The organism is Micromonospora sp. NPDC048040 (genome assembly GCF_055587185.1).
Genome location: NZ_JBVJGT010000014.1, coordinates 54562 through 109590, shown reverse-complemented (window position 1 = coordinate 109590; position 55029 = coordinate 54562). Strand labels below are relative to the sequence as shown.

Annotated in this window: 57 protein-coding genes and 1 pseudogene (1 of these 58 only partly in view); 26 read left to right on the top strand and 32 right to left on the bottom strand. The window is 72.4% G+C overall.

Translation table 11 applies throughout. From position 1 onward, the window contains the following. The 3 genes from ACZ6O2_RS16770 to ACZ6O2_RS16760 form a co-directional block, all read right to left on the bottom strand. On the bottom strand, positions 1-76 hold the start of the coding sequence (locus tag ACZ6O2_RS16770; RefSeq protein ID WP_350705593.1) for an excinuclease ABC subunit UvrA. Its footprint begins 2318 nt before the window's first position; the window shows 76 of its 2394 coding nt (coding positions 1-76); it begins with the start codon at positions 74-76; its stop codon lies off the left edge, out of view. Between the two features lie 340 nt (positions 77-416). Continuing rightward, positions 417-827 carry a VOC family protein gene (locus tag ACZ6O2_RS16765; protein ID WP_350705591.1) on the bottom strand — a complete coding sequence of 137 codons (411 nt, stop codon included), beginning with the start codon at positions 825-827 and terminating at the stop codon, positions 417-419. Between the two features lie 10 nt (positions 828-837). Further along, entirely contained in the window at positions 838-1281 is a 444-nt protein-coding gene (locus ACZ6O2_RS16760) for a helix-turn-helix transcriptional regulator (RefSeq protein ID WP_350705589.1), read from the bottom strand. A 254-nt stretch (positions 1282-1535) separates the two neighbouring features. Between ACZ6O2_RS16760 and ACZ6O2_RS16755 the strand changes: the two genes are divergently transcribed. Further along, complete coding sequence (locus ACZ6O2_RS16755) at positions 1536-2369, top strand: SCO4651 family lipoprotein (RefSeq protein ID WP_350705587.1); 834 nt, start codon at positions 1536-1538, stop codon at positions 2367-2369. Positions 2370-2513: 144 nt separating this feature from the next. Here ACZ6O2_RS16755 and ACZ6O2_RS16750 read toward each other — a convergent pair whose 3' ends face one another. Together ACZ6O2_RS16750 and ACZ6O2_RS16745 are read right to left on the bottom strand one after the other, a co-directional pair. Then, on the bottom strand, positions 2514-3482 hold the full coding sequence (locus tag ACZ6O2_RS16750; protein ID WP_350705585.1) for a peptidoglycan-binding protein: 969 nt from the start codon (positions 3480-3482) through the stop codon (positions 2514-2516). Between the two features lie 214 nt (positions 3483-3696). Further along, complete coding sequence (locus ACZ6O2_RS16745; RefSeq protein WP_350705583.1) at positions 3697-4425, bottom strand: SDR family NAD(P)-dependent oxidoreductase; 729 nt, start codon at positions 4423-4425, stop codon at positions 3697-3699. Between the two features lie 161 nt (positions 4426-4586). On the opposite strand from ACZ6O2_RS16745, the gene ACZ6O2_RS16740 reads away from it, so the two are divergent. Next, on the top strand, positions 4587-5048 hold the full coding sequence (locus tag ACZ6O2_RS16740; protein ID WP_350705581.1) for a peroxiredoxin: 462 nt from the start codon (positions 4587-4589) through the stop codon (positions 5046-5048). A 71-nt stretch (positions 5049-5119) separates the two neighbouring features. Continuing rightward, positions 5120-5809 (top strand): hypothetical protein, encoded by a 690-nt coding sequence (locus ACZ6O2_RS16735; protein ID WP_350705579.1) that lies wholly within the window; start codon positions 5120-5122, stop codon positions 5807-5809. 61 nt (positions 5810-5870) lie between these two features. On the opposite strand, the gene ACZ6O2_RS16730 is transcribed toward ACZ6O2_RS16735, so the two are convergent. The 5 genes and pseudogenes from ACZ6O2_RS16730 to ACZ6O2_RS16710 form a co-directional block, all read right to left on the bottom strand. Then, positions 5871-6329: a MarR family winged helix-turn-helix transcriptional regulator gene (locus ACZ6O2_RS16730; protein ID WP_466023438.1), complete on the bottom strand. Its 459-nt coding sequence runs from the start codon at positions 6327-6329 to the stop codon at positions 5871-5873. 622 nt (positions 6330-6951) lie between these two features. Further along, complete coding sequence (locus ACZ6O2_RS16725) at positions 6952-7287, bottom strand: nitronate monooxygenase (protein WP_466023473.1); 336 nt, start codon at positions 7285-7287, stop codon at positions 6952-6954. Between the two features lie 76 nt (positions 7288-7363). Continuing rightward, positions 7364-7990 (bottom strand): annotated as a pseudogene (locus ACZ6O2_RS16720) (nitronate monooxygenase); the annotation flags it as partial. A 25-nt stretch (positions 7991-8015) separates the two neighbouring features. Next, positions 8016-9014: a cytochrome d ubiquinol oxidase subunit II gene (cydB, locus tag ACZ6O2_RS16715; RefSeq protein ID WP_466023437.1), complete on the bottom strand. Its 999-nt coding sequence runs from the start codon at positions 9012-9014 to the stop codon at positions 8016-8018. A 15-nt stretch (positions 9015-9029) separates the two neighbouring features. After that, on the bottom strand, positions 9030-10445 hold the full coding sequence (locus ACZ6O2_RS16710) for a cytochrome ubiquinol oxidase subunit I (protein ID WP_350705572.1): 1416 nt from the start codon (positions 10443-10445) through the stop codon (positions 9030-9032). Positions 10446-10641: 196 nt separating this feature from the next. Between ACZ6O2_RS16710 and ACZ6O2_RS16705 the strand changes: the two genes are divergently transcribed. The 4 genes from ACZ6O2_RS16705 (at position 10642) to ACZ6O2_RS16690 (ending at position 14590) form a co-directional block, all read left to right on the top strand. Further along, on the top strand, positions 10642-11418 hold the full coding sequence (locus ACZ6O2_RS16705; protein ID WP_466023436.1) for a lysophospholipid acyltransferase family protein: 777 nt from the start codon (positions 10642-10644) through the stop codon (positions 11416-11418). Positions 11419-11644: 226 nt separating this feature from the next. Further along, a complete protein-coding gene (locus ACZ6O2_RS16700) occupies positions 11645-12412 on the top strand; it encodes a glycerophosphodiester phosphodiesterase family protein (protein ID WP_350705568.1) in 768 nt (255 codons plus the stop codon). Between the two features lie 17 nt (positions 12413-12429). Continuing rightward, complete coding sequence (locus ACZ6O2_RS16695) at positions 12430-13818, top strand: MFS transporter (RefSeq protein ID WP_350705566.1); 1389 nt, start codon at positions 12430-12432, stop codon at positions 13816-13818. Between the two features lie 58 nt (positions 13819-13876). Continuing rightward, the gene (locus tag ACZ6O2_RS16690) at positions 13877-14590 is read left to right on the top strand and encodes a thymidine kinase (protein ID WP_466023435.1); all 714 of its coding nucleotides are present in this window, start codon (positions 13877-13879) and stop codon (positions 14588-14590) included. A 5-nt stretch (positions 14591-14595) separates the two neighbouring features. Here ACZ6O2_RS16690 and ACZ6O2_RS16685 read toward each other — a convergent pair whose 3' ends face one another. The 3 genes from ACZ6O2_RS16685 to ACZ6O2_RS16675 all read right to left on the bottom strand — a co-directional run bounded on the left by ACZ6O2_RS16685 (position 14596) and on the right by ACZ6O2_RS16675 (position 16802). Further along, a complete protein-coding gene (locus tag ACZ6O2_RS16685) occupies positions 14596-15054 on the bottom strand; it encodes an Rv0361 family membrane protein (RefSeq protein WP_350705564.1) in 459 nt (152 codons plus the stop codon). 147 nt (positions 15055-15201) lie between these two features. Continuing rightward, entirely contained in the window at positions 15202-15849 is a 648-nt protein-coding gene (locus ACZ6O2_RS16680) for a response regulator transcription factor (RefSeq protein ID WP_350705562.1), read from the bottom strand. After that, entirely contained in the window at positions 15846-16802 is a 957-nt protein-coding gene (locus ACZ6O2_RS16675) for a HAMP domain-containing sensor histidine kinase (RefSeq protein ID WP_350705560.1), read from the bottom strand. Before ACZ6O2_RS16675 ends, ACZ6O2_RS16680 begins: the two co-directional genes overlap by 4 nt. Positions 16803-17275: 473 nt before the next feature. Between ACZ6O2_RS16675 and ACZ6O2_RS16670 the strand changes: the two genes are divergently transcribed. The 4 genes from ACZ6O2_RS16670 (at position 17276) to ACZ6O2_RS16655 (ending at position 21076) form a co-directional block, all read left to right on the top strand. Then, positions 17276-18574, top strand: coding sequence for an ArsB/NhaD family transporter (locus ACZ6O2_RS16670; RefSeq protein WP_466023434.1), 1299 nt, complete (start codon positions 17276-17278; stop codon positions 18572-18574). Between the two features lie 55 nt (positions 18575-18629). Then, positions 18630-20156 (top strand): potassium/proton antiporter, encoded by a 1527-nt coding sequence (locus ACZ6O2_RS16665; RefSeq protein WP_466023433.1) that lies wholly within the window; start codon positions 18630-18632, stop codon positions 20154-20156. Next, the gene (locus ACZ6O2_RS16660) at positions 20156-20641 is read left to right on the top strand and encodes a cation:proton antiporter regulatory subunit (protein WP_466023432.1); all 486 of its coding nucleotides are present in this window, start codon (positions 20156-20158) and stop codon (positions 20639-20641) included. The genes ACZ6O2_RS16665 and ACZ6O2_RS16660 overlap by 1 nt, the downstream gene beginning before the upstream one ends. A gap of 63 nt (positions 20642-20704) precedes the next feature. Further along, positions 20705-21076: a VOC family protein gene (locus tag ACZ6O2_RS16655; protein WP_466023431.1), complete on the top strand. Its 372-nt coding sequence runs from the start codon at positions 20705-20707 to the stop codon at positions 21074-21076. A 107-nt stretch (positions 21077-21183) separates the two neighbouring features. Here the strand turns inward: ACZ6O2_RS16655 and ACZ6O2_RS16650 are convergent, their stop codons facing one another. Continuing rightward, positions 21184-22182, bottom strand: a complete 999-nt coding sequence (locus tag ACZ6O2_RS16650) for a tyrosine-type recombinase/integrase (protein ID WP_466023430.1) — start codon at positions 22180-22182, stop codon at positions 21184-21186. Between the two features lie 231 nt (positions 22183-22413). Here ACZ6O2_RS16650 and ACZ6O2_RS16645 point away from each other — a divergent pair, with 231 nt between their 5' ends. Next, on the top strand, positions 22414-23406 hold the full coding sequence (locus ACZ6O2_RS16645) for a helix-turn-helix transcriptional regulator (RefSeq protein WP_466023429.1): 993 nt from the start codon (positions 22414-22416) through the stop codon (positions 23404-23406). Between the two features lie 49 nt (positions 23407-23455). Here the strand turns inward: ACZ6O2_RS16645 and ACZ6O2_RS16640 are convergent, their stop codons facing one another. From ACZ6O2_RS16640 to ACZ6O2_RS16615, 6 genes are all read right to left on the bottom strand, one after another. Next, positions 23456-23887, bottom strand: a complete 432-nt coding sequence (locus ACZ6O2_RS16640; protein WP_357461943.1) for an Hsp20/alpha crystallin family protein — start codon at positions 23885-23887, stop codon at positions 23456-23458. A 70-nt stretch (positions 23888-23957) separates the two neighbouring features. Then, positions 23958-24470 carry a GNAT family N-acetyltransferase gene (locus tag ACZ6O2_RS16635; protein ID WP_466023428.1) on the bottom strand — a complete coding sequence of 171 codons (513 nt, stop codon included), beginning with the start codon at positions 24468-24470 and terminating at the stop codon, positions 23958-23960. 58 nt (positions 24471-24528) lie between these two features. Beyond that, positions 24529-24942, bottom strand: coding sequence for a DUF6069 family protein (locus tag ACZ6O2_RS16630; RefSeq protein WP_466023427.1), 414 nt, complete (start codon positions 24940-24942; stop codon positions 24529-24531). Between the two features lie 76 nt (positions 24943-25018). Then, positions 25019-25492 carry a MarR family winged helix-turn-helix transcriptional regulator gene (locus tag ACZ6O2_RS16625; protein ID WP_466023426.1) on the bottom strand — a complete coding sequence of 158 codons (474 nt, stop codon included), beginning with the start codon at positions 25490-25492 and terminating at the stop codon, positions 25019-25021. 52 nt (positions 25493-25544) lie between these two features. Then, on the bottom strand, positions 25545-26063 hold the full coding sequence (locus ACZ6O2_RS16620; protein WP_466023425.1) for a DUF2087 domain-containing protein: 519 nt from the start codon (positions 26061-26063) through the stop codon (positions 25545-25547). Positions 26064-26119: 56 nt separating this feature from the next. Continuing rightward, positions 26120-26617, bottom strand: coding sequence for a MarR family winged helix-turn-helix transcriptional regulator (locus ACZ6O2_RS16615; protein ID WP_466023424.1), 498 nt, complete (start codon positions 26615-26617; stop codon positions 26120-26122). An 11-nt stretch (positions 26618-26628) separates the two neighbouring features. Between ACZ6O2_RS16615 and ACZ6O2_RS16610 the strand changes: the two genes are divergently transcribed. Further along, on the top strand, positions 26629-27903 hold the full coding sequence (locus ACZ6O2_RS16610) for an MFS transporter (protein WP_466023423.1): 1275 nt from the start codon (positions 26629-26631) through the stop codon (positions 27901-27903). A 56-nt stretch (positions 27904-27959) separates the two neighbouring features. Here ACZ6O2_RS16610 and ACZ6O2_RS16605 read toward each other — a convergent pair whose 3' ends face one another. Both ACZ6O2_RS16605 and ACZ6O2_RS16600 read right to left on the bottom strand, forming a co-directional pair. Continuing rightward, on the bottom strand, positions 27960-28592 hold the full coding sequence (locus ACZ6O2_RS16605; RefSeq protein ID WP_466023422.1) for a response regulator: 633 nt from the start codon (positions 28590-28592) through the stop codon (positions 27960-27962). Then, positions 28589-29788 (bottom strand): sensor histidine kinase, encoded by a 1200-nt coding sequence (locus ACZ6O2_RS16600; RefSeq protein ID WP_466023421.1) that lies wholly within the window; start codon positions 29786-29788, stop codon positions 28589-28591. Before ACZ6O2_RS16600 ends, ACZ6O2_RS16605 begins: the two co-directional genes overlap by 4 nt. A 179-nt stretch (positions 29789-29967) precedes the next feature. Here ACZ6O2_RS16600 and ACZ6O2_RS16595 point away from each other — a divergent pair, with 179 nt between their 5' ends. The 4 genes from ACZ6O2_RS16595 to ACZ6O2_RS16580 all read left to right on the top strand — a co-directional run bounded on the left by ACZ6O2_RS16595 (position 29968) and on the right by ACZ6O2_RS16580 (position 34970). Beyond that, positions 29968-31038 carry an ABC transporter permease gene (locus tag ACZ6O2_RS16595; protein WP_466023420.1) on the top strand — a complete coding sequence of 357 codons (1071 nt, stop codon included), beginning with the start codon at positions 29968-29970 and terminating at the stop codon, positions 31036-31038. After that, a complete protein-coding gene (locus tag ACZ6O2_RS16590) occupies positions 31035-31715 on the top strand; it encodes an ABC transporter ATP-binding protein (protein WP_350705527.1) in 681 nt (226 codons plus the stop codon). The genes ACZ6O2_RS16595 and ACZ6O2_RS16590 overlap by 4 nt, the downstream gene beginning before the upstream one ends. Positions 31716-31802: 87 nt before the next feature. Then, the gene (locus ACZ6O2_RS16585) at positions 31803-33356 is read left to right on the top strand and encodes an ArnT family glycosyltransferase (RefSeq protein WP_466023419.1); all 1554 of its coding nucleotides are present in this window, start codon (positions 31803-31805) and stop codon (positions 33354-33356) included. A 159-nt stretch (positions 33357-33515) separates the two neighbouring features. After that, the gene (locus ACZ6O2_RS16580; protein ID WP_466023418.1) at positions 33516-34970 is read left to right on the top strand and encodes a hypothetical protein; all 1455 of its coding nucleotides are present in this window, start codon (positions 33516-33518) and stop codon (positions 34968-34970) included. A gap of 82 nt (positions 34971-35052) precedes the next feature. On the opposite strand, the gene ACZ6O2_RS16575 is transcribed toward ACZ6O2_RS16580, so the two are convergent. Together ACZ6O2_RS16575 and ACZ6O2_RS16570 are read right to left on the bottom strand one after the other, a co-directional pair. Beyond that, positions 35053-37116, bottom strand: a complete 2064-nt coding sequence (locus ACZ6O2_RS16575) for an amylo-alpha-1,6-glucosidase (protein WP_466023417.1) — start codon at positions 37114-37116, stop codon at positions 35053-35055. Continuing rightward, complete coding sequence (locus ACZ6O2_RS16570) at positions 37113-37490, bottom strand: SCP2 sterol-binding domain-containing protein (RefSeq protein ID WP_350705519.1); 378 nt, start codon at positions 37488-37490, stop codon at positions 37113-37115. Before ACZ6O2_RS16570 ends, ACZ6O2_RS16575 begins: the two co-directional genes overlap by 4 nt. Before the next feature lie 209 nt (positions 37491-37699). Here ACZ6O2_RS16570 and ACZ6O2_RS16565 point away from each other — a divergent pair, with 209 nt between their 5' ends. Together ACZ6O2_RS16565 and ACZ6O2_RS16560 are read left to right on the top strand one after the other, a co-directional pair. After that, entirely contained in the window at positions 37700-38077 is a 378-nt protein-coding gene (locus ACZ6O2_RS16565; RefSeq protein WP_350705517.1) for an SCP2 sterol-binding domain-containing protein, read from the top strand. Next, positions 38074-40113: an amylo-alpha-1,6-glucosidase gene (locus ACZ6O2_RS16560; protein ID WP_466023416.1), complete on the top strand. Its 2040-nt coding sequence runs from the start codon at positions 38074-38076 to the stop codon at positions 40111-40113. The genes ACZ6O2_RS16565 and ACZ6O2_RS16560 overlap by 4 nt, the downstream gene beginning before the upstream one ends. Before the next feature lie 267 nt (positions 40114-40380). On the opposite strand, the gene ACZ6O2_RS16555 is transcribed toward ACZ6O2_RS16560, so the two are convergent. Continuing rightward, entirely contained in the window at positions 40381-40632 is a 252-nt protein-coding gene (locus ACZ6O2_RS16555) for a DoxX family protein (RefSeq protein WP_466023415.1), read from the bottom strand. A gap of 171 nt (positions 40633-40803) precedes the next feature. Here ACZ6O2_RS16555 and ACZ6O2_RS16550 point away from each other — a divergent pair, with 171 nt between their 5' ends. Both ACZ6O2_RS16550 and ACZ6O2_RS16545 read left to right on the top strand, forming a co-directional pair. Beyond that, positions 40804-40992, top strand: a complete 189-nt coding sequence (locus ACZ6O2_RS16550; protein WP_466023414.1) for a hypothetical protein — start codon at positions 40804-40806, stop codon at positions 40990-40992. Between the two features lie 93 nt (positions 40993-41085). Further along, complete coding sequence (locus ACZ6O2_RS16545; RefSeq protein ID WP_466023413.1) at positions 41086-42801, top strand: leucine-rich repeat domain-containing protein; 1716 nt, start codon at positions 41086-41088, stop codon at positions 42799-42801. A 177-nt stretch (positions 42802-42978) separates the two neighbouring features. On the opposite strand, the gene ACZ6O2_RS16540 is transcribed toward ACZ6O2_RS16545, so the two are convergent. The 5 genes from ACZ6O2_RS16540 to ACZ6O2_RS16520 all read right to left on the bottom strand — a co-directional run bounded on the left by ACZ6O2_RS16540 (position 42979) and on the right by ACZ6O2_RS16520 (position 50252). Continuing rightward, positions 42979-43287: a hypothetical protein gene (locus ACZ6O2_RS16540; protein WP_466023412.1), complete on the bottom strand. Its 309-nt coding sequence runs from the start codon at positions 43285-43287 to the stop codon at positions 42979-42981. A 1314-nt stretch (positions 43288-44601) separates the two neighbouring features. Beyond that, entirely contained in the window at positions 44602-46074 is a 1473-nt protein-coding gene (locus ACZ6O2_RS16535) for an SMI1/KNR4 family protein (protein ID WP_466023411.1), read from the bottom strand. A gap of 354 nt (positions 46075-46428) precedes the next feature. Beyond that, positions 46429-46680, bottom strand: a complete 252-nt coding sequence (locus ACZ6O2_RS16530; protein ID WP_466023410.1) for a hypothetical protein — start codon at positions 46678-46680, stop codon at positions 46429-46431. A gap of 513 nt (positions 46681-47193) precedes the next feature. After that, positions 47194-49563, bottom strand: a complete 2370-nt coding sequence (locus ACZ6O2_RS16525; protein WP_466023409.1) for an ABC transporter permease — start codon at positions 49561-49563, stop codon at positions 47194-47196. Continuing rightward, on the bottom strand, positions 49560-50252 hold the full coding sequence (locus ACZ6O2_RS16520) for an ABC transporter ATP-binding protein (protein ID WP_466023408.1): 693 nt from the start codon (positions 50250-50252) through the stop codon (positions 49560-49562). The genes ACZ6O2_RS16525 and ACZ6O2_RS16520 overlap by 4 nt, the downstream gene beginning before the upstream one ends. Positions 50253-50328: 76 nt before the next feature. Here ACZ6O2_RS16520 and ACZ6O2_RS16515 point away from each other — a divergent pair, with 76 nt between their 5' ends. From ACZ6O2_RS16515 to ACZ6O2_RS16505, 3 genes are all read left to right on the top strand, one after another. Then, a complete protein-coding gene (locus ACZ6O2_RS16515; RefSeq protein WP_466023407.1) occupies positions 50329-51210 on the top strand; it encodes a sensor histidine kinase in 882 nt (293 codons plus the stop codon). A gap of 41 nt (positions 51211-51251) precedes the next feature. Continuing rightward, a complete protein-coding gene (locus ACZ6O2_RS16510; RefSeq protein WP_466023472.1) occupies positions 51252-51929 on the top strand; it encodes a response regulator in 678 nt (225 codons plus the stop codon). Positions 51930-52171: 242 nt separating this feature from the next. Beyond that, positions 52172-52642 carry a hypothetical protein gene (locus ACZ6O2_RS16505; RefSeq protein WP_466023406.1) on the top strand — a complete coding sequence of 157 codons (471 nt, stop codon included), beginning with the start codon at positions 52172-52174 and terminating at the stop codon, positions 52640-52642. A 26-nt stretch (positions 52643-52668) separates the two neighbouring features. On the opposite strand, the gene ACZ6O2_RS16500 is transcribed toward ACZ6O2_RS16505, so the two are convergent. Further along, complete coding sequence (locus ACZ6O2_RS16500; protein ID WP_466023405.1) at positions 52669-53085, bottom strand: site-specific integrase; 417 nt, start codon at positions 53083-53085, stop codon at positions 52669-52671. 366 nt (positions 53086-53451) lie between these two features. Next, positions 53452-54120 (bottom strand): DUF998 domain-containing protein, encoded by a 669-nt coding sequence (locus tag ACZ6O2_RS16495; protein ID WP_350705491.1) that lies wholly within the window; start codon positions 54118-54120, stop codon positions 53452-53454. 72 nt (positions 54121-54192) lie between these two features. Between ACZ6O2_RS16495 and ACZ6O2_RS16490 the strand changes: the two genes are divergently transcribed. Beyond that, on the top strand, positions 54193-54396 hold the full coding sequence (locus tag ACZ6O2_RS16490) for a helix-turn-helix domain-containing protein (RefSeq protein WP_466023404.1): 204 nt from the start codon (positions 54193-54195) through the stop codon (positions 54394-54396). 6 nt (positions 54397-54402) lie between these two features. Further along, entirely contained in the window at positions 54403-54876 is a 474-nt protein-coding gene (locus ACZ6O2_RS16485; RefSeq protein ID WP_466023403.1) for a Clp protease N-terminal domain-containing protein, read from the top strand. Positions 54877-55029 lie beyond the last annotated feature (153 nt).

The window sequence follows — 55029 nt, the reverse complement described above, 5'->3', positions numbered from 1 at the left end:
GCACGCGGATCAGGTCGTGGCTGTCGGCAACGTGCGGCGCGGGCGACAGCATGTCGGTCCTCGGGGCCATGCTCATCGTGCCTCCATCATCGTGCGGAGCCGCCTTGGCGGTCTCCCTCGGCGTCGCCTGGCTCGATCTGACCGGCCCGAGCAGTATGCCTGGTTCTGGGTGTCGGTGCGGTCACGGCGACGGTCGCCGCTGTCTGCCGGATCGGCGGTGTCGGCCTGGGTCCGACGTCAGCCGGCCGGGGCGTGCTCTTCGCGATACCACCGTATCCAGGCCGGTTCTGGGCCGGGGTGTCCCTGTGGCCTCGGCCACGCTGCGCGCCCGGCCTGGGCGTCAGACCAACCAGTGGCTGTCGCGCATCAGCTCGCGGCGCCGTCTGTCTGGGGCATGGCTGCGGTCGCCGGGCGGCTCAGCGCAGCTCCTGGATGCGGATCATGTTGCCCGCGGGGTCGCGGAACGCGCAGTCGCGGACGCCGTACGGCTGCTCGGTCGGCTCCTGGACCACCTCGGCGCCGCTGCCCTCCAGCTTCGTGAAGGTGCCGTCGAGGTCGGGGGTGGCCAGGTTGACGCCGAAGTAGCTGCCCTTGGCCATCAGCTCGAGGATGGTGCGGCGTTCGTCGTCGGTGATGCCGGGGTTGGCGGTCGGCGGGTGCAGGACGATGGACGTGTCGGGCTGGTCGGCGGGGCCGACCGTGATCCAGCGCATCCCCCCGTAGCCGACGTCGTTGCGGACCTCGAAGCCGAGGATGTCGCGGTAGAAGGCCAGGGAGGCGTCCGGGTCGGTGTGCGGGAGGAAGCTCGAGTGAATGGTGAGGTTCATGGCAGTCACGCTAGTTGCGGCTGGGGGCGGGGGCTTCTCGATTCCTGATCGGTCTGGTCACCTGTTTCGCGATGCACGGCGGCATCTCCGCCGTCGGGGGTTTTGCCCGGGCCCGGTAGGCGCTGGGCGGCACGCCGACCAACTCGGTGAAGCGGGTGCTGAAGGTGCCCAGTGAGGAGCAGCCGACCGCGAAACAGACTTCGGTGACGCTGAGGTCGCCGCGACGCAGCAGCGCCATGGCGCGTTCGATGCGCCGCGTCATGAGATAGGCGTACGGCGACTCGCCGTAGGCGAGCCGGAACTGGCGGCTGAGGTGTCCGGCCGACATGTGCACGCCGCGGGCGAGCGCCTCGACGTCCAGCGGCTGCGCGTACTCCCGGTCGATCCGGTCGCGGACGCGGCGCAGCCGCGCGAGGTCGCGCAGGCGCTGCTCCAGGTCCGGTCTGCTGGTCACCTGCGGATCGTACGTCGCGGTCGGCACCAGGTCGCTGGTCGGCGCAGCCGGTGTCGGGCCGTGGCGCCCGGGGGCGACGGTCGACGCCACGGGTGGGCGGTATGTGCCGATTGTGGCCGCCGCTCCCGTGCCGGCGGGTCGGTTCCCGCCAACGTTTCGGCGGGGGATGCGCCTCGATGTTGACCGCTTGGGATAGCGTGGCGTCGCTCTATCTGGAGAGATCTTCAGAGTCCTTCGGGGAAAGAAGCTGTCACGTGTCACTTTGGAAGAAGACCACTGTTCTGGCGGTCTCCGCGCTCACGGCACTCGCGATGACTGCCTGCGGCGCGAAGCCCGGCTCGGACGCGCCGAAGCAGCCCAGCGTGCTGGAACTGCTCGCCAGTGATCTCAAGGGTTCGTTGCAGAAGACGATCGACGCCACCGACAAGAGCGACTCGGTGACCGTGACGATGCAGGGCACGGCGGGCGGCGAGAAGGTCTCGGTGCAGGGCGTGGTCGATCTGGGCGACCCGGTCAAGGCCGAGATGACGATGGCGGGTCCGGATGGCACCCCGACCACCGTCCGGATGATCGGCAGCGTGGTCTACGTCGAGATCCCGGCGAAGGACCGCGCGAGCATCGGCGGGAAGCGCTGGATGAAGCTGGACCTGACCGCGGCCGCCGAGCAGGCGGGGATGGACTTCACCAAGCAGTTCGAGGACGTCGACCCGACCAAGCAGGTCAAGACGCTGCTCGCCCTCGAGGGTGTCACGGTCGTCGGCGAGGAGACGGTGAACGGGGCGCGCACGGTGCACTACACCGTCACTGCTCCGGTGGCGACCTACCTCGGGCAGCTCGACGCCGAGTTGCGGAAGGGCGTCGAGCAGCAGTACGCCAAGCAGGGCGTCAAGGAGCTCACGATCGACCTCTGGGTCGACGAGCAGTACCGGCCGCGCCGGGCGGGCTTGGACATGGGCAAGATGGGCGACATGACGGTCGACTACACCGACTACGGCAAGGCGGTGAACGTCGAGACGCCCGCCGCCGCGGAGACCGCCGACTTCGCCGAGATGCTGGAGGGCCTGAAGGGCGCGTCCACCGGCAACTGACCAGAGCCAATTTTTGCTGCCCGGCCGGTGATCTCTCCGGCCGGGCAGCGCCGTTTCACGAGGACGTCGTGCAGCCGCAGGCGCGACCAGAAGGCGGGCCGACACGGCGGTTGCCGGTGACGCCGGGTGGGTCGGTGCCCGGGGTCAGATGAGCACGCTCCACGTGACGGGGCCGACGATGCCGTCGGCGACGAGGCCGTTGCGGCTCTGGAAGTCGCGTACGGCGTTGGCGGTGACCGAGCCGAAGGAGCCGTCGACGAGGAGGTTGGCGCCGCGGGCGTTGAGGGCGGTCTGGAGGCCGCGGACGAGGTCGCCGGAGTTGCCTTCCCGCAGGGGCAGGATGAGGGCGGTCCAGGTGATCGGGCCGACGAGGCCGTCGGCGTAGAGGCCGCGGCTGGTCTGGAACGACTTGACGGCGGAGGTGCAGGCCGGTCCGAAGACGCCGTCGACGACGACGGAGATGCCGCGGGCCCGCAGGAGGTACTGGATGGTGCGGGGCACCCATCCGGAGGCGCCCTGGCTGACGCTCGGGTAGCCGGTGCTGCCGACGGGGGCCGTCGCGCCGAGGGTGATGCCGCGGTTGGCGAGGAAGATCCGGGGGTCGGTGGAGGTCAGCCGGGGGCGGTGGATCTCGAAGTGCAGGTGCGGGCCGCTGGAGTTGCCGGTGTTGCCCATGAGGCCGATCAGTTGTCCGCAGCTGACCCGCTGGCCGACGCTGACCAGGACGCGGTGGAGGTGGCCGTAGTAGGAGAAGTAGCTGTCGGCGTGGTTGAGGTGCACGCTGTTGCCGGTGCGTCCGGGCAGGGGCCCGCTGGTGGTGTCGCCCGGGTACGAGTTGGTCTTGATGTCGCGGACCGTGCCGTCGGCGGTGGCGTAGACGGGGGTGCCCTGGCTGTTGGCGACGTCCCAGCCGGTGTGGGTGGGGCGGCTGGGGGTCTTGTAGCCGGAGGTCAGGGTGCCGAGGGTGGGGTTGCTCCAGCCGGCGGCCGCCGCCATGGCGGGGCTCGGCATGCCGACGACGCCGATGCCGACGCCGGCGCCCAGTGCGGTGAGGAGGGTGCGGCGCCGGGCGGGCGTGTCGAGCAGGCGGCGTGTTTCCAGGTCGTCGCTCATCGGGTCTCCCCTGTTCGGGCCCGTGGTGTCCGGGCACCCGGTCGAGTGATGGGCGTCGATCGTAAATGATCTGTATCGGTCGGGGCAATCGGTGAAACTTTCCTACCGATCGGGTGGCGGCGCCCCTGTCCGGCCGCCTCCACTCACGAGCTGGGGACGGCGGGCGAGGGCGGTGCGCAGGCGCAGCACCAGCGGCGCGCCGAGACGCCGACGGCTACAGGCCGCCGGCGACGCGTAGGACGGTGCCGGTGGTGTAGGTGGCGTCGGGGCCGAGGAGCCAGGCGATGGCGGCGGCGACCTCGTCGGGTTCGCCGGGGCGGCCGAGGGGAATGCGGTCGGCGGCGGTGTCGGGTCGGTCGGGTTGGCCGGACAGGGCGTGGATGTCGGTGCGGATGATGCCGGGGGCGACGGCGTTGACGCGGATGCCGCGGGGGGCGAGTTCCTTGGCGAGGCCGGTGGTGAGGGTGTCGGTGGCGGCCTTGACGGCGGCGTAGTGGACGTACTCGCCGGGGCTGCCGAGGGTGGCCGCGGCGGAGGAGACGTTGACGATGGCGCCGCCGCTACCCATCCGGCGGGCGGCCTGCTGGGCGCACAGGACGTAGCCGACGAGGTTGACGTCGACGACGTGGCGCAGGTCGGCCGGGTCGAGGTCGACGAAGGCGCCGATGGGGCTGGTGACGCCGGCGTTGTTGACCAGGCCGGTGATCGGGCCGAGGTCGGCGGCGGCGTCGAACAGGGCGGCGACCCGCTCGGGGTCGCGGGTGTCGGCGGGCACGGCGAGGCCGCGTACGCCGGCGGCGTGAAGGTCGGCGAGCACCTTGTCGGCGGCCTCGCGGTCGCGGCGGTAGCCGAACACGACGTGGTGGCCGGCGTGGGCGAGGCGGCGGGCGGTGGCCGCGCCGATGCCGCGGCTGCCGCCGGTAATGACGGTGACGGGATTCAATGCGCCTCTCCCCTGCCGTGGCTGCTGGGCCGACGTTACCGCGACCGGCACGCCTGATGCGGGAGGGGAAGGTCACACGCGGCGGTGGTGGGTGTGGGGGTGGGCGGCCCGGTCGCCGCATACGCTCGGCGCGACCCGGGTGACGACGGTGGAGGTGCGCGGTGGCGGGTGTGGGTGTCGGGGACGTGGTGGAGGACTTCGCGCTGCCCGACGAGACGGGTACGCCACGGCGCCTGTCGGAGTTCCTGGCCGCCGGCCCGGTGGTGCTGTTCTTCTACCCGGCGGCGCTGACCCGTGGGTGTACGGCGGAGAGCTGCCACTTCCGGGACCTGGCGGCGGAGTTCGCGGCGGTGGGCGCGCAGCGGGTGGGCATCAGCCGGGACCCGGTGGCGAGGCAGGCGGAGTTCTCCCGGTTGCACGGGTTCGACTATCCGCTGCTGTCCGACCCGGACGGTGTGGTGGCGGACCGGTTCGGGGTGCGGCGGCGGCTGCCGCTGGGCGCGTTGAGCACGCGGCGGATGACGTTCGTGATCGGCACGGACCGGCGGGTGATCGAGGTGGTCCACAGTGAGCTGAACATGAACGCGCACGCCGACGCGGCGCTGCGGGCGCTGGGGGGTTGATCTCGCGCGTGTCGGGGCCGGCTGGTATCAAGGCAGGCGTCTGAACAGGTGTACGAGGGAAGAGGTTGCTGATGGGTGGCGCTGGCCAGGGGTTGTCCGACGAGGACGTGCGCACCTTCCGGGAGGCGTTGGCGGCGGGGCGGAAACCGAAGGTGGTGTTCACCGCGTCGGCGGGCCAGATCGCCGGGCAGGTGGGGCAGGTGGTGGAGCTGACCGACCCGGCGGCCTCCGACGAGTTCGTGGTGGTCCGGTTCGGTCGCGACGAGTTGCCCTTCTCACCGGCCGACGTGGCGGTGGCGCCGCGGGGCGTGGGCCGCAAGGTGGCGGAGCCGCAGCCGGAGCCCGAGCCGGAGCCGGTGCCGGCGGAGCCGGAGTTCGTGTTGGACCGGGCGCCGGTGCCGGCGCCGCGGGAGCAGCGGGAGGAGCCGAAGGTGGAGACGGCGGAGGCGAAGCCGGCGCGGCGGCCGGTGAAGGTGGCGAAGCCGAAGGGCCCGACGGGGCTGACGGTCACGCTGGCGTACGCCGATGGCGAGTGGACGGTCGCGGCGCAGCAGGGCAGCAAGTCGCTGGCGAAGCCGTACGTGGTCAAGCCGGCGGAGGCGCTGCGGATGGTGGCGCTGGTCGACGTGCCTGGGGTGCACGAGGCGGTGGAGCAGATCATGGCGGCGGAGCGTGCCGAGGCGGAGCAGCAGGCGGAGAAGCTGCGCGCGGAGCTGGCCGAGATCGAGGCGCGGCTGGCGGAGTTGCGCGAGGCCCACTGAGCGGTGGGCGTCGGCGGGGCGGGTGGCGGTGGCGCCGTCCGCCCCGCCGGCGTTTCGCCGGTCAGTGGCGCTGCCGGTGGTGTGCGAGGAGTTTGCCGAGCAGGCGGGTGAGCTGGTCGCGTTCGGTGAGGGTGAGCGGGGCGAGCAGGGTGTCCTGGACGCCGGCGAGGGTCTCCCCCATGCGCTGGAGTTCGCCTCGTCCGGCAGGCGTGATGGTGATGACGTTGCGTCGTCGGTCCGCGGGGTCGGGTGCGCGGACGACGAGGTTCTTCGCGGCGAGTTCGTTGACGGTGGCGACGACGTCGCTGCGGTCGATGCCGCCTCGGCGGCCGAGGTCTGCCTGGCTGGCGGGGCCGAACTCGTCGAGGGCCGCGAGGATCCGGTAGTGGTAGCCGCGGGCGCCGATGCCGCCGAAGCCGCCGCTGACCAGCCGGCCGGCGTGGGCGGCGGCCTGGGTGAGCAGCCAGCTCGGGGTGGTGCGTAGCCGGGTGGGGGTTTCCGGCTCGGCGGTGTGGTCCATGGGGAGAGCCTAACCTGATTGTTGGTGCGGCCCACGAATCCTGTTATCGTTGGTCGCGCCAACGTTGGCCGCACCAACTGTCAGGAGGAGCGCCATGACCGCCGTGAACGGCCAGATCATCGGCCAGGCCCACTACGCCACCCGTGCCCTGCTGGAACGCGAACTGGCCCGGCTCGACATCACCTTCCACCAGTCGCTCGCCCTGAACGCCGCTGCCGCCGAGGGCGGGGCGGTCGTGCGGGCACACCTCGTCGGGCGGATGACCGGCGCGCTGAAGGTCGACCAGGCGGTGGTGCTGGCCGTGGTGGACGAGCTCGTCGCCGGCGGTCTGCTGCGCGCGCTGCCCGCCGGCGGGTCCGAGCTGGCGATCACCGACGCCGGCCGGGAAGTGCGGCGCCGCGTCGCCGACGCGGTCGCCGGCGTCACCGCCCGGCTGTACGGGGATGTCCCCGCCGCGGACCTGGCCGTGGCCGGCCGCGTCCTCACCCTGGTCAAGCAGCGGGCCGACGCCGAGCTGGCGGCGGCCGGGAACGGCACCCCCGCCGCGGCGTCACCCGGGCCGGGCACGTCCCGGCCCGGGTGCGCGGGTCACGCCGGACGTGGCCCGGCCGGCGCCGCCCGGTCAGAGCGTCGCGGTCAGCCGCTCGACCACGGCGGCGGCGGGTCCGGTGGTGGCGTGCCGGTAGCCGGTGCCGGCCCACAGATGCACCCGGTCCGCGTGCCCGGCCGCGGCCGCCGCCGCGCGCATGCCCCGGGTCAGGTGGTGCAGCTCCGGATAGCCGAGCGGCGCGACGGGCTCGTACCGGTCGATGAAGGCGTTGCGCAGCCCGCGCGCCGGCCGTCCGGTGAAGGCGCGGGTGAGCACGGTGCCGGTGCGGGCCGGGTCGGCCAGGGCGTCGCGATGGGTGCGGCTGGCCCCGCTCTCGTCGGTGCGTAGCAGCAACGTTCCGACGGCCACCGCGGTGGCCGTCGGCGGCGACCAGGGCACGGACGTCGTCGGGGCCGGCGACGCCGCCGGCGGCCACCACCGGCAGCCCGGTGGCCCGCAGCACGTCGTGGACCAGGGGGCGGGTCGAGGTCGGCGGGGCCGGCCGGTGCGGGGTGTGGGTGCCGCTGTGCCCGCCGGCCTCGGTGCCCTGGGCGACCAGGCCGTCGACGCCCAGCTCGCGTGCGGCGAGCGCCTCGTCGGCCGAGGTCACCGTGACCAGCACCCGGGTGCCGGCGCGGCGCAGCGCGGTCACCGTCGCCGGGTCGGGCAGGCCGAAGGTGAAGCTGACCACCGGCACCGGGGCGGCCAGCAGCAGGTCGATCTTGTCCGGCCAGTGGTCGTCGTCGTGCACCAGCGGCGCGCCGGCCAGGTCGAGCCCGTACGGTGCGCCCTCGGCGGCGATCTGGTGGGCGTACCGGCGGAAGGCGGTCTCGTCGATGTCGCGGATGCCGGGCACGAACAGGTTCACCCCGTGCGGCGTCCCGGTGGCGCGCAGCTCGGCCAGCTCGGCGGCGAGCGCCTCGGGGGTCTTGTAGCCGGCGGCGAGGAAGGCGAAGCCGCCGGCGGCGGCGACGGCGCGGACCAGGGCGCAGGTGGTGGCGCCCCCGGCGAGGGGGGCGGCGACGACCGGCGTCGCGCTGCCGAACAGGTCGGTCCACGCGTCGCCGGTCATCGCCTCACCCTAGTGCCGGGCCGGGTCAGTGCTGCGGGATGTGGGCCACTCCGATGCGCTTGCGGAACACCCAGTACGTCCAGCCCTGGTAGGCCAGCACGATCGGGGTGAACACCACCGCCACCCAGGTCATGATCTTCAGGGTGTAGGGGGTGGAGGCGGCGTTGGTGGCGGTCAGCGTCCCCGCCGCGTCCAGGGTGGACGGCAGCACGTTCGGGAACAGCGCCGCGAACAGTGTCGCCACGGCCAGGCCGATCGCCACGGCGGTGCCGGCGAACGCCCAACCCTCCCGGCGTACCCGGGCGGCGGCGAGACCGCCGAGCAGGGCGAGGGCCGCGCCGACGGCGAACACGACGGCGGCCGCGCTGGAGCGGATGGTCAACGTCCAGGACAGGAACGCCACCGCGAGCACGGCGGTGACCACGCCCAGGCGCACCGCGAGCGCGCCGGCACGTTCGCGGACGTCGCCCACGGTCTTCAGCGCGACGAACACCGCGCCGTGGGTGAGGAACAGCGCCGCGGTGGTCGCGCCGCCCAGCAGGGCGTACGGGTGGAGCAGGTCGAGCAGGCCGCCGACGTACTCGTGGTCGGCGTCCAGCGGCACGCCGCGCAGGATGTTGGCGAACGCCACGCCCCACAGCACCGCCGGCACGAGCGAGCCGACGAAGATCGCCGTGTCCCAGCGCTGCTTCCAGGACGCCTCGGGGCGCTTGTGGCGGTACTCGAAGGCGACGCCGCGGGCGATCAGGGCCAGCAGGATCAGCAGCAGCGGCAGGTAGAAGCCGGAGAACAGGGTGGCGTACCACTCGGGGAAGGCGGCGAACATGGCGCCGCCGGCGGTGATCAGCCACACCTCGTTGCCGTCCCAGACCGGGCCGATGGTGTTGATCAGGACGCGGCGTTCCCGGTCGTTGCGGCCGAGTACGGGCAGCAGCATGCCGACGCCGAAGTCGAAGCCCTCCAGGATGAAGTACCCGGTGAACAGGACCGCGACGAGCAGAAACCAGATGGTGGTGAGTTCCACGGTGGGCTCCGGTGATCAGTAGGCGAAGGCGAGCGGGCGCTCGGCGTCGTCGTCGGTGTCGTCGGTCTCCGGCGCCGGGGTGAGGTCGGGTACGCCGGCCTTGGCGTAGCGCAGCAGCAGCTTGACCTCGATCACGGCGAGGGTGGCGTAGATCAGGGTGAAGGCGGTGAACGAGGTGAGCACCTCGGTCAGCGACACGCTGCGGGACACGCCGTCGCGGGTGAGCATCTCGCCGAAGACGATCCACGGCTGGCGGCCCATCTCGGTGAAGATCCAGCCGAAGGAGTTCGCTGCGAGGGGCAGCAGCGGCATGACCAGGCCGGCGCGCAGCAGCCACTTGCTGGTGGGGGTGCGGCCCTTGCGCTGGCTCCAGAGCACCAGCAGGGCGATCGCGGCGGCGGCCAACCCGAAGGCGATCATGAAGCGGAAGCTCCAGTAGGTGACCGGGATGATCGGGGCGTAGTTGCCGGCGCCGTACTGGGTGGCGTATTGGGCCTGCAGGTCGTTGATGCCCTGGACGGTGCCGTTGGGGTCGCCGGTGCCGAGGAACGACAGCAGGTACGGGATCTTGATGGCGAACAGCTCGCGGCTGCCGTCGAGGCTGCCGACGGTGAGCACGGAGAACGCGGCGGGGCTCTCGGTGGTGTAGAGGCCTTCGGCGGCGGCCATCTTCATCGGCTGCACCTCGGTCATGATCTTGCCCTGGATGTCGCCGGTGATGATCACGCCGGCGGTGGCGACCAGGGTGACCCAGGAGCCGAACTTGGCGGCGAACCGGTAGGCCGGGGTGTCGGCGGAGTCGCGGTTGCGGATCAGGTGCCACAGCGCGACCGCGACCAGCAGCGAGCCGGCGACCAGGAACGCCCCGGCGATGGTGTGCGGGAAGGTGATCAGGGCGACCTTGTTGGTCAGCACCGCCATGAAGTCGGTGAGTTCGGCGCGGCCGGTGTCGGGGTTGATCCGATAGCCGACCGGGTTCTGCATGAACGAGTTCGCCGCGAGGATGAAGTACGCGCTGAGGTTGGTGCCGATCGCGGCGGCCCAGATGGTGGCCAGGTGCAGCCGTTTGGGCAGCCGGTCCCAGCCGAAGATCCACAGGCCGATGAAGGTCGACTCCAGGAAGAACGCGACCAGCGCCTCGATGGCGAGCGGGGCGCCGAAGATGTCGCCGACGAAGCGGGAGTAGTCGCTCCAGTTCATGCCGAACTGGAACTCCTGCACGATGCCGGTGACCACGCCCATGGCGAAGTTGATCAGGAAGAGCTTGCCGTAGAACTTGGTGAGCTTCAGGTATTTCTCGTCGCCGGTGCGGTGCCACATCGTCTGGAGAATCGCCACCAGCACGGACAGGCCGATGGTCAGCGGCACGAAGAGAAAGTGGTAGACGGTGGTGACACCGAACTGCCAGCGGGCGACGTCCAACGCGTCCACCAGAGAACCCCCAGCTGTGCATACTACGAGACGTAGTAAATACTACTTCCCGTCGTAGACGAACGGGCAGGGGCGGGGGTCCCTAACCGGCCCGGGACCAATGACCCTGATCACCTCTGCCGAACGGCCCCGACGGTCGCCGAACCGACGCCCCCGCCCCCGCCGCCCGGCCCGCGCGTGCGACCATTGCCGGCTGATGAACACCGCCCACCCGACGTGGCAGCCCCCGCTGATCTGGCGCGCCGCGCAGCTGCTCGCCCGCGTCGTCGTCGCGCTCGTGGCCCGCCTGAAGGTCAGCGGGGACGTGCCCGAGGCGCTGCGCCGGGGCCCGCTGATCCTGGCCGCCAACCACATCAGCCCGTTCGACCCGGTCGTCCTCGCCGCCGCCTGCCGGGCCCGGGGCGTCGCCCCCCGGATCATGGCCACCGGCGGGCTGTTCCGCGCCCCCGTCATCGGCACCGCGATGCGCCGCGCCGGGCACATCCGCGTCGACCGGGGCACCAGCGCCGTACACCACGCCCTCGACGACGCCGCCGCGGCCGTCACCGGCGGCTCGGTGATCCTGGTCTACCCGGAGGGCCGCATCGGCCTGGACCCCGGCATGTGGCCCGAACGCGGCAAGACCGGCGTGGCCCGCCTCGCCCTGGCCTGTGCCGCGCCGGTGATCCCGATCGCCCAGTGGGGGTCGCACGAGGTGCTGCCCTACCGCGCCCCGAAGGGTCTGCTGCGCGGCGTCGCCCGCGCCATGTGGCGGCGCCCCGTGGTCCGGGTGCACTTCGGCGACCCGGTCGACCTGGGCGACATCACGCCCGTCACGCCCGGCGCGGCCCGGCGGGCCACCGACCGGATCATCGACGCCATCACCGACGGCCTCGCCCCGCTGCGGCCCGACGAGCCCGACCGGCCCCGCCACGTCGACCCCGGCCGACCCGCCGACACCAGCCGCTCGCACCGCCGTCGCCCCACCGCCTGAGCGCGAACTCGTCCCGGCCGCCACCTGCGGCGCGAGCCTCGTCCCGGCCACCGCTGGGACGAACCGGCCCCGCCCGGCGGATCGACGCGGCGACACCCCGCCGGACTCCCGGATCCCCCGCGCGACCCGCTTCCACAGTGGCCGCTCGGGGAGGCGGCCCGCAGCGGCGATCAACGGTCACGGGCTGGTCGCCGCGCGGCAACCGGAGACCGGCATACTGCGTCGCGTGCTGACCCGTCACCCCTACCTCGACGCCCCCGCGCCGCTGGCCTTCGCCCACCGCGGCGGCGCCGCCGAGGGCGACGAGAACACCGCCGCGGCGTTCGCCCGCGCGATCGGGCTCGGCTACCGGTACGTGGAAACCGACGTGCACGGCACCGCCGACGGCGTGGCGGTGGTCTTCCACGACGCCACCCTGACGCGGGTCACCGGCGAGCCCGGGCGCATCGCCGACCTGCGCTGGGCGGACCTGGCCTCGGTACGCGTCGGCGGCGCCGCCGTGGTGCCCCGCCTCGACGAGGTCCTCGACGCCTGGCCCGAGGTCCGGTTCAACGTCGACGTCAAGGCCGACGGCGGCGTCGACCCGACCGTGGCCACGGTCGCGCGCGCCAACGCCGGCGACCGGGTGCTGCTCGCCTCGTTCAGCGACGCCCGGCTGGCCCGGCTGCGCGCCAGCACCGAGGGCCGGATCGCCACCAGCCTCGGCATGCGCGGGGTGGCCCGGCTGCGGATGGCCTCGCTGACCGGCCGGGCGCTGCGGCTGCCCCCGTCGGTCGTCGCCGCCCAGGTGCCGGTGCGCTACGGGCGGGTGCGTGTGGTGGACCGTCGGTTCCTGCGCTACGCCCACCGACTCGGCCTGCAGGTGCACGTTTGGACGATCGACGAACCTGCCGAGATGCACGAGTTACTTGATCTTGGAGTGGATGGCATCATGACCGATCACGTCGGCGTGCTGCGCGACGTCTACCGCAGCCGCGGCCACTGGGCCGCCTGAGCGCCGAAGGACCCCCGATGGCCGAGACCGCCACCCCCACGGTCGGCGACACCCCCGCCCCGGCGAGCACCCGCCGCGAACGCACCGGCTGGTACTTCTACGACTGGGCGATGTCCGCCTTCTCCACCACCGTGATCACGGTGTTCCTCGGCCCGTTCCTGACCACCGTCACCGAACTGGCCGCCGGCTGCGAACTCGGCGCCGACACCTGCACCGGGTACGTGTACCCGCTGGGCATCAAGGTCGCCGCCGGCTCGTACTTCCCGTACCTGGTGTCGTTGTCGGTGTTCCTCACCGTCTTCGTGCTGCCCGTCATCGGGGCGGTCGCCGACCGGTCGGCACACAAGAAGCGGCTGCTCGCCGCGGCGGCCTTCACCGGCGCCGGCGCCACCGTCGGCATGCTCTTCGTCACCGGCGACCGGTACCTGCTCGGCGGGCTGCTGTTCCTCGTCGCCAACATCGCCTTCGGCGCCGGCGTCGTGGTCTACAACTCGTTCCTGCCGCAGCTCGGCGGCCCCGACGACCGCGACGGCATCTCCAGCCGCGGCTGGGCGCTGGGCTACCTCGGCGGCGGCCTGCTGCTGGCACTCAACCTGGTCGCGGTCAGCATGCTCGGCGAGGAGGGCAACCACCAGCGCACCCTCGACCTGGCCCGCTGGTCGATCGTGTCCGCCGGGCTGTGGTGGGCGGCGTTCACCCTGATTCCGCTGCGCTGGCTGCGCGAACACCCCACCGCCGCCGCGCTGGCCGGCGGCAACCCGGTCACCGACGGGTTCCGGCAGCTCGGCCGCACCCTGCGGGAGATCAAGGCGTACCCGCTGACGCTGTTCTTCCTGCTCGCGTTCCTGGTCTACAACGACGGCATCCAGACCGTCATCGCCCTGGCCAGCCAGTACGGCACCGAGGAGCTGAAGCTCGGCCAGAGCACCCTGATCGTGACCATCCTGCTGGTGCAGTTCCTCGCCTTCGGCGGCGCGCTGCTGCTCGGCGCGCTCGCCAAGCGCATCGGCGCCTGGAAGACCGTCCTGATCAGCCTGGTGCTGTGGACCGGGGTGATCCTCGGCGCGTTCCGGCTGCCCGCCGAGGCGCCCCTGCCGTTCATGGTCCTCGGCGCGGCCATCGGCCTGGTGCTCGGCGGCAGCCAGGCGCTGAGCCGGTCGCTGTTCAGCCAGCTCATCCCCGCCGGCAAGGAGGGCGAATACTACGGCTTCTACGAGATCAGCGACAAGGGCACCAGCTGGCTCGGCCCGCTGGCCTTCGGCCTGGTGTTCCAGCTGACCTCCTCGTACCGGGTGGGCCTGGTCTCCCTGCTCATCTTCTTCGTCGTCGGGTTCCTGCTGCTGCTGGCCGTGCCGATCCGCCGCGCGATCGTCGCCGCCGGCAACACCCCGCCCCGGGTGCTGTGAGGCAGCGCGGACCGCACCGGCCGGATCGGGGGGCGTCGATCAGCTAGGCTGCCCGACCGTGACCGACCACGCCGCCGCCCCGACCTGTCTGGCGCGCCCGCCGCTGGGCCCCGACGACTCCCCCGCCCGGTGCGCCGCGGCGCGGGGCGTGGACGGGCGTCCGCTGCACGCCGCGGCGTTGAAGTTCTTCTGGGGGCCGATGGACTGCGGCAAGTCCACGATGGCGCTGCAGATGAACCACAACCACGCCCGGCAGGGCCGCCGTGGCCTGGTCACCACCCGCATCGACCGCTCGCTGGGCCCGCAGGTCACCACCCGCATCGGGCTGGCCCACGAGGCCGTCGAGGTCACCGACGACCTCGACCTGCGCACGCTGGTGCGCGACACGTGGGCCGAGGGGGTCCGCGTCGACTACCTCATCTGCGACGAGGCCTCCTTCTACAACCTGGAGCACATCGAGCAGATGGCCGAACTGGTCGACAGCTACGACGTCGACGTGTACGCGTTCGGGCTGGCCACCGACTTCCGGTCCTGCCTGTTCCCGGCCGCGCAGCGGCTGTTCGAACTCGCCGACGAGGTGGCCCGCATCCAGGTCGAGGTGCTCTGCTGGTGCGGCCGGGAAGGGCTGCTCAACGCCCGGGTGGTCGGCGGGCGGGTCGTCCGCGAGGGCGAACAGGTCGTCATCGGCGACACGGTGGACAGCGCGCAGGTGCGCTACCAGGTGCTGTGCCGGCGGCACTACCGGGCCGGCGAGCTCGGCCCGCGCCGCTGACGGCGTCAGTACGGGTCACCGCACACCCGCCAGTCGCCGCCCTCCCGCACCACCGACAGCTTCCGCTCCTCGGTCAGCCCGTTGTCGCGGGTCAGCCGCACCGTCACCGTGCCCTGCGGGCGGCCGCCGCGCGTCGCCACCGACACGTCGAGGATCTCGTAGCCGCTGACCACCGGCGGCGTGCGCAGCCAGCTGGTGAACCCGATCGGGCTCCACCGGGTGCGCGCGTCGGCGCAGAGCCGGTCGTACGCGCCGTCGGTGTCGCCCGCCGCGACCGAGCGCAGGAACCCGTCGGCGGTCTCCCGCACCGGGCCGCTGGCCTGCGTGACCACCTGCACGTTCCAGGCGCCCAGCCCGGCCACCCCGACGCAGCACAGCAGCACGGCGACGCCCGCGAACACCAGCCCGGTGCGCATCGGGCGGCGCCGCCGGGCCGGCCGGCTCCACGGCTGCTCAGCGCCCACCCGTCGACCGTAGAGAACCGGTGGGGCCGCCCGCAGGAAAAGTCGGCCCGGCCCGGCCCGGCCCGGACGGGCGCCGTGTCGTCCCCCGTCGGCGCGCGCCCCGCGAACCCGCCGACGCGTCCACCCGCAGGGGCCCGCCGGGCCGGCTCACGGCTCGATGAGGCCGGCCCGGATGGCGTAGCGGGTCAACTCGAGCCGGTCCCGGAGGCCGAGCTTCTGCAGCAGGTTGGCCCGGTGCCGTTCGACGGTCTTGACGCTGATGAACAGCAGGCGGGCGATCTCCTTCGACGAGTGGCCCTCGGCGACGAGCTTGAGGATCTCCTCCTCGCGTTCGGTGATGGCCCGCGCCGGCAGGCTCTCGCCGCGCGCGGTGCGTTCCAGGTAGGTGCGGATGAGGGCGTTGATCGCGCCGGGATAGAGGAACGGCTCGTCGCGTACGGCGGCGCGACAGGCCTCCACCAGGTCACGGTCGGCGACGGACTTGAGCACGTAGCCGTTGGCGCCGACCTTGAGGGCCTCGAAGAAGTACTGCTCGTTGTCGTACATCGTCAGGATGAGGATGCGCAGGTCCGGCTGCTGCCGGGACAGCTCCCGGGCCGCCTGCAGGCCGGTCATCCGGGGCATGGCGATGTCGAGGATGGCCAGGTCGGGGCGCTCGGCCTGGGCCAGGGCGACGGCCTCCGCGCCGTCGCCGGCCTCCGCCACGACCGTCAGGTCCGGTTCGCTGTCGAGGATGAGCCGGACCCCGCGGCGCACCAGGGCGTGGTCGTCGGCGAGCAGGATGCGGGTCGTCACGGCCGGCCGTCCCGGTCGGTCAGCGGCACCCGCAGCCGCACCTCGGTGCCGCCGGCCGGGCCGGAGGTCACGGCGAGCGGAGCGCCTATGAGCAGGGCCCGCTCGCGCATGCCGCGGATGCCGGCGCCCTCGGCCGCGTCGCCGACGCCCCGGCCGTCGTCGCGGATCCGCAGCTGCACGTGGCCCGGCTGAGCGGCCAGGGACACCTCGACGGTGGTGGCCCTGGCGTGCCGGACGGTGTTGGTGAGGGCCTCCTGGGCGACCCGGTAGATCACCAGCTCGGCCTCGCCGTCGAGGGCCGGCAGGTCCGCGCCGAGGTGCTGGCGCACGGCCAGCTCGGTGTGCCCGGTGACCTCCGTGACAAGCGCCTTCAGGGCACTGATCAGGCCGAGTTCCTCCAGCACCCCGGGGCGTAGCCGGCGGGCGATGCGGCGGATCTCGTCGAGGCTGTCGCGGGTGGTCTCCTGCACCTGGGCGAGCTGCGCGCGAACCGGGTCGGGCGCGTGGCGGGCGACCTGTTTCAGTTCGAGCAGGACCGCGGTCAGCGTCTGGCCGACCTCGTCGTGCAGCTCCTGGGCGATACGGCGGCGCTCGGCCTCCTGGGCGGACAGGGCGGCGGCAGCGCTGGTCGCCCGTTCCGCCTCCAGACGGTCGATCATGGCGTTGAAGGCGCGGATCAGCTCCGCGATGCCGGCCTGCCCGGCCGGGACCGGGCGCGGCTCGGGCTGGAGCAGGTCGATGGTGGTCATGGCCCGGGTCAGGCGGCGCAGCGGCGCCAGGCCGACCCGCAGCAGCGCGGCGTTGGCGACCAGCATCGCGGCGAGGCCCACGGTCAGGACGACGGCCTCGGTGAGCAGCACCGGGGTGGAGACCGTGACCGGGCCGAGCAGCAGCAACGTGGCGGTGACGAGGACCGCCGCGTTGAGCAGGAAGATCCGCCAGAACAGCGACACGACGACGCCTCCCTTCCCGGCCCTGGTGCCCCGCCGGCCCGCGCCGACATCGGCAATTGTCCGCGGGCCGGCGGGCGGCGGGTGGTCACGCTCCGCAGCGGTCCCCCTCTTCATGATCCAGCCTGCCCGGCGGCGCGCGTGGTGTAAATGCGTGCCCGCACCCATTTGTCCGCCGCGACCCGCGCCGGGCTGGGCCGACCGCCGGCGGCGACGGCGGCAAATGGGTGTCAGCCCCGATGTCGGCCCGCACCGGGCGAATGACCATGAGGACAGGCCCGGATCGCTCGGGCCCCACCCCTGCGCACCCGGATGCACCGCCTGGCGGTGCGCTGCCGCGTTGCGCCGAACCCCTCCTGGGAGGACCCCGTGAACCGTCACCTGGTGCTGTCAGCACCCGTGCCACCGGAAGCCGCGATCCTCGCCCGTGGGCACCGGCCCACCATCACGGAGAACGGCCCGCCGGGCGGGCGCCCGTGAGCGTCTGGCCCGCCCTGGCCGCGACCGCCGTCTTCGTGGTCGCGTTCGTGTTCATCGCCACAGAGAAGATCAACCGGGTCGCGGTGGTGCTGGGTGCCGCCGGCCTGATGGTCGTGCTCGGGCTCGTGCCCGGGTCGCACGTGTTCTACGAGCAGCACGCCGGCATCGACTGGGACGTCATCTTCCTGCTCCTCGGCATGATGATCATCGTCGGGGTGATCAAACAGACCGGGGTGTTCGAGTTCCTGGCGATCTGGGCGGCACAGCGCTCGCGGGGGCGCCCGTTCCGGCTGATGGTGCTGCTCATGGCGATCACCGCCGCCCTGTCGCCGTTCCTGGACAACGTCACCACCGTCATGCTGGTCGCCCCGATCACCATCTCGGTGTGCCGCCGGCTGGGCGTGCCCGCCGCGCCGTACCTGATCGCCGAGGTGCTCGCCTCCAACATCGCCGGCGCCGCGACCCTGATCGGCGACCCGCCCAACATCATCATCGGCAGCCGGGCCGGGCTGAGCTTCAACGACTTCCTGGTGCACATGGCGCCGGTCACGCTGCTGATGTTCCTCGCGTTCCTGGTGCTGGCGCGGGTCATGTTCCGCCGCTCGTTCGTGCACCACCCCGAACGGTTCGAGGCCGTACGCGACATGGACGCCCGCGCCGCCATCACCGACCCGCGGATGCTGGTCCGCTGCCTGGTCGTGCTCGGCCTGGTGATGGCCGGGTTCATGCTGCACACGGTGATCCACGTCGACGTGGCCGTCGTCGCGCTGCTCGGCGCCGGGCTGATGGTCCTGGTGACCCGGGCGGACACGTCGGCGTACCTCGCCGAGGTCGAGTGGCCGACGCTGGTCTTCTTCACCGGGCTGTTCGTGATGGTCGCCGGCCTCACCGAGACCGGGGTGATCGGGCTGATCGGGGAATGGGCCAGTGACGCCGTCGGCGACAACTTCTTCACGGCGGCCACCGGCCTGATCTTCGGCTCGGCGGTGCTCGGCGCGTTCTTCGACAACATCCCCTACACGGCGACCATGGCGCCGATCGTGGAGAACCTCGTCGCCGGCGCCCCGGATCCCGTCACCGGCGAGGCGCTGTGGTGGTCCTTCGCCCTCGGCGCCGACCTGGGCGGCAACGGCACGGCCGTGGCGGCCAGCGCCAACATCGTCGTGCTGGGCATCGCGGCCCGCGCCGGCGAGCCGATCAGCTTCTGGCAGTTCACCCGGTACGGCATCGTCACGACGGTGCTGACCACGGTGATCGCGTGGGGGTACGTGTGGCTGCGTTACTTCGCCGCGTAGCCGGCGCCCAGGGCGGGCGCGACGACGCGTCCGCCCCGGGCGCGAGGGGGTCGACGTGAACCTCGGCGAGCTGTACGTGACGCTGGCCGTCGGCACCGGCGTGGTCCTGGCCAGCGTCGGCGCGGCCCGGCTGGCCACCCGGCTGGGCATGCCGGTCCTGCTGGCGTACCTCGGCGTCGGCCTGCTGCTGGGCCAGGACGTCGCCGGCTTTCCCTTCGACGACGCGGCCCTGGCACAGGCCCTGGGCCTGGCGGCGCTGGCGGTCATCCTGGTGGAGGGCGGCCTGACCACCAGGTTCAGCGACGTACGCGGCGTGCTGGCGCCCGCGTCGGTGCTGGCCACCGTCGGCGTGTTCGTCAGCGTCGCGGTCACCGCGGGGGCGGCGTACCTGCTGCTGGACGTCGACTGGCAGATGGCGCTGCTGCTGGGGGCGATCGTGTCGTCCACCGACGCGGCGGCGGTGTTCTCCGTCCTGCGGTCGGTGCCGCTGCCCCGACGACTGACAAGCCTGGTGGAGGCCGAGTCGGGGCTCAACGACGCCCCGACGCTGATCCTGGTGCTCACCTTCAGCGCCGCCACCCTCGACACCGTCGCCCCCCTGCCCCTGATCGGCGCGATGGCCTACCAACTGGTCGCCGGCGGGGCGATCGGCGTGGTGACGGGGGCGGCCGGCGTGTGGCTGCTGCGGCGGCTGACCCTGCCGACCTCCGGCCTGTACCCCATCGCGACGGTCGCCTGCGGAGTGCTGGCGTTCGCGGTCGCCGGCCTGACCCAGACCAGCGGATTCCTCGCCGCCTACCTGGCGGGGCTGGTGCTCGGCAACTCCGGCCTGGCACACCGGCGAGCCACCCACTCGGTCGCCGAAGGGCTGGGCTGGATCGCCCAGATCGGCCTGTTCGTGATGCTCGGCCTGCTGGCCACGCCCAGCGAGCTGCCCGCCGCGATCGTCCCCGCGATCGTGGTCGGCACGGCCCTGCTGCTGCTCGCCCGGCCCGCGTCCGTGCTGGTCTCGCTGGCCGCGTTCCGCATCCCGCTGCGCGAACAGGCCTTCCTGTCGTGGGCCGGACTGCGCGGCGCCGTGCCGATCGTGCTGGCCACCATCCCGGTCGTCGTGGGGGCTCCGGGCAGCGAACAGGTCTTCAACATCGTCTTCGTGCTCGTCGTGGTGTTCACGGTCATCCAGGCGCCCACCCTGCCCTGGCTGGCGCGCCGGCTGCGCCTCGCGTCGCGCGACGTCGGGCCCGACCTGCAGATCGAACTGGCGCCGCTGGACGCCATGGACGCCGACCTCATCCACGTCACCGTCGAGGCCGGCTCCCGCCTGCACGGCGTCTACCTGCCCGAGCTGCGGCTGCCGCCGCCCGCCGCGACCACCCTCGTCGTGCGCGGCGACGACACCTTCGTGCCCGACCACCACACCCGGCTACGCGTCGGGGACCAGCTCGTCGTGCTCACCACGCCACCCGTACGCGACGCCACCGAACGGCGCCTGCGGGCCGTCGCGCGCGCCGGGCGGCTGGCCACCTGGTTCGGCGAGACCGGCCAGGCGCACACCGCACCATCCCAGGACAGGAGGCAATGATGCAGATCGAACGTGTCCCGCTGCCCGGCATCGGCGTCGGCTACACCGTGCACACCAGTGAGGGGCAGCTGCTCGGGGTCATCTGCCACCGCGGCGGGCGGCGCGACCTCGTCCTCTACGCGCCCGGCGATCCGGACACCGTCGAGCGGTCGCTGTCGCTCAGCCCGGCGGAGGCGCAGGAGGTGGCCGAGCTGCTGCATCCGGTCGCCACCGTCGACCACGTCACGCACCTGGAGCGGCACCCCGAGGCGATCAGCGTCGCCGAGCTGCCGGTCACGGCCGCGTCGCCCTACGACGGCCGGCCCCTGGCCGACGCCGTCGCGCGTACCGGCGGCGTGACCGTCATCGCCGTGCTCCGCGCGGGCCAGACGATCACCGCGCCCGGGGACGGGCACGTCCTCGCCCACGGCGACGTCCTGGTCGCGGCCGGCACCCAGGAGGGCATCGGGGGGCTGAGCCGCCTGCTCGCCCTCGCGGACCCGTAGACCGCCGCGAGGTGGGCGCGTACCTGACAGTGGATGTCAGGTACGCGCGGCAGACTGCCGGGTATGACAGTCACCGCCGACCTCGCCATGGTCAACCTCGACAGCCCCGACCCCGTCGCCCACGCCGCGTTCTGGCAGCGTGTCCTCGGTGGGGAGATCACCCACAGCCAGCCGGAGTACGCGATGGTCACCGCCGGGGGCGTGGCCGTGGGCTTCGGCCTGGTCGAGGGGTACCGGCCGCCGTCCTGGCCGGACGAGGGCGCCGGCAAGCGCTACCACCTCGACCTGTACGTCGACGACCTCGCGCAGGCCGAGAACGAGTTCGTCGCCGCCGGCGCCACGAAGCCGGACTTCCAGCCCGGCGGCGACCGGTGGGTGGTGCTGACCGACCCGGCCGGGCAGCCGTTCTGCATCTGCCCCCGCCCGCAGGGCTGACCCACTCCAGGCGGAGGCCACCCGCAGGGCGGCCCACGGCAGGCGCCCGGTGGTGCCGCGCGGCGTTTCCTTCGCGCGCGGCACCACCGGGCGCGCGGACGTCGGTGTCAGCCGCGGCGGCGGGCTCGGGCCGCCCAGATGGCGTACGCGGGGTCGCGGTCGAGGTTGTGCCGGTCCCGGTCGTAGCGGCGGGTGGTGCGCGGGTCGGCGTGGCCCATCGCGTCCTGCACGTCCTCCAGCGGGACCCCCTCGGCCCGGGCGGTGGTGGCGAAGGCGTGCCGCAGCGAGTGCGGCGACAGCTTCGCCCAGGCCGGAATGCCGGCCGCCCGGGCCAGCCGGCGTACCAGCCGGAACACGGCGTGCCGGTCCAGCCGGGCCCCGGTCGCGGTGACCAGCAGCGGGCCGGTCAGCTCGTGCACCGCCACGCCCTGGGCGGCAGCCCGCTGGGCCAGGTACGCGTCGACCGCGTACGCGGTGCCGGGGGTCAGGGCGCGGCGGCGGGACTTGCCGCCCTTGCCGACGAACCGGACGCTGCGGTGGCCCCGCTCGGCGCCCAGGTCGGTCAGGTCGAGCGAGACCAGCTCCCCGACGCGCAGCCCGAGGTCGGCCAGCAGCGCGATCGCGGCACGGTTGCGGGCGGCGGTCGGCCCCGTGTCGGCCTCGGCGGCGGCGAGCAGCGCGTCCACCTCCTCCGGGCTGAGCCCCACCGTGGCGGAGTGGTCCCGGTCGATGCGGGGTCGGTCGGCGCCGGCGACCGGGTTGGCGTCCACGGCCCGCAGCTTGACCAGGAAGTCGTACCAGCTCGACAGGGCCGAGAGCCGGCGGGCGACCGTGGCCGGGGTGAGCGGCTTGCCGCTGCGCGCGGCCAGCGTCGCCTCCAGCCCCCGGGCGTACTCGTTGACGTGCAGGAAGTTCGCGTGCAGCGGGTCCAGCTCGCGGGCGGCGCACCAGGCGAGCCACCCGGCGACGTCCCGCCGGTACGCGTCGCGGGTGTGCTCGGACAGCCGCCGGTTGCGCAGCCACGCCTCGGTGAAGTCGGTGGGGCCGACGGGCAGGGCCGGCGCGGGCGACTGGCGGGGCCGCGCCGGGGCGTTCGGGGACAGCATGTGAAAAAGGCTCTCAGCTCCGGATGGCAAACGGGAGGAGGCGCGCCCTACATGATCGGCGCCGCCGCCGGCTCCTCGACGACCCGCCGGCCGACCATCCGCCAGCGCCGGCGGAAGCCGACCGCCTCGGCGAACCAGGCGCCGTGGCGGGCCGTCACGAGGATGCCCCCGGCACGGCTCGACCGCCCCCGGCCACCGGTCTACCGCCGCCCGGGGCGGTACCGTCGGGCGGTGCGCGCGAGTCGGCTGGTCTCCCTGCTGCTGCTCCTGCAGACCCGGGGCCGGATGACCGCCCCGGAGCTGGCCGAGGCCCTGGAGGTGTCGGTGCGCACCGTCTACCGGGACGTGGAGTCGCTCGGCGCCGCCGGGGTGCCGGTCTACGCCGATCGCGGCCCCGCTGGCGGCTACCGGCTGGTCGACGGCTACCGCACCCGGCTCACCGGGTTGACCGCCGGCGAGGCGGAGGCGCTGTCCCTGGCCGGCATGCCCGGCCCCGCCGCCGAGCTGGGCCTCGGGTCGGTGCTCGCCGCCGCGGAGCTGAAGCTGCGCGCCGCGCTGCCGGCGGAGCTGGCCGACCGGGGCGGCCGGATCCGGCAGCGGTTCCACCTCGACGCCCCCACCTGGTTCCGGGAGCCCGAACCCACGCCGCACCTGGCTGAGCTGGCCCGGGCGGTGTGGGAGGACCGGCGTGTCGAGGTGCGCTACCGACGGTGGAAGGCTCCGCGGGAGGTGACCCGGACGCTGGCCCCGCTGGGCGTGGTGCTCAAGGCCGGCCGCTGGTACCTGGTGGCCGACGCGGGCGGGCAGGTGCGCACCTACCGGGTCGCGGCGGTCCTCGCGCTGACCGTCCTCGACGAACGGTTCGACCGGCCGGACGGCTTCGACCTGGCCCGCTGCTGGCAGGAGCACGCCGACCGGTACGAACGCGGCGTGTACCGGGACGAGGCCCGGGTGCGGATGACGACGGCCGCGCTGGAGCTGGCGGCGCACGTCCTGCCGCCGGCGATGAGCCGGGCGGCGCGGACGGGGGCCTCCGAGCCGGACCCGGCCGGCTGGGTGCACACGACGGTGCCGATCGAGTCGGTGAAGCACGGCCACGTGGAGTTGCTCAAGCTCGGCGCGCAGGTGGAGGTGCTCGCGCCGGCCGAGCTGCGCGACCGGCTCGCCGCCACCGCGCACGCCCTGGCCGCGCTCTATCCGCCCGCGGCGTGCCGCCGGGCATGACCGGGGGGCGGGGCGGTCGCGCCGGTCGTCCCGCCCCCCGGTCGGGTGTTCAGGCGTTGATCTGCTTGCGGCCGTTGCCGTCGGCCGGGGCGGTGATGGTGACTCGGCGGGGCTTGGCCCGCTCCGCCACCGGGATCCGCAGGGTCAGCACCCCGTTGTCGTAGCCGGCCTCGAGCCTGTCGGTGTCGAGGGTGTCGCCGAGGAACAGCCGCCGGGTGAAGGTGCCCATCGGGCGTTCGGCGGCGACGAGCTCGACGCTGTCGCCGGTGGGCCGCTGCCGCTGCGCGCGGACGGTCAGCACGTTGCGCTCCACCGTGCAGTCGATGCTGTCCGGGTCGACGCCGGGCAGGTCGAACGCCGCGTAGAACCAGTCACCGTCGCGGTAGGCGTCCAGCGGCATGACCGCGGGGCGCGCGGCGGTGCCGAAGAACTGCTCGGTGAGCCGGTCGATCTCACGGAACGGGTCGGTGCGCATCAGCATGGTCCTGCCTCCTCGGTTCTCCTGGCCGAAGGTCCTAAGTTGAGTCCTAGTGACTCAACTTGCCACTTCTCTATTTAGCGCGTGGCGCGGCCGTCGTCAACTGGAGGACCTTCTCGAACCAGTGCTCGGCGTAGACGTCGTCGTTGTAGGCCGGGATCTCCCGGTAGCCGTGCCGGGCGTACAGGGCTCGGGCCTCGACGAGGTCGCTGCGGGTGTCCAACCGGATCCGGGCGACGCCGGCGGCGCGCGCCCGTTCCTCCACGGCGGCGAGCAGAAGCGCGCCGCCGCCGCGACCGCGGTGCGCGGGACGCACGTACACCCGGGTCAGCTCCGCCCAGCCGGGGCGGAACCGCAGCCCGGCGCAGGCGGCCGGACGCCCGTCGCGGTGGGCGACGAGGAGGAATCCGGTGGGGGCGGTCAGGTCGTGGCTCGGGTCGTCGGCCATCGCCGCCGCGACCTCGCCCGGGCGGACCGGGCGGCCGTGGTAACGGCGGACCATCTCCTCGTAGTAGGCCTCGAGCAGGACCGCCGCGTCCGGGTGGTCGGGATCGGTCGGGGCCACGGTCCAGTCTGTCGTCGTCACCCACCGATCATCACGGGCCCGGCAAGGGGAATATCCGCCGTGGCGGCGGACGGGCAGGTCAGGCGCGGCGGGCCGGCAGCAGCGGGATCAGCGCCGCAGCCACCGCCAGGTGCATCGCGCCCAGGGCGACCTTGGCCCCGGCGGTGGCCTCGGTGGCGAAGACCGGGGCGAGGGAGAGCAGGGCCAGCACCACCGCGAGGACCGCCCAGACGACGGCGGCCCGCCGGCCGAGGAAGCGCTCCAGCACGACCAGCCCGACCCAGCCGACCAGGGCAGAGACGAGGGCGAAGACGACGACGGGGGCGAGCCCGACGGTGAAGGCGGGCTGGCCGGGGTTCTCGACGGTGTAGTCGACCCCCGCGATCGCGCCGACGGTCCAGATCAGCGCGCAGGCCAGGACGGCGGCGCCGACGCCGAGCGCGCGCCGGCGGACGGACGGGGTGGTGGGGGCGGTTTCTGCGGTCGCGGTCACGGCTGCTCCTGGGTGAGGGGACGCCAACGGATGCGACCGTATCAGATCGTCTTGGCCGGGACTATCTGTCGCGGAACTAGCATCCGTCGCGCCCGCCGGGGCCGCAGGCCCCGGTGCCGCTGAGCCGGTCGCCGACCAGGCTCGCGATCGACCGCAGGAAGACCGCACGATCGGCCTCGGGCAGCGCCGCCAGCACGTCGTCCTGGATCCGGGCGGCGATCCGCTGCGCCTGGTCGAGGACCTTCTCGCCCTCCTCGGTGACCTCGACGAGACGGGCCCGCCGGTCGCTGGGCGACGGGCGCCGCCGCGCCAACCCGGCCGTCTCCAACTGGTCGAGGGTGACGACCATCGTGGTCTTGTCGATCCCGCACAGCTCGCCGAGCTGGCGCTGCGTCAGTTCACCCGCCCGAGCCTTGAGCAGCACGCAGTGCGCCCGGGGCGAGATGCCGAGCTCGGCCAGGCCCGCGGCATGCTCCGCCATCAACGCGTGACTGGCCCAGGAGAGCATGAACATGAGGTCGGGGGTGCCGCCCGGCGCACACGAGGTCATGCGCCGAGGCTAACAAGGTGGTCCGGGGACAGACGGTTCGCGGCGCGGACGATCAGCCGCCGACGCGCCAGTAGACGCCCTGCTCCCGGGCCAGCAACTGCTCGTCGACCAGGTACCGCCGCAGCGTCACGTGGTCGGAACCCCCGCCCTCGCACCACCGCCGCAGCACCTCGTCCACCGCCCGCTCCGGATAGCGCACCCCCGGCTCGAAGGCCGTCGCGACGTGCGCCAGCAGCACCCGCCGCCGGCCGCGCTGCGCCGGCAGCCCGACCAGGACGCCGTCGCGCAGGAACGTGCGCAGCACCCGGTCCGCGGGCTCCCCCGCCGGTCGGGGCTCCGCCGGCGTGCGGGCCGCCTCCCGCAGCCGGTCGGCGTCCACCCGCAGCTCACCGTCGCCGTCGGCCACCAGGCCCGCGTCGACGAGCCGCCGGACCGCGGTGACCACCTGCCGGGCGGGCAGCCCGGTGCGCTCGGCCACCGCCGGGGCGTCGGCGCCGCCCAACACGATCGCCGCGAAGACCCGCCGTCGTACGTCGTCGGCGAGCGCTCCCGCCAGAGCCTGCGCTGTCATGCCGGTCACCCTGCCAGCCGGCGTACGCCCGCCGCCACGGCATTTCCGCCCGGCGGTCAGTCGGCCGGGGCGTCGGCGCGCAGCACCACCCGGCGCAGCAGGTCGGACAGCAGTCGCCGCTCGTCCGGGGCGAGGGCGGCCAGCAGCCGGTGCTCCTCGGCGCCTCCGACGTCCATGGCCCCCCGCCAGGCGGCCCGGCCCGCCTCGGTCAGCTCCACGTCGACCCGCCGCCGGTCGGTGGTGGACGGGATCCGGTGCACGAAGCCGCGCCGGACCAGCGCGTCGACGCGGGCGGTGACGGAGGCGGGAGCCATCGCCATGTCCCGCGCCAGGTCCGACGGCGCGGCCCGGCCCCCTCGGCCGGCCAGGGCGTGCAGGGTGTCGTACTCGTGACCCTGCAGGTCCAGGGCGACGAGGGTCCGCTCCTTGACCTCGCGCAGGTGCCGGGTAAGGAACTGCATCCGCGTCACCGCGCCTTCGACGTCGGGGTCGAGGGTCGGCAGGATCGGCAGCCAGCGCTCGACGTGACGGTCGACGCGATCGCGGTCGGTCATGGACCCACCCTATGCCGGCGCCAAAATATTCGTTGTCGAAAGATTCGACGTCGAAGTACCGTGGTCCGGTGACCCATCCCCTCCGCGTACGCCCGTTCCGGCTGCTCTTCCTCGGCCGCACCGTCTCCGCCGTCGGCGACGCCGTCGTGCCCGCCGCCCTGGCCCTGGCCGTGCTCCGCGCGACCGGCTCGACCGGCGCCCTCGCCCTCGTGCTGGCCTGCGCGATGGTGCCCCGCCTGCTCCTGCTGCCCCTCGGCGGCGTGCTCGCCGACCGGCTCGACGCCCGCCGCGTCGCGATCCTCGCCGACCTCGTACGCTGCGTCGCGCAACTCGTCGTCGGTCTCGAACTCCTCGGCCAGGCCTCGCTCGGCGTGATCGCGGTGGCCGCCGCCGTCGGCGGCGCCGCTGGCGCGTTCGCCCTGCCCACCGCCTCGCCCCTGGTCGCCGGCACCGTCGACGCGACGCAACGGCAACAGGCCAACGCGCTGATGGGCGTCACCGCCAACGCCAGCCGCCTCGCCGGGCCCGCCCTCGCGGGCGCGCTGATCTGGGCCGCCGGCCCCGGCTGGGCGTTCGTCCTCGACGCCGCGACGTTCGCGCTCAGCGCGCTGCTGCTCGCGGTCGTCCGGGTCCGCCACGTCCCGATGCCGAAACGAAGCATCCTCGCCGACCTGACCCACGGCTGGCGGGAGGTCCGCAGCCGCGACTGGTTCTGGACCAGCCTGCTCGGCCACGGCGTCTGGAACGGCGCCGCCGCCGTCCTGACGACCCTCGGCCCGGCGGTCGCCGTGGGACGCCTCGGCGGCGAGGGCGTCTGGGTGCTGATGCTCCAGGCCGGCGCGGTGGGCATGCTCGTCGGCTCGCTGCTCGCCGCCCGGATCCGTCCCCGCCGCCCGGTGCTGGTGGCCAACCTCGGCCTCGCCAGCTACGCCGCGCCGCTGGCCCTGCTCGCCGTCGCCGCCCCCGCCCCGCTGGTCGTCGTCGCCTACGGCGTCGCGCTGACCGCCCTCGGCTACCTCAACCCCGTGTGGGAGACCGTCGTGCAGGGGCAGTTCCCGCCCCACGTCCTCGCCCGCGTCACCTCGTACGACTGGCTGGTCTCCCTCGGCGCGATGCCGCTGGGTTACGCCCTCGCGCCGATCGCGGCGCGGGCCTGGGGCGAGGGCCTGCCGCTGCTCACGGCGGGCGCGCTGGTCCTCGTCGCCTGCGCCGGCACCGCCGTCGTGCCCGGCGTACGACGACTCACCACCGCGCCGCGCGACGGCCTGGCGGCCGCCGTGCGGTGAACAAGGTCCCCGTGGTCGGGGACCGGATCGTGCCGGTCCCCGACGTCGCCCACCGGTCAGCGGCGGATCAACCCGCGGGCCCGGGCGGCGGCGACGGCGGCGGTACGGGAGTCGACCCCGAGCTTGCCGTAGACGTGGACCAGGTGCGTCTTGACGGTGGCGTGGCTGACGTGCAGCCGCCTGCTGATCTGCTGGTTGGACAGCCCGTCGGCGACGAGCTGGAGGACCTCGGTCTCGCGTCGGCTCAACGCGATGCCCGGAGCGCGCATCCGGTCCATCAGCCGGTGGGCGACCGCCGGCGCGAGAGCCGACCTGCCGGCGGCGGCGGCGCGCACCGCCGCCGCGAGTTCCTCGGGCGGGGCGTCCTTGAGCAGGTACCCCGACGCGCCGGCCTCGACCGCGGCGAGAATGTCGGCGTCCGTGTCGTACGTGGTCAGCACCAGTACGACCGGGCCGCCCGCGCGCGCGGTGATGGCGGCGGTGGCCTCGGCGCCGTGCATGCCCGCACCGAACTGCAGGTCCATCAGCACCACGTCCACCCGGTCCCGTTCGGCGAGCGCGACGGCCTGCTCGGCGGTGGCGGCCTCGGCGACCACCTCGAGGTCGGGCTCGGTGGCGAGGACGGCGCGCAGGCCGGCCCGGACGACCGGGTGGTCGTCGGCCAGCAGCAGCCGGATCGGATCGCTCATACGCCCGCCCGTGCCCCGTCGTACGGGTGGGCGAAGGCGACGGTCAGCGCGGTGCCCCGGCCGGGCGCCGACTCCACGGTCAGCGTGCCACCCAGCTCCTCGGCCCGCGCCCGCATCGCCGCCAGCCCGAACCCGCCGTCACCACGACCGGCGACGGCGCCGGGGTCGAAGCCGCTGCCGTCGTCGACCACGGCCAGGACGACGCCGTGCTCCCGGTACCGCAGCGTCACCTCGACGCGGGTGGCCCCGGCGTGGCGCACGGCGTTGGCCAACGCGGACTGGGCGATGCGCAGCAGCGCCACCTCGTGCGGGGTCGGCAGGCGCACCGCCGTCCCGTCGAGGTCACAGTCCACCGCCAGCCCCGACCGGGCGGCGGTCGTGGCGCACAGCCGCCGCAGCGCCGCCGGCAGCGAGCCGCCGTCGAGACCGGGCGGCGCCAGGGCACGCACGAACCGTCGGGCCTCCACCAGGTTGTCCTGCGCCGTCCGGCGGGCCTGCTCGACGTGGTCGCCGGCGACGTCCACCCGCTCCGGCAGGGCCCGCTGGGCGGCGCGCAGCAGCAGTTGGATGCTGGACAGCCCCTGCGCGAGGGTGTCGTGGATCTCGCGGGCCAGGCGTTCGCGTTCGGCCAGGACGCCGGCGGCGTGCTCGGCGGCGGCCAGCTCGCTGCGGGTGGCGGTCAGCTGCTCGATCAACCGTCGGCGGTGTTCGCTCTCCCGGTACAACGCCTGGTAGCCCAGCACCGTGCCGACGGAGACGGCGGCGCCGAGGACCGGCCCGAGCACCACGCCCGGCGTGAGGGCCCCCTGGTGCGCGACCACGCCACCCACCGCCGCCGCCGTCGTCGCCGCCACCGCCACGATCCCCCACCGGACCGGCAGCAGGTGCAGGTGCAGCAGGAACAGGGGGAACGCGAGCCACACCCCGTCCGGAGTCAGGCCGAGCAGCACCAGCCACCCGACGGTCAGCGCCGCCAGCCACGCCGCCGCCGCGCGACGGGACCGGCGGACCGGCGGCAACGCGGCACCGACGGCGTAACCGACGGCCAGCGCCGCCGACACGGCGAGCACGGCGGTGCGGTGCGGGGCCTGCCCCGCCAGGGCACGTCCGGCGACCACCACGAGCAGACCCCCGACCAGCAGGTGCAGGCAGACGCGCAGCACCCGCAACGGCCGGGCAAGCGATTCCGGGTTCACGATGACTCCAGGCTAGGGCGTACACGGCCGCCGCCATCAACCAAAGGGTTGATCCTTGCGTGCGCACTTCGACGCCAGCGGCCCGATCCGCGGCGCGATGCCGACCGGCGTGGATCGGGCGAGGGTTGGTGCCGGGCCGCCACCGTGGCCCCACCCACCAACGGAAGGTTGCTGCGCTCGTGTTCGTCGCGTGGAGAGATCTGCGGTTCGCCAAGGGCCGGTTCGCCCTGATGGGAACGGTCGTGACGCTGATGACGCTGCTGGTCGTCCTGCTGTCCGGCCTGACCGCCGGGCTGGGCCGGGACAGCACCTCGGCCATCACCGACCTGCCCGCCGACCACCTGGTGTTCTCCGCTCCGGCCGACGGGCAGAAGCTCTCCTTCACCGAGTCGACCGTCAACCGGGAGCAGTGGCTGCGCTGGCGGGCCGTCCCGGGGGTGCGCAGCGCCGCCCCACTCGGCATCACCACCACCAGGGTCAGCGCCGGCGACCGCACCGCCGCGCTGTCCGCGTTCGGCGTCCCGGCCGACTCGCACCTGGCCCCCGGCGCCGTCTCCGCCGGGCAGGCCGTGCTGTCCGAGGGGGCGGCCGAGGCCCTGGCCGCCCGGCCCGGCCAGGACGTGGTCGTCGGCGGTCGGCGACTGACCGTCGCCACGGTGGCCGGCGACGCCTCCCACAGCCACACCCCGGTCATCTGGACCGACCTGGCCGACTGGCAGCACCTGGCCCCCGGCGCCGCCGACGACTCCGCCACCGTCATCGCGCTGACCACCGCCCCCGACGCCGACCTGGCCGACGCCGACCGGCAGCTGGACACCCGCACCGTGACCCGCACGGCGGCGCTGTCCGCGATCGGCTCGCACACCGCCGAGAACGGCTCGCTCCAGCTCATGCGCGGCATGCTGTTCGCGATCTCCGCCCTGGTCATCGGCGCGTTCTTCACCGTGTGGACCATCCAGCGCGGCCCCGACATCGCCGTGCTGAAGGCGCTCGGCGCCACCACCGGCCACCTGCTGCGCGACGCCCTCGGGCAGGCCCTGGCGCTGTTGCTCGCCGGCACGGCCGTCGGCACCGCGCTCGCCGTCGCGATCGGCGCCGCGGCGGCCGGCACCGTGCCGTTCGCGCTCACCGCCGGATCCGTCCTGCTGCCGGCCGCCGTGACGATCGCGCTCGGCGCTGCCGGCGCCGCCCTCTCCGTCCGCCGTATCACCTCCGTCGACCCGCTGACCGCCCTGGGGAGCGCCCGATGAGCCTCGAACTGTCCGACGTCACACTGACCTACCCCGACGGGGACACCCGGCTGACCGCACTCGACCGCGTCAACCTGAGCGTGCCGGCCGGCACCACCACCGCCGTCATCGGCCCGTCCGGGTCCGGCAAGTCCAGCCTGCTGGCGGTGGCCGCCACCCTGATCAACCCCGACTCGGGTCGGATCGTCATCGCCGGCACCGACACCACCGGCCTCAGCCGGCGCCAGACGACCGCCCTGCGACGCGCGAAGGTCGGAATCGTCTTCCAGCAGCCCAACCTCATCGCCTCGCTGACCGCCGCCGAACAGTTGCAGGTGATCGCCCACCTCAGCGGCGGCTCCCGCCGCGCCGGACGCGACCGCGCCGCCCGCCTACTGGCCGCGGTAGGGCTGACCGGGCAGGCCGACCGCCGTCCGCACCAGCTCTCCGGCGGGCAACGCCAGCGGGTCAACATCGCCCGCGCCCTGATGAACGACCCGGCGGTGCTGCTCGTCGACGAGCCCACCAGCGCGCTGGACCACGAGCGTGGCGCGGCCGTCATCGACCTGCTCACCGAACTCACCCGGCAGCGCGGCACCGCCACCGTCCTGGTCACCCACGACCGGGGGCACCTCGACCGCGTCGACGAGGTCGCCGAGATGGTCGACGGCCGACTGCGCGTCCCGACGCGGACCTGACCCGCCGCGGGCAGCCGGCGCGGACGACCGCGGGATCCACCCCGACGGGGGCAGCGCGGGCCGGCCGTGCGGGGCGATGATGTGCGGATGGCCGATCCCGTCGCCGACGTCGCCACCCGGACACCCCACCGCGCGACGCCCGCGGACGGCCGTCCCGCCGCACGTGGTCCCCGAGCCACCGGCCCCTGGGCGGTCGCGGCGGCCACGACGGCGGTGCTCCTGCTGCTGTCCGGCCGCTACGGCTACCACCGCGACGAGCTGTACTTCCTGCTCTGCGGCCGGCACCTCGACTGGGGCTACGTCGACCAGGGCCCCCTGGTCCCGGCGCTGGCCCGGCTGACAGACACGATCGCCCCGGGCAGCCTGGTGGCGCTGCGCACCCCGTCGGCGCTGATCGGCGGCGCCGCGGTCCTGCTGGTCGCCGCGATCGCCCGCGAGTTCGGCGCCGGGCGAGGCGCGCAGACGTACGCCGCGTTTCTCGCCGCGACCGCCGGCATCGTCCTCGCCGGCGGTCACCTGCTCAGCACCACCAGCGTCGACCTGCTGGTCTGGTTGGCGGCCGCCCTGGGCACGGTGCGGATGCTGCGCACCGGGGACAGCCGCTGGGCGCTCGGCGTCGGGCTCGCGCTCGGCGTCGGCATGCTCAACAAGCTGCTGCCGGCCCTGCTCGCCGTGGGCCTGCTGGCCGGGCTCCTGATCGCCGGGCCGCGGCCGCTCCTGCGCGACCGGTGGGTGCTCGCTGCCGCGGCCCTCTTCCTGCTGCTCGCCGCGCCCACCGTGACATGGCAGGCGGCACACGACTTCCCACAACTGTCGGTGGCCGCCTCGATCGCCGACGGCGACAGCTCCTACAGTGGCCGGCTCGACGCGCTCGTCCTCCAGGTCGTCATCATCAGCCCCTTCACGGTGCCGATCTGGGTCGCCGGGCTGGTGACGCTGCTGCGCCGGCCGGCCTGGCGGGCGTATCGGGCCGTCGGGTGGGCCTGGCTCGTGGTGGTCGCCATCGTGCTGCTCGCCGGCGGCAAGGGCTACTACGACGCCCCGCTGCTGCTGGTGCTCACCGCCGCCGGGGCGGTCGTCACCGCCGGCTGGGCCGCCCGGGGTCGCGCCCTGCCGCGCCGGGCCCTGCTGACCGTGGGCGCCGGGCTGACCGCCGTCAGCAGCGCGGTGCTGCTGCTGCCCGTCCTGCCCGCCGACCGGCTGCCCGGCTTCGTCGTCGCCGCCAACTACGACGCCGGCGAGACCATCGGCTGGCCCGCCTTCGCCGACTCGCTCGCCACCGTCCACCGTGGCCTGCCCGCCGACCAGCGGCAGCGGGCCGTCGTCCTCACCGCCAACTACGGCGAGGCCGGCGCCGTGGCCCGCTACGGCCCGGCGCGCGACCTGCCGCCCGCCTACTCCGGCCACAACAGCATGGCCGCCTTCGGCCGCCCCCCGGAAACCGCCGACGTGGTGCTCGCGGTCGGGTTCGCACGGCCGGACCGGCTGCGCAGCTGGTTCACCGAGGTCACCCTCGCCGGCCGGGTGGATCAGCGGATCGAGGTCGACAACGACGAGAACGGCGGGCCGATCTGGGTCTGCCGCGGCCTGCGGCGTCCGTGGGCCGCGATCTGGGACACCGAGGTACGCCACCGCGGCTGACCGGCGACCGGGGGCCGGCTCTGGCGACTCGCGGCCCGTACGCCCGCGTCGGGCCCGGTCGCGGCGCAGGGCCCGCTCTGCGCCGCGCAGCCGGGTACGGCAGAGTGGCACCCGACGACCGAGGGCGGCCCGACGGGCCGGGCGGAAGGGACGGTGGCCGTGGAGGGTCCGACCGGGGTGGTGTTCCCCAAGACCGACGTGGGGCGCAGCACCTCCGCGCTCGGGCGGGCCGTCGTCGCCGACGCGCTGCGTGCCGTCGACGCGGTCGGCGCGCGCTCGGCCGAACACGAGACGAACTGGCGGCACGGATACCTCGGGCACTTCCGGCGGCTCGTCGAGGCCGGACTACTCTCCCGCGACGCCGCGGTCACCATCGCCCGGAACGGGCTCGCCGCGCTGCACAGCCGGATGACCGTGGTCCGCGCCGACGGCACCGAGATCGGCCTCGGCGAGGTGTTCACCACCGACGTCGCGCCGCTGCACACCGCGACGGTCGCCGGCACCGGTGAGGTGCAACGCGAGCTGTCCCTGCCGTACCGGGGCCAGCGGCTGCGCGGCGACGACCTGCGCCGCCGGCTCGACGCCTGGGTCACCGCCGGCGTCGTCGAACCGTCCTGCGCCGAGGCCGTACGCGCCGTCATGACGAACCCCGACTGGCTCGACCTGCGCGACCAGCGCATCGTGGTGCTCGGCGCGGGCGCCGAGATGGGCCCGCTGCCGTCCGTGCTGCGCTGGGGCGGCGACGTGGTCGCCGTCGACCTGCCGAGGCCGGAAATCTGGCGGCGGCTGCTGCACACGACGCGCCGCTACGGCGGCCGGCTCCACCTGCCCGTGCCCGCCGGCACCGGCCCCGACGACGAGGCGCTGGCCGCCCACGCCGGCGCCGACCTGCTGCACAACCTCCCGCAGGTGGCCGACTGGTTGCTCGGCGTCGACGGCCGGCTCGTGCTCGGCAACTACGTCTACGCCGACGGCGCGACCAACGTCCGGGTCGCCACCGCCGTCGACGCGCTCACGCTGCGGCTGCAGGACCGCCGCGACGACGTGGCGCTCGCCTTCCTGGCCACCCCCACCGACGTCTTCGCCGTCCCCGGCGACGCGGTACGCCACGCCGAACAGGGCTACGCGGCGCGCGGGATCGTCCGCCGGTCGCTGCGGGTCGCCTCCGGGGGCAGGCTCCTGCACCGCAACTACCCGCCGGGCGTCGACCCCGGCGTCAACGACAGCCTCGTCCCGCAGCAGGGACCCAACTACGCGCTGGCGAAGCGGCTGCAACGGTGGCGGGCGACGGTGGCCCGCGACGCCGGGTCCACCGTGTCGTTCGCGGTGGCGCCGCCCACCCGCACCCGCTCGGTGCTGCGCAACCGCGCGCTGGCCGCCGCGTACGCGGGCGCGCACCGGTTCGGCATCGAGGTGTTCGAGCCGGCGACCAGCAACACGCTGATGGCCGCGCTGCTGGTGCACGCCCTGCGCACCGGCGGGCCGTCGCTGCCGCACCCGTGGCAGGACGAGGCGTACGCCGCGGCGCACGGCGGCCTGTGGCGGGTGCCGTACGCCCCGCGCAGCGCCCTGGGCCTCGCCGTCCTGCTGGGCTTCGGCGGCGCGCGCGCCTGACCGCCTCCCGCGGCGCGCCGTTGGTGAGGAACAGCGCCGCGGCGCCACCGTTCCTGGAACCCCGGACGCGACGTCGCCTGGCTCAGCCGCCGACCGCGTTCGCCTCCGGGGACCTCACGTTGCCGATGGCGTCGACGCGGCCCCACCGCCCGGGAATGTCGAGCAGTTCGATCCGACCGAACCGTTCGGGCAGTGCCGGCGCGACCACCAGGTCATCCCCATACGGCTCGAGACCGAGCAGCGTACGCACCAGCAGCAGGGGCGCCCCGGTGGCCAGGGCCTGTGGGCTGTTCGCCGCGGGATACTGGACGGGGTGCCGGGTCAACTCGCGGTCGTATCCGCCGAACGCCTCCGGAAGGCGCCCCTGGAAATGCCGGGACGCGTCGATGATCCCCTCGGCGATGCGCCCGGCCTCCTCGTCGAATCCGTAGCGGCGCAGCCCCCAGGCGATGAACGAGTTGTCGAACGGCCACACCGTGCCGACGTGGTAGCCGAGGGGGTTGTAACGTCCCTGCCCCTGCGCGAGGGTGCGTACGCCCCAGCCGGAGAACAGTTCGGGGCCGAGCAGGTGTTGCGCGATCTTCGGTGCTCGGGATTCGTCGACGATGCCGCTCCAGAGCAGGTGGCCGATGTTCGAGGAGAGCGCGTCGACCTGGCGGCCGTCGCCGTCGAGGGCGAGGGCGTAGTACTCGCCGTCGGCGACCCAGAAGTCGCGGTTGAAGCGTTCCTTGAGGTCGGCCGCCTCCTGTTCGAGGCGGTCGGCGTACGCGGGGTCGTGCCAGAACTCGCGGGCCAGCCGCGCACCGCGGATCTTGGCGTCGTACGCGTAGCCCTGCAACTCACACGTCGCCCGGGGCAGCCTGGGCAACCGGCCGTCCCGGAACGAGATCGCGTTCGCGGTTTCCTTCCAGCACTGGTTCTCCAGCCCGTTGCGTTCGTTGCGGCGCTGGTACCAGACGTAGCCGTCGCCCATGATGTCGCCGTACTCGTCGATCCAGTGCAGCGCCGCGCGCGCCTCGTCCTCGAACTCGCGCACCACGGCGGCGTTCCCCGTCCACCGCTCGTACTCGTCGAGCAGGATCACGTAGAGGGGGGTGCTGTCGGCGGCACCGAAGTACGGCGCGTGCGGGCGTTCCTCGAACGCGACCAGCTCGCCGTAGCGGAACTCGCGCAGGATCTTGCCCGGCTCCTCGTCCAGCACGTCGTCGAGCACGCTGCCCTGGTCGATGCCGAGCATCCGCAGGGTGTTGACGGCCATGTCCGGTACAAACGGCAACACCTGCAGGCTGGTGAGGATGGGGGCGCGGCCGGTGAGGGTGGCGTCCCAGGGCAGCCCCGCCGCGGGCAGCGGCTCGGCCGGTAGCGTCAACGGCGAGAACCGGAGCGCGGCAAGGTCGACCAGGCTGCGCCGGTACGTCCGCTCCAGTGGCTTCCAGTCGCAGCTCAGCTGCGGGGCCTTGCCGAGCCACTGCCGCAGGTCGCCCTGAAGCTCCGCCCTGTCACGTTGCACGCGGCTGGGATGCACGTGGTCTCGAATGTCTTGACCGTCGGGGCGCAGCACCAGCCCCCGGACATGCAACGTCGTGGCCCACCGACCGTGCGGTTCGATCCGGATGTGGAAGGTCAGCCCCTCTTCGTCGACCTGCGCCGGCTCAGTCGTGGAGATAACCGTCTCCCGCCGGAACTTCTCCCGCACGTAGCCGAGGTGCAGGCGCCCGTCCTCGACGCGCCGGTACAGCCGACCGGGTGGCGTACGGTCCTGTCCGACGACGTTCAGCGGGATGAAGTCGCAGGCCGCGTCCACCCGGACCGTGAACTCGGCCGGTTCCCCGGAATGGTTGAGCACCGTCAACCGCTCCTCGAAGCTGCCGACCACCGATCGTTCCCGGATCACCGAGACCTTGGCGTCCACGTAGTGCGTCGGAGCCCCGGGCACCAGGAAGAACCGCACCTCGAAGTACGACGAATCGTCCATGGCCAGCGGGCTGACCCGTTCGCCGTTGATGGTCAGCAGCCACCGCGAGAGGAACCGGGTGTCGAAGGCGAAGTACCCGCACGGGACGGCGGGCTTCGCGTCTATGTCGCCACTGCCGTCGCTCAGCACGAAGATGTTGCCGTCGAGAATTCTGACGCTGTCGGCCTTCAACCCTGCCTCCCACGGTCACGGGCGGCGATGCGCGGGTGACGCGCGCCGGGCGGCGGCGCGAAGAGCCGCTCCAGCAGGATGATGAGCCGGAATTGCCCCTCGAACGTGATGTCGTTCCTCAGCCAGGCCGGGAGCGGTTTGGCCTCGCCGCGCGCCATCCGGTCGAAGAAGTCGTTGTCGGAGCGGATGGCGATGTCGGCATCGCGGTTCTGCTGTGACACCCGGACGGCGCCGCCGCGGATCTCCACGAACCAGTGGTCGACCTCGCGGCCGCGCTCGAGGTCGAAGCGTATGGTGCCGTCCGTCTTCTTCAGCAGGCGTTCGTGGCCGTGTCGTTCCAGCGCCTCGAAGAACGTCCTGGTCGCCTCCGACATGGCACCACCCCCGTAGAAATCCGCCGGACGAGGAGCAGCGTCGTTCGCGCCGGGGTGGGCCGGCCTCACCCGGAACGGATGAACCTGGGCTGCGGCCGCGAGCGACGCGGAAAATTCACCCGATCCGGGTGGTGCGGCGGCGCTTCGCTCCCGGTCAGGGTGGGTACGCGGCTCATCCTGGCTCGGCACCCATCCGGAGGGAGGCGGACGTGTCGGATCCCACCACGAGCTTCTTCCAGGCGCTCGCCCGTCGCGGCCACGAAACCCTCGTCGAGGACGCCACCGCGACCATGCGGTTCGAACTCACGCACGAGCAGGGCGTCGACCGCTGGTTCGTGGAGATCGAACGGGGCGATGTCCGCGTTTCCCGGGATGGGGGCGAGGCCGACTGTGTCTTCTACGGCAGCCGGGCGACCTTCGACCGGATCATCGGCGGCCAGGCACAGATGTACCCGGCGTGGTTGCGCAACGAGATCAGAACGGAGGGTGATGTCCGGCTGTTCCGTGTCTTCGGCCGGCTCATACCGGCGCCGCCCGGAGCCCGCCACCCTCGGGATTTCGGCCGTGAGCGGAGACGTGTGGCATGAGCGACGGCCTCGTCCGGCTGCTGGACGGCAACACGTTCGTGGTCAGCGAGGAGACGGGCGACATCGACGCGTCCCCCACCATCCCGACCGGTTTCTTCTCGTTCGACACGCGATTCCTGTCGAAATGGATCCTGTCCATCAACGACGAGCGGGTGAACGCGCTCACCGTCGAGGAAATCGAATTCTTCGAGAGTCGAATGGTCGTCGCTCCGGCCCTCCCCAGTCCGCTCGTTGACGTCGGTGTTTCGGCGGTTCGCGACCGCTCCATCGGTGGAAGCTTCACCGAGCGGCTGACGGTGATCAACCACGAACCCGAGCCCGTCGACCTGCGGATCCGGATCGACGTCGAGAGCGACTTCGCCGACCTCTTCGAGATCAAGGACGTGCGGAACAAGTCCGGGACGTACTACACCCGGATCGACGCCGGGTGCCTACGCCTCGGCTATCAGCGGGAGGGGTTCTGCCGGGAGACCCTGGTCTCGTCCACCGCGCCGGCCCGCGTCGACGAGCAGGGGCTGACGTACGACGTTCGGCTCGGACCGCACGGCCAGTGGATCACCAACCTGCACGTGCAGGCGCTGGGCCTGGGCGGACGCGACCTTCGGGAGAGCCTGGAGGGCAGACCCGGTCGGGCCCGAGCGGAGATACGACAGGACCTGGCCGACTGGCTCGCGGAGGCGCCCCGCCTCACCTGCGACTCCCCCACGTTGGCGACGACCTACCGGCGCAGCCTGGCCGACCTCTCCGCGCTGCGTTTCGCGCCGCTGGCCGCCGGCGCACATGCCATCCCCGCCGCCGGCCTGCCGTGGTTCATGGCGATCTTCGGCCGGGACAGCATCCTCACCAGCATCCAGGCGCTGCCGTTCGCGCCCGACCTCGCCGCCACGACGCTGCACATGCTCGCCCTGAGGCAGGGTGTCGTCCTGCACGACTTCCGGGAGGAGGAGCCGGGGAAGATTCTCCACGAGATGCGGTACGGGGAGACGACCGCGTTCGAGGAGCAGCCGCATTCGCCGTACTTCGGTAGCGCCGACGCGACACCTCTCTACGTCATCCTGCTCGACGAATACGAGCGGTGGACCGGCGACAGCGCCCTGGTGCGGTCTCTCGAGCGTTCCGCGAGAGCCGCCCTGCGCTGGATCGACGAGTACGGCGACATCATGGGCGACGGCTACGTCTGGTACCAGCGCCGCAACGAACGCAACGGGCTGGAGAACCAGTGCTGGAAGGACTCCTGGGACTCGATCTCGTTCCGGGACGGGCGGCTGGCCGGCCTGCCCCGGGCGACGTGTGAGTTGCAGGGCTACGCGTACGACGCCAAGATCCGCGGTGCGCGGCTGGCCCGCGAGTTCTGGCACGACCCCGCGTACGCCGACCGCCTCGAACAGGAGGCGGCCGACCTCAAGGAACGCTTCAACCGCGACTTCTGGGTCGCCGACGGCGAGTACTACGCCCTCGCCCTCGACGGCGACGGCCGCCAGGTCGACGCGCTCTCCTCGAACATCGGCCACCTGCTCTGGAGCGGCATCGTCGACGAATCCCGAGCACCGAAGATCGCCGAACACCTGCTCGGCCCCGAACTGTTCTCCGGCTGGGGCGTACGCACCCTCGGCAGCGGCGAGGGACGCTACAACCCGATCGGCTACCACGTCGGCACCGTGTGGCCGTTCGACAACTCGTTCATCGCCTGGGGGCTACGCCGCTACGGATTCCACCAGGAGGCCGGGCACATCGCCGAGGGGATCATCGACGCCGCGGAACACTTCGACGGGCGGCTGCCCGAGGCGTTCGGCGGATACGAGCGGACGCTGACCAGATATCCCGTGCTGTACCCCACGGCGTGCAGCCCGCAGGCGTGGTCCACCGGCACGCCCCTGTTGCTGCTGCGAACCATGCTCGGCATGGAGCCACGCGGCGAGCACCTGGTGACCAGACCGGCCGTGCCCCCGAGCATGGGCCGGATCGAACTGCTCCACATCCCCGGACGGTGGGGCAGAGCCGGTGCCCTCGGACGCGCCCACCCGAAGCGACCCTGACCGCGGCCGGGCACCCGCCGGGATCGTCGACCAGTCCCCAACCCCTCGTCGGCGATACGCACGTCGTCCTCGATCGGCGGATGAACTCAGTCGGGGTTCCCAGGGGAGAACCGCTCGTGGAGGTCGGCGTACACCTCCGGCTCTCCCCGTCACATCGGCCACGGCCCCAGTCGTCCGTAGGCGACGAAGCCGGCCAGCAGCAGCACCACCAGGTTGCCGCCGATGAGTCGGCCTTCGCCCGGCGCAGATGCGTGCCGGTCGCACCGATCATGAGACCGCGAAGCCGATGGCGGCCAGTGGGGCGAGAAAGGGCGCCATGCCGGTCGCGCCGGGCACGATCAGGCCGACGGCCCCGAGGAGCTCCACGACGCCGATACCGACGACTGTCGACCGGGAGACGTCTTCCACCCACGGCATCATGCCGCGCAACGCCGCGGGCGGCCGAAGCACCTTGAGCCCACCGGCGACCAGGAAGAGCAGAGCCAGCAACGCCTGAGTCACCCACAACACCACGTTCATGCCGCCAGCGCACCAGCCCGGTCCCGCCGCGTCCAACTGAGCGTTCCGGTCGCGGAATTGGCGTTTGCCGCAGATGGCGCACCGGTGGTCCTGGGCCTCGCGCCGCGCGTCGTACTCCTGCGGCCTGATTCGGTAGCAGGACCAGAGGTGTCGGCTCGGACCTTGTCCGGATTGGCCCTGCGGTTCTTGTGGTTGTTGGCGCGGGCGTACTCGCGACACGGGGCGCTGCTGCCGGGTGTGACGACGCTGCGGGACCGGGTGGCCAGCGTGCGCCGGGCGGCGCGGATGCGTATGCACGCGATGCTGCACACGGCAGTGGCCGGCGAGCAGACGCATCTGCTGGACAAGATGCCCGTCTAACCCCCGGGAGGCCGCCCGGTTGGACGGCTCGACCCGTCGCTCCACAATAGACTGTGCGCACGGCTGGCGCGGGCGTACCCTATGATCACCCGCGTGGCGAAGCCCGCGACCCAGGTGTTCACGTCCTTCGACAATGCCGATACCCGCCTGGGCGGCGCGTTGTCCGCCGCGTTCGACGGCAACTACGGCGGCACGCTGTTCTTCGACGGCGACCTGACCCTCGACGGGGACTTCCTGGACGCCGTCCGCGAGCTGTCCGCCGCGGACCGCGAGGACGCCGTCGAGCTGATCGTGGTCACCGGCGATCTGACGGTCACCGGGCGGATCGCGCTGTACGACGAGCACCCCGGGCTCTACGTCGCCGGTCGCACCGAGGCCGAGACCCTGGAGGGCGGCGGGTCGGAGATCTCCATCCACGACGGCGCCTTCACCCACTTCGTGTACGGCGAGCACAGCGACGGTACCCTCCAGGCCGGTACCGTCGACACGCCGTGGGTGATCGAGCGTGACCACCCGGTCGTCGTGACCGCCCCTGGCGCGCGCCTGGTGGACAACTACGGCGACTCCGAGGACGCTGACTTCGCCGGGCAGGCCATCGTCGACGCCTTCGTGCCCGAGGTCGTGGACGCCGACGAGCAGGAGCTGATGCTCGACGTGTTCCTGGACCGGCTGCGGGCCGGGCTGCCGGTGCTGCGGCCCGGAGCCCGGATCGCGTCCGAACGGGCGCGCGACCACGTGTCCGGCGCGGTGGCCGACCGGGTCGAGCACCTCGACCTGACCGGGCGCGACCTGCGAAGGTTCCCCGACGAGGTGCTGCGGATGCCGTGGCTGCGCACCCTGGTGCTGGACGGCAACCGGATCGGCGAACTGCCCGAGGCGATCGGCAAACTCATCCGGCTCGAGCACCTGTCGGTGTGCCACTGCGGGTTGACCGCCCTGCCCGACTCGATCGGCGACCTGGCTGCGCTCCGGGTGCTGCGGCTGGCCGGCAACAAGATCGGGGACGGGGACGCCCTCGCCCTGCCGGCGGCCGTCGGCCGGCTCGCCGGGCTGGAGGAGCTGGACATCTCCGCGATGTCGGGCGGCCCGGTGCGGTCGACCCCGTGGCGGAACGTGCCCGGGGTGGCGCCGCTGGTGCTGCCGGACTTCTTCGGTGGCCTGGTCGGGCTGCGGCGGCTGGTCGCCGACGGGACCAACCTCGTGTTCCCGGAGTCCGCGCACGGCCTGACCGGCATCGAGGAGGTGTCCATGGCGGCCGGCGGCGGGTACCTGAAAATCTTCCCCGACGCCGTCACGACCTTCCCGAACCTGCGCCGCCTCGACCTGAGCCGCAACTACTTCGACGCGATCCCGGACAGGCTGCTCCGGCTGACCGGCCTCGAGGAGCTCGACCTCGGCGACAGCCTTGGCCTGGTCACGGTCCCGCTGCCGGACCTCGGCCAACTGCCCGCCCTGCGGGTGCTCGGCTTCAGCGGGCGGATCGGCCCGCACCCGGCGCAGCCGGCGCACTCCGTGCTGCGGCAGCTGTTCGGCATGACGCTGGGCGCGCTGGAGGAGCTGCGGATCGACCGGTGGGGCCCGGACAAGGACCGCGGCGAGCTGCGGGCCGAACACCTCGCCGGGATCGGGGCGTTCCGCCGGCTGCGCGTCGTGGACCTGTCCTTCAACAAGCTCGAGGACCTGCCGGCGGAGTTCGACGAGCTGCCCGAGCTGGCGGCGGTCGACCTCGGATACAACCGGCTGCCCGAGGCGGTCCGGGACCGGATCACCGCCGCGCACCCGGCGGCCCGGTTCGACTTCCGCTCCTAGAACTAGAGCCAACGCCGTTCAGTTAAGGGCTTGCAGAAAATAACCCGTAGCGTCGCGGAGTCTCGTTCGTTGCTGTGGCGGCGTTCAGCGCGGTGGTGAAGCTGGCCCGGTCCGGGTCGAGACCGGAACGGCTGTCGGTGGCGTCGACCATCGCGGTGCGCAGGAGCTGGTAGGTGATCAGCAGAGCGTGGATTTCCTGATCGACGCCGTCAGGGGTGCGTGCTCGCAGGACTCGTCCGCCGAGGATGCTGGATTCAGTTCGAGGTAGGCGGTTTCGATCTCCCAGCGCTGGTGGTAGAGCGTGATCAGCTGCGCGGCGGGGTGGAGGTCCGGGCCGAGCAGCGTGGTCAGGAGCCGGTAGTCACTGGCGCGGGTGCCGTTGCTGGTGGTGATCGTGATCCGGGCTTCCAGCACGCGGATGGGCTGCCCGGCGATGACTGACAGCCAGGCCCAACGCCTCGCACAACTCACCTTGACCCCGCCCATGGACTGTTGGATGCCCGTCCAAGATCATCCATAGATCAGATCTCGGCCCGATTTCGGCCCCGAAACTCAAGGATTCAATCGAAGATCAACTAATTGGCCCCTGGTCGCAAGATCCTTACTGACACCCCGGCACGGCTCGAACGAGACGAACCAGCAGGATCCAACGGCTCGCCCTGGCGAACGCCAGCGAGACAGCGACGGCACCACTTTCACTGAGCCGGCATCAGATCCATCGAGCCGAGGCGTCAACCTCACTGCGCCACATCAGGTGCGCTGAGCCAGGACATGAAGCTGACGAGCGTCTTCTCGCATCGGCTGCTCACCTTGGACACATAACAGTCATTATGATGTACCGCCGGTTTGTCGGCTTTGTCCACATCGATTATCGGATTATCGTTACCGGTAATCCGATAATCGGCATGGACGCGCAGCTCGCCCGGGAGCGCGCCGGCATTCCGGGCAGCTCGGTTCGCCGGTGGTGGCCTTCTTCTTCCCTTGAACAGGCAGCGTCGCGGAACGCCGGCAGCCAGCCCTTACGCCCCGTCGCCCGGATCCGGGTGACCTGCTCGTCGGCGTAGTCCAGCAGCGTCTGCAGCTTGTCGAGCGCGAACGCCCGCTTGGCCGGATCCCCTCGGCCGCGGCGACGTGCGCTGCGGCGTTCCACTCGTGGACCACCTGCACCGGGTGCGTACCGAAGCGCTTCTCGCACTCGCCGACCCAGCCGTAGGCCGGGTCGGTCAGCGAGGTGGATCTTCGCGCTCAGCCCGCCGCGGGACCGGCCGAGGGCCTCGCCATCGTGCGCACCAGGCGTCGCCGCACTGTCGCAGCGCCTCCTTGTTGGGGTGCCGGTGACGAACGTGTCATCGGCCGCCAATTAGTTGATCTCTGCTGAGAGTGCTGTGCTGACGGCACGATGAGCGATCGTGGGCAGAGCACCCCTTGATACCGATGCGCTGATGGAGCACTGGACGCTGCTCCCGGACGAGATGGATCTCGTCGTACGACGGCATGAGGCCACGATGCTGGTTTCGCCCTGTGGTTGAAGTTCTACACGCGCACCGGCCGGTTCCCCCCGCGGCCGCCGCGAGCTGCCCGACGACGCGGTGGCCGGAGCCCAGGCCGACGGTCAAGACCAAGATGGCGCCGGCCCGGTAGACGCCGTCCGGCCTGGCGCTGATCCCCCGGGCGCTGATCGCACCGGTGGCGCCGGCGACCGCAGCCACCTGTTCTGTCACGGAAACGTGGGCAAGGGCGGCCTCGTGGAGGCCGAACTCGCGACAGTTGAGCAGGCGATCTCACCAGTCGGCCGGGCCGTTACGGCGTCTCGATCGTCCATTCCAGGCGGCCGTCGGCATTGACGACCGGGCGGTAATGCGGCATGTAGGGATCGCCAGTCTCCAACGACCGCGCCACACCCTCCAAGAGTTCCGCGATCGACGCGGGCCAACGGTCGAAGCCGGTGCCCTCCTCGGGGTAGAACTCGCCCACCCTGCCATGCCCGCCGGGCCGCACGTCGACCAGCAGACAGCCGCCGTCGCCCGCCGTCGCGAACGGCACGAAAGCCTGGTGCCACCAGTCATCATCCGATGGCCCGCCCGCCAGGACGGAACAGGTCACCTCCCAGGCGCCCACGATCTCGTCGAATGGCAGCGGTCGGTAGAACGGTGGCAGATCAAAGCCGTCAAGGGCCGCGACTCCGTCATGCCGCCGCAGCGACGCCACCAGATCAGCCGGGAAGGCGACCGACATCCGTGCCTGTAGCGCGGCGATCCGCTCCGGTGGCGCGGGCGGCCGCAGCGAAGCCCGCGTGCGGGGCGCATACGTCGCTAGCCATTTCTCGATGCGTTTCCAGGCGGCGTTGACCCGGGCGGTGGTCGACGCGTCGGGCTCGGCGGCGACCACGGTCCCGGCATTTTGCGGGCAGACCTGGGCGGCCGAAGGCCGGGACGGCACGTCCGCACGGCCCGTGCTGGGAACAACGCGATAGGACGGCACCGGCCGGCGTTCGGAACCCGGGTCGACGGACCCGGTCGCGTCGTCGACGTTTCTGCCCGCCGGTCTCAGGTTGGTGACGGCACAGAGCAGCAACACCAGCAGGAGAAAAACCGCGAGCAGGGCGATCAGCAGCCGCTTGCCGATGCTCGTCGAACGTGGCGCTTCTTCGTCACGCGTCGCCGCCGGCGCCGCGTGATCGGACCGCTCGGCCGCGGCAGGCCGGGAGGGCGCGTCCTGGGCCGCCGCCGCCGTACCGCCGGTCGCCTGCAGCAACGGGGCAAGCCAGCCTGCCGCCTCCGCGCGAAACCGTTGAGGCTGGCCAGCGGCGCTGTCGGGAATTCGACCGGCCAGCCTGACCGGCAACCCTGAGAAGTCATCGCCGTCGCCGTCGCCGATGGCGATGACGGAGGCGGGTAGGCCACGGCTGGCGAGCGCATCGAGCGCGAGCGTGGTGTGATTGATCGAGTCCGCTCCAGAGTCGGTCACCACGACGACCGGTGCCTGCAGTGCCCAGGCCAGGTCTGCGAGGGTCCAGCCATCGCGACCCAGCGGAACGAGGAGGCCGTGGGCTGCGCTCACCAGGACTAGGTCATGGTTCCGTGCCAGGGCCCGGGTGATCCCGACGAGGTCGTCGGGCCGTGGCGCGCCCGCCCCACCGGCATGCACCTCGACGTACGTTGCGAGGCTCTCCCTCAGCAGTTGAGAAGGAGCGTTGCCGTCATGTCTGCGGTCGGTGACATGAAGCACCGCCACCCGCGCCATCGACGCCGCGGAAATGGCCGCCGCGGCCACCTCCCAGCTCGCATTCGTCGAGGTAGCGGCAACTATCCACGCACCAGCGCCCGGCCAGGACAAGGACCCTCCCCATGATCACGCCAAGCCTACCGACCCGCCCTTCGTGATGGACCCCGCCCAACCGATCAAGATCTGCGCGGTGGGGTCTCCGTTGCCCCCGCCCCCGGCCCGCGGGGGAACGTTGGATGGCAGCCGGTACCCGGAACCGCAGCCCGTCGACTGAGGCGACCAGGCAACCGCCTCACAAGTCGGTAATAGCGATGCGCTGCTGGTAGTTGACAGTCTGGCGTTGGCGTCGGCGTGAGTGTCCGCCCGGATGTAGTTCTGGTCCACGTGCGAGCCGGTCGCGTGTCAGCGCTGGTTGCCGGCGTGGATCACCGGGACCAGGCCGACGTCGCAGGCGTCGGCGACCAGCAGCGCGGCCATGGTCACCGGGAGCTGGCCCATGCGGGTGTCCAGCCCGCCGACGTGGGTGTAGGCGTCGAGCATGGCGGTCCAGGAGTGCACGTCCATCAGCAGTTCGGGCAGGTCGACGACCGGCATCATCGCGGCGACGCGCTTGCGCAGGTCGATCAGCGAGGGAGGGTCGCCCAGCTTCTCCAAACCTTTGCACGGACAGCCGGATCCGGCCTGTTTCTCCATCGGGCACCACTCGGACGCTGGCATCCGGGCCGGCTTCATCGATGCGCAGGGCCAGCTGCCGCCATCCGGCGTCCAGCGTCGCGGTGTACTCGGCCAGGTGCTGCTCGAGCGGTGCGGTCAGGCCGAGGCCGGCGAGGACATCGCTGCGCACCGCGTTCCAGTCCGTGAGGTCGAGCAGCTTCGCGCGTGGGTCGGCCCAGCGCAGCGGCGGATCGGCGCCTTACCCGCCTCGTATTCGTGTTCATGGCTGATCCGGCAGTCACGTTGAGTAACGCCAACTCCATGATGCTGGCGCCGATCTGCGGCCACGAGGATGGCCCGGCCGGGCAGGTAGCGGAGGGTGACTCAACGACGGTGATGACAACTGAGCTATCGGTGCGCCACGTCAGCGGCAGAAGAGTGCCCTGCCTGTTCTCGCCCCTGTCGCCTCGGGGCCTGCGGTATCCGCGCGTCCGGAGGCCCCGAGGCGACAGCTCACTCGTTGTGGAGCACCTCGGCGATCGTGAGCCGGGCCGCGCCGCGGGCCGGGACCAGTGCACCGAGGAGCGCGATCACGACGCCGGCGAGGGCCATGAGCGCGAGCGTCGGTGCCTGCCACACCTCCAGCACCGAGTGTGGGATGGCGATCCGGGCCGCGTCGGCGGCGGCCGGCACGATGTACCGGTGCGCGACGATCCCCAGGGGGATGCCGAGCACACCGCCGGCCGCGCCGACGACCGCCATCGACGTCAGCACCATCGTGACGACCTGGCGTGGCGTCATCCCGATCGACTTGAGCATGCCGAGGCTGCGGCGGCGTTCCCGGACGTTGAGCACGACCGTGTTGAACACGCCGAGGGCCGCGACGGTGGACAGCAGCAACGAGAGCACCGACGAGAAGCCGATCACGGTCACCGCGAAGTCGCTGAGCTGGGAGGTGTCCCACGCGTCGATTGCCGGGTCGGCCGCCTTGACCGCGGCGACGTACGCCGCGACATCGCCGCCACGCTTGAGCTGGACCTGGTAGTACACCTCGTGTGGCTTGACGGCGCGGTCCGGCGCGAGTTCGGTGAGGACGCGCCAGTCCACGAACATGCCGGGCGGTCCGGGCGCGCCGTCCATCGTCTCGCCGATCACGGTCAGCACCGTCCGCCGTCCGCCAAGCTCCAGGGTGAGCTTGTCCCCGACGTTCAGTCCGCGCTCACGCATGAGTTCCGACGGCACGACTGTCTCGTGCACCCGCGTCATCCAGCGTCCGGCGGTGAGCTCGTCCTGGTAGCCCATCGACGAGTAGTCACCGCGGACGAAGTTGACGATCAGCGGCTGGGTCTGCCCGATGGTAGGGACCGACAATTTGAAGACGGGGGTGACCCGGGCGACGTCCGGCAGCCCGCGCAGCAATTGCTCGACCTGGGCGTCGGTCCGACTGGTGGTGGCCTGCGGCCCCGCGGGCGGCAGCTGACCCTCGGGGGCGATCCGCGTCCGGCCGTCGGACGGCCGAACCCCGATCTGTCCCGAGGCCCGGCCTTCGATCGTGGAGATCCGGGTCAGCGTGTCGGCCAGCCCGGTCGCGAACGTCACGGTGGTCACGCCGAGCAGGACGGCCACGACGGTGAAGGCGGTCCGGCCCGGTCGCGCGAACGGCAGGCCCAGCCCGAGGGTGACCGGACGCGACAACCGGACACCGGCGAGCCAGCGCTGGATCCGCGTCCCACGCCCGGCCCGTGGGGAGCTGCCGGCGCTGATCGCCTCGGCGGCTGACAGTCGGTGTGCCCGGACGGCGGGCACGAACGCCGCCAGGGCGACGAGTACCGGCACGCCGACCAGCCCGGCGACCCAGATCCAGACGCCGACGTAGATGCCGACGTCGAGTCCGAGGCCCTCGAACCCGTCGCTCAGCAGCGGCTGGGCGGCGAGGGTGCCGGCGACGGTGCCAAGGACACAGCCGATGAGGGCGGGTACCGACACCATGACCAGGTAGACGGCGACAACCTGGCGCGGTGTGAATCCGAGCGCCTTGAGGATCCCGATGTGCCGGAAGCTGGAGACGACCGCGCCGCTGACCACGTTGCTCACGATGACGACCGCGACGATCAGTCCGAGCATGCCGAACGTGGCGAGGAACGGCACGTAGACGCCGATGTCCGAGGCGACCTTCTCCTTGACGACGAGGTACGGCTGCGCGGCGATCAGCGCGCCCGCCGGCAGGCCGGCCGTGACGGCGGCCAGGTCGGCGTCGACCGCGGCCTTCGTAGACACGTCACCGGTGAACCGGTAGAGCATCTGAACCGACGTGGGGTGCAGGGCGGTCATCTGTTCCGGTGACACCCAGGCGTCGGCGGTCTGGCTGAGACTGTGGGCCCGGCCGACGACGGTGTACCGCTTGCCGCCGAGGGTCACCTCTCCGCTGTCCGGCGGAAATCCCCTCGAGTCGGCACCGGGATCGGGCTGGTTGAGGACGATCTCGCCGGGGGCCGTGGGCCAGCGCCCCTGCCAGAGGCTGAGACGGTCCACCGAGCCGCCCGGGTCGGCGCGTCCCGCGACGGTCAGCGGACCCCGTGGGCCCGGCCCGCCGCCCTCGGTAAGGTCGAGCGCTACCTGCCCGAACGGTCCCGCCGCGGCCGCCACGCCGGTTCGCTGGCCGGTGAGCTGCGCGTCGTTGACCTTGGCCGGGTCGTACACGGCGATCGCGTGTGGTCCCTGTTGCCTGGCGAAGGCGCGGTCGAACGGCGCCGAGGACGCCTCGAGCAGCGCCAGCGCCACGACGATCGTCATGGTGGAGAGCAGGACGACCAGGCCGATGACGAACGTCTGCACCCGGCGTCGCCGGACCGCGGCCCGCGAGGCCCGCCACACGGCACTCATGCGCGTTCCAGACTGCGTTCGCGGGTGATCCGGCCGTCGGCCAGTTCGACCACGCGGCTCGCGCACCGCGTCGCGAGCCGCTCGTCGTGGGTGACGATGAGCAAGGTCTGTCCGATCTGGTTGAGGTCCAGCAGCAGGTCCATCACCTGCTCGCCGGAGCGGCTGTCCAGGGCGCCGGTCGGCTCGTCGGCGAGCAGCAGTGCCGGGCGGTTCATGAGGGCCCGGGCCACCGCGACGCGCTGGCGCTCGCCACCACTGAGGGCCGCCGGATACGCGTTGCGCCGGTCGGCGATGCCGAGTTCGTCGAGCAGTTCCATGGCCCGCTTGCGTGCCGGGCCTGCCTTGGTGCCGGTCAGCTGGGCGGCGAGCGCCACGTTGTCTATCGCCGGTAGGTCGTCGAGCAGGTTGAAGAACTGGAAGATCATGCCGATCCGGTACCGCCGGAACAGCGCCAGCTTCGTTTCGTTCAGGCGGCTCAGCTCCTCGTCGTGGACGCGCACCGACCCGGATGTCGGCCGGTCCAACCCGGCGATCATGTTCAGCATGGTGGACTTGCCGCAGCCCGACGGGCCCATCACCGCCACCGCCTCACCGGTGCGGATCTCGAGCGACACGCCGTCCAGGGCGGTCGTGTCGCCGTACTCTTTGCGGACGTTGTCCAGCCGCACGACGCAGGTGTCAGTGGTCATGGCAGCACGCTATGACCGCGGGTGGTGCCCGGTCGTCGGCCCCGGGATGTAAACCGCCGGGGCTGTCATCCCAGGGATGTACCGGCTGGACACCGGGGATGATGTGGTGCCGATCCGCGTTTGCGAAGATCCTTGGGTGGGATTGGGGGCGGTGTGGCTGGTCGGCGCGCTCGTCGCAGCCTGCGCGACCGCGGTATGGCTCGGTGTCGCACTCGTCCGGTCCCGGCGCGAGCACCGTCGGGCGCTGGAGGAGCGGGGCTGGCTCCTTGAACGGGAGCGGGAGAGCGCGGCCCGTACCGCGGTCGACGCCGAGCGTGCCCGCATCGCCCGGGAGCTGCACGACATCGTGAGCCACAACGTGAGCCTCATGATCGTGCAGGCCACCGCCGCGCGCGAGGTGCTCACGACCATGCCCGACGATGCCGCAGCGGCGCTGTCGGCAGTGGAGGGTGCCGGACGGACCACGATGACCGAGCTCCGGCACCTGCTCGGCCTGCTGGCGCCCGCGGCGGACGGCGACGACGGCACGGACGGAGCCGACCTGGCGCCGCAGCCCAGCCTGAGCAGGCTCAGCCCCTTGATCGACCGAATCGCGTTCGCCGGCCTGCCGGTAGAGGTGCGGATCTCCGGTGAGCGCCGGCCACTGCCGTCCGGGATCGACGTCACCGCGTACCGGATCGTGCAGGAGGCACTGACGAACGCGCTGAAGCACGGCGCTGGAGGGAAGGCGGAGGTGACGATCCGCTATGCCGAGCACTCGCTGCGGGTGGAGGTGCTGACCAGGGGTCCCAGCGTGCTGACGGGCGACCAGCCTGCACCGCGCGGCGGAGACGGCGCCGGGCGGGGATTGCTGGGGCTGCGACAGCGCGTTGCGGTCTACGGCGGCGATCTCGACGCCCGCCGGCGGCTCGGCGGCGGGTACCGGGTCCGCGCCCGCATCCCGGTGGAGCACCCGTGAAGGCCCAGCCCGGCCCTGCCAGACCGCCCGGGCCGGCACCTTTGCCCTCGCCCCGTGTGCTCATCGCCGACGACCAGGAGCTTATACGCACCGGCTTCCGGCTGATCCTCACCGCCCGCGGCATCGACGTGGTCGGCGAGGCCGCTGACGGCGCCGAGGCGGTGGCGGCCGAGCGGCGGATGCGTCCCAACGTCGTGCTCATGGACATCCGCATGCCGACGATGGACGGGCTCGAGGCAACCCGACGCATCCTGGAGCACGGCGCCCGCTGCCGGGTGCTCATGCTCACCACGTTCGACCTCGACCGATACGTCTACGCCGCCCTGGCAATCGGCGCAAGCGGCTTCCTCCTCAAGGACGTCACCGCCGATCACCTCGCCGCCGCCGTACGCCTCGTCGACACCGGCGACGCCCTCCTCGCGCCCTCGATAACCCGGCGGCTCGTCCAGCGCTTCGCCAGCGCCGACCGATCGGCCGGCGACGGACCGACCCCCGCCATCCACCGGGATCTCGCCGCGTTGACGCCGCGCGAACTGGAAGTGCTGACGCTCCTCGGCCGCGGTCTCTCCAACACCGAACTGGCCCAGGCGCTGACCCTGAGCGAGGCGACGGTCAAGACCCACGTGGCGCGGATCTTCGCCAAACTCGCCCTCCGCGACCGTGCGCAGGCGGTCGTCCTGGCCTATGAGACCGGCCTCGTCACGCCCGGCGACACCTGATCGCACCCCACGCATGTGGGACGGCATGATCGATGGTCCGAAACAGTCGCTACCGGCGGGCCTGCGGGCCTGGAACAGCCCCAGCCACTGGTCGCCCGACCGGCGTATTGCCGGCGGATGACTGGCAGGGTCGTGTAATTGATCTATCGCGTATTCGCATCTTGGTGAGCAGCGATGCTCACCTTCGGTGATGCACCAGGATGTCGCTTGCTCGCCTGGGCGATGCTCCTCATGATCGGTTCGTGGACGTTGTGGTGCAGTGGGTGCGGACGTCGTGGACCAAGCGGTCGCGGGGTGGGCCAGCGGCGGCGGTCCGGAATGCGGCGCCGGTCGGTTTCGTCCTGCCGTTGCGCCGGTGCCCTGTTGTCCACGAGGTGTTGATGGACGAGGCGCACGGGTTCGAGCCGCGTGAGTCGTTCCGAGACGGGCAGCCTGACCGGGCCGACGTGCTGTTGAAGGAGAGCGATGGTCGGCTGCGGGTGGAGTTGGTGGTGACGCCGTGGGGTATGCCTCGCCGGTGGCGCCGGCCGCCGGCGGTGTGGCTGGAGCCCGGCGAGTGGGTGCGTTGGCAGGTGAACTACCGCTTCTCTTCCCGGCTCAGAGAATGGGGCTATCGACTGGACACGTTGAATCTGGCGTATGGCCCGACGGCGGTGGATGTCTTCATGGGCAGCCCGACTCGTCACGTCGATGAGCGTGGGCTGTTGCGTTAGCCGGCCTCATATCTTTCCGTAGCGGTTTAGGTGCCGCCGGCGGCGGCGTGGTGCCGCTGAGTGGTGTGGTGGTGGAAGCCGAGGGCTTGGGCGACGACTGGTGCCGGGGCCTGGAGCACGAGCTGGCGCAGCGCGGCGAGGCGGCCGGGGACGGTCGGGACGCCGAGGTCCCGGATGAGCGGCGCGATCGTGCCGGGGGTGAGGGGTTGGCCGGCGCGGCGGCCGGGGAACAGCCAGCGGGCGTCGTGGTTGGTGGCGGTGCGCATGTTGGTCCGCTGGTCGCGCAGGGCCAGCAGCAGTGCGGCGACAGGTTCGGGGACCAGTGTTGGCGGGTCGCCGAGGTGCAGCAGGACGTCGGGGCCGGTGGTGTCGATGTCGTCGATGGTCAGGCGCAGGATCCGGCTGAGGGGTTGGGCGTAGAGCAGGACGAGGATCGCGGCCATGCGGGTGCGCAGTCCGCCGGTCTCGTCGGTGATCAGTTTGCGCAGCAGCGCGAGACGGCGGTGCTGGGTGATTGGGGTCTGCTGGCCGGGTCGGCCCGTGGGACTGGCAGGGTCGCGTAATCCAACTGTCTTGTATTCGCGTTGATGCCCGCTCCAGCAATCACGGTGAGTCGCGCCGGCCCTGGTGCTGTTGGCCAGATCTGCCGCCGACGATCATGGTCTGACGATGCGGCGGCCGACCTGGATGCCGGACTGACAGTGATGCTGTCGAGACGACTGGCGCGCCATGTCAGCGGCAGATCCGGACGATGACGGGCGGGTCGCCTTCCAGTTCGACTACCGGGTGCCAGATGGGTGAGCGATGGGCTATCGGACGGCGGTGGTGGCGCTTGGGCGTTCAGCGCGGTGGTAGGTGCCGTGGGCGAGCAGGGTCAGCCATAGCCAGGCGGTGACGATCATGATGCGTTGAAACAGGCCGCCGAACGCGACGAGGCTCTGGGATTGGGCGAAGGCAGCGTTCGACAGTCCGAGCGTGACCAGGACGACGATGGCGGTGATGCCCGAGTGCAGCGCCCGGCCCCGCTGGCTGTCGGCGATGAACCGACGGGTGAACACAAGGCAAGCCGCCATGATTGCGACGAAGGCGCCCAGTGATACGCCGTCGTGCAGGGCGGCGTGGGTGCTGCCGTAGGCAGGCAATCGGTCCGGGCTGCCGGGCGGGTACCCGCTGACCGGGTCCGTGGTGAATACCCCGGCCCCGACCAGGCCTAGCGCCCATATGCCGATCAGGAGTGGGCCCCACAATCGGCCGGGTCCGTGGCGCAGTTTCTGTCGGAGCCCGACGGCGAAGACGGCAGTCAACGCGCCCGCGAGAAGGAACGTAGCGGTCTGCATCCAGCCGTGGTCGCCGAAGGCGAGGGAGCTGACCGGGTGACGCAAGGGATCGTAGCCGTCCCGGGTGGCGCCCTGGATCAGGAAGCTGAGCACGAACAGCGGGCCGGCGGTGATGCCGCAGATGAACGGGGTCTTGGTCATGCAGTCCTCCAGATGATCGCGGGCTGTCAGTTTGGATTGACAATACGGCCTTGTCAATCCAAACTGACAGCCATGGAGGAGTCAGAGCTGAGCGCCCGGCTGCGTACCCAAGACCCCGCCGTGTTGCTCCGCGCTGTCGGTGCCCTGCACCGGCTCGCCGAGCAGGTCGAAGCCGCTGCGGTAGCTCGCGCCCGGGCCGAAGGCTGGTCCTGGGAGCAGATCGGCGACGCGCTCGGCGTCTCGCGCCAATCAGCCCATACCAAGCATGGGAAGTGAGTTGCCATGTTCGAACGATTCACAGCCGGCGCCCGAGCCGCGGTCGTGACACACGCACCGGCGGAGGCGCGCCAGCGCGGCGACCGGCGCGTCGGTACGGAGCATCTGCTCCTCGGCGTGCTCCACGACATTGAGGCGGCGCGGATACTCGGTGTCGATGTCGACTCAGCGCGGTCCGCGCTCGCAACTCTGGACGAGGCAGCCCTTGCCGCGATTGGCCTCGACGCCCGCGGCGTCGAGCGTGCCTCGACCCCGGTAGCGTCGAAACGGATGCCATTCACCTCGGGTGCGAAGGCCACGCTCGCCCGGGCTCTCGCCGTGGCCAAACGCACCGGCGCACGTCAGATCACCGCAACCCACCTACTGGCCGGACTCCTGGAGCGCGATCGCACCGATCCAGCGACCGACGTCTTCACCAAGCTCGGCGTGGACCGCCCCGCCGTCCGCGCCCGGACGGCGGCAACGACGGACAGGACTTGACCTCTGCTGTCGGCGTTGGTATCCAACCCGGGCATGCAACGGACGATGAGATCCGCCCGTCCGCACATCGGCCAAATCAGTATGTCTGTGCGTGCTGACCGGCTTCACCAGCGGTGATGAGGGGTTGGTTGGCCGCTGCCGTGGAGAGCCGCG

What these genes read in the sequence shown, in the direction of transcription:
- ACZ6O2_RS16765 (WP_350705591.1), bottom strand. Translation starts at nt 827, where the DNA reads ATGAACCTCACCATTCACTCGAGCTTCCTCCCGCACACCGACCCGGAC.
- ACZ6O2_RS16750 (WP_350705585.1), bottom strand. Translation starts at nt 3,482, where the DNA reads ATGAGCGACGACCTGGAAACACGCCGCCTGCTCGACACGCCCGCCCGG.
- ACZ6O2_RS16735 (WP_350705579.1), top strand. Translation starts at nt 5,120, where the DNA reads ATGGGTGGCGCTGGCCAGGGGTTGTCCGACGAGGACGTGCGCACCTTC.
- ACZ6O2_RS16730 (WP_466023438.1), bottom strand. Translation starts at nt 6,329, where the DNA reads ATGGACCACACCGCCGAGCCGGAAACCCCCACCCGGCTACGCACCACC.
- ACZ6O2_RS16705 (WP_466023436.1), top strand. Translation starts at nt 10,642, where the DNA reads ATGAACACCGCCCACCCGACGTGGCAGCCCCCGCTGATCTGGCGCGCC.
- ACZ6O2_RS16695 (WP_350705566.1), top strand. Translation starts at nt 12,430, where the DNA reads ATGGCCGAGACCGCCACCCCCACGGTCGGCGACACCCCCGCCCCGGCG.
- ACZ6O2_RS16660 (WP_466023432.1), top strand. Translation starts at nt 20,156, where the DNA reads ATGCAGATCGAACGTGTCCCGCTGCCCGGCATCGGCGTCGGCTACACC.
- ACZ6O2_RS16655 (WP_466023431.1), top strand. Translation starts at nt 20,705, where the DNA reads ATGACAGTCACCGCCGACCTCGCCATGGTCAACCTCGACAGCCCCGAC.
- ACZ6O2_RS16650 (WP_466023430.1), bottom strand. Translation starts at nt 22,182, where the DNA reads ATGCTGTCCCCGAACGCCCCGGCGCGGCCCCGCCAGTCGCCCGCGCCG.
- ACZ6O2_RS16640 (WP_357461943.1), bottom strand. Translation starts at nt 23,887, where the DNA reads ATGCTGATGCGCACCGACCCGTTCCGTGAGATCGACCGGCTCACCGAG.
- ACZ6O2_RS16625 (WP_466023426.1), bottom strand. Translation starts at nt 25,492, where the DNA reads ATGACCTCGTGTGCGCCGGGCGGCACCCCCGACCTCATGTTCATGCTC.
- ACZ6O2_RS16620 (WP_466023425.1), bottom strand. Translation starts at nt 26,063, where the DNA reads ATGACAGCGCAGGCTCTGGCGGGAGCGCTCGCCGACGACGTACGACGG.
- ACZ6O2_RS16615 (WP_466023424.1), bottom strand. Translation starts at nt 26,617, where the DNA reads ATGACCGACCGCGATCGCGTCGACCGTCACGTCGAGCGCTGGCTGCCG.
- ACZ6O2_RS16610 (WP_466023423.1), top strand. Translation starts at nt 26,629, where the DNA reads ATGCCGGCGCCAAAATATTCGTTGTCGAAAGATTCGACGTCGAAGTAC.
- ACZ6O2_RS16605 (WP_466023422.1), bottom strand. Translation starts at nt 28,592, where the DNA reads ATGAGCGATCCGATCCGGCTGCTGCTGGCCGACGACCACCCGGTCGTC.
- ACZ6O2_RS16590 (WP_350705527.1), top strand. Translation starts at nt 31,035, where the DNA reads ATGAGCCTCGAACTGTCCGACGTCACACTGACCTACCCCGACGGGGAC.
- ACZ6O2_RS16585 (WP_466023419.1), top strand. Translation starts at nt 31,803, where the DNA reads ATGGCCGATCCCGTCGCCGACGTCGCCACCCGGACACCCCACCGCGCG.
- ACZ6O2_RS16570 (WP_350705519.1), bottom strand. Translation starts at nt 37,490, where the DNA reads ATGTCGGAGGCGACCAGGACGTTCTTCGAGGCGCTGGAACGACACGGC.
- ACZ6O2_RS16560 (WP_466023416.1), top strand. Translation starts at nt 38,074, where the DNA reads ATGAGCGACGGCCTCGTCCGGCTGCTGGACGGCAACACGTTCGTGGTC.
- ACZ6O2_RS16555 (WP_466023415.1), bottom strand. Translation starts at nt 40,632, where the DNA reads ATGAACGTGGTGTTGTGGGTGACTCAGGCGTTGCTGGCTCTGCTCTTC.
- ACZ6O2_RS16540 (WP_466023412.1), bottom strand. Translation starts at nt 43,287, where the DNA reads ATGGGCGGGGTCAAGGTGAGTTGTGCGAGGCGTTGGGCCTGGCTGTCA.
- ACZ6O2_RS16525 (WP_466023409.1), bottom strand. Translation starts at nt 49,563, where the DNA reads ATGAGTGCCGTGTGGCGGGCCTCGCGGGCCGCGGTCCGGCGACGCCGG.
- ACZ6O2_RS16520 (WP_466023408.1), bottom strand. Translation starts at nt 50,252, where the DNA reads ATGACCACTGACACCTGCGTCGTGCGGCTGGACAACGTCCGCAAAGAG.
- ACZ6O2_RS16515 (WP_466023407.1), top strand. Translation starts at nt 50,329, where the DNA reads ATGTACCGGCTGGACACCGGGGATGATGTGGTGCCGATCCGCGTTTGC.
- ACZ6O2_RS16500 (WP_466023405.1), bottom strand. Translation starts at nt 53,085, where the DNA reads ATGGCCGCGATCCTCGTCCTGCTCTACGCCCAACCCCTCAGCCGGATC.
- ACZ6O2_RS16495 (WP_350705491.1), bottom strand. Translation starts at nt 54,120, where the DNA reads ATGACCAAGACCCCGTTCATCTGCGGCATCACCGCCGGCCCGCTGTTC.
- ACZ6O2_RS16490 (WP_466023404.1), top strand. Translation starts at nt 54,193, where the DNA reads ATGGAGGAGTCAGAGCTGAGCGCCCGGCTGCGTACCCAAGACCCCGCC.
- ACZ6O2_RS16485 (WP_466023403.1), top strand. Translation starts at nt 54,403, where the DNA reads ATGTTCGAACGATTCACAGCCGGCGCCCGAGCCGCGGTCGTGACACAC.